Consider the following 56,680-nt stretch of genomic DNA (forward strand, 5'->3'; position numbering starts at 1 on the left):
GCGAGTAGGCGCACACGTCTCTATCTCCGGCTCGAAGGTTTCCAGCGACGGGTCGACACCCCCGTACGACGACCTCCGCAACGCGGTCCATCGACAGGTCGCGTTCGGCGGCAACTGTGGGCAGATCTTCACCCACTCCCCGCAGGTCTGGCAGGATCCGGACATCGGTGACGAGGCGGCCGAGGGGTTCCGCGCGGAGACCGCGGCGAAGCTCGACGGACCGTGGGTCATCCACTCGTCGTATCTCGTGAACCTCTGTACGCCCAAGGAGGGCCTCCGGCAGAAGTCACTCGACTCGATGCAGAAGGAGGTCGACGCTGCCTCCCGGCTGGGGATCGACTACGTCAACGTCCACCTCGGGGCGCACACGGGTGCGGGCGTCGAACAGGGGCTCGACAACGCCGTGAGCGTCCTCGACGACCTCTCCGTCCCCGACGGGGTGACGGTGCTCGTCGAGAGCGACGCCGGCTCCGGCACCAAGCTCGGCGGCGACTTCGAACACCTCGCGTACGTCCTCCGCGAGTCGAGCAAGGACCTCGACGTCTGTGTCGACACGGCCCACGCGTTCGCCGCCGGCTACGACCTCTCCACTGCCGAGGCGGTCGACTCGGTCGTCGCGGAGTTCGACGACGTGGTCGGTCTCGACCACCTGCAATGCATCCACCTCAACGACTCCAAACACGCCTGCGGCACCAACAAGGACGAACACGCCCACATCGGCGAGGGGCACATCGGCGTCGAGGGGATGCGCCGCATCGTCACCCATCCCGCGCTGGAAGAGGTGCCGTTCGTCTTGGAGACGCCCACCGAGGACGGCCGGGGGTTCGCGTGGAACATCGAACGCGTGCGCGAACTGGCGGCCGAGTGACCGACTGAGGCCGTCCGCGGGACACGGTCGGACGTCGGACCGAGACTGACGCACGCCACGCGCCCGCGATCGCGCTCCCCTGCTGTCTCCTTCTCGACGTTCCTGTCTGCGGCCGTCGGCTCCGTCGCCGCGCTGCTCGCGCACGGGGTCGTCCGCGGCCGTCGTCGAGGGCGCGGTGACACCGGTCCGACACACGTGGCCGTCCGGCCCGTCCGGGACTCTTCCACTCGTCTCGTACTCGCCTCGTGTCCGCCGCGTACTCGCCTCATCCCCCGTGTGGCCCGGATTCCGCGTCGCTTTTCACCCGCTCCGGACTACGTCGCGTGTGCGCAGGTTCACCGCTGACTACCTCAGTCGAACGCGTGCGGGGATGTGGGACGACTCGCGCGACGCGCTCGCCGATCTCGACCTCGCCGGTCGCGCGCGGATCCTCGACGTCGGCGCGGGGACGGGCGAACTCTCCCGCGTGCTGGCGGCGGAGTCGTCGGCGGAGGTGGTCTGTCTCGACGCCGACCGCTCGCTCCTCACGGTCGCCCGCGAGGAGACCACCCTGCCGGTCGTCGTCGGCGACGCGACCCGGCTCCCGTTCGACGACGACGCGTTCGACCTCGTCGTCTGCCAGGCGCTCCTGGTGAACCTCCCCTCTCCCGAAGAGACCCTCCGCGAGTTCGCCCGCGTCTCCTCTGAGCTGGTGGCCGCGGTCGAGCCCGACAACGCGTCGGTGGGAGTGGACTCCACCGTCGACGCCGAGGTCAGACTCGACCGTCGCGTCCGGGAGGCCTATCTGAAAGGGGTCGCGACCGACGTCGCGCTCGGTGACCGCCTGCCGGGGCTCTTCCGTGAGGCCGGCTTGGGCGACGTCCGGACACGCCGGTACTTCCACGAGAAGCGCGTCGACCCGCCGTACGAGGGGCACGCGGTCGAGGACGCGCGGCGGAAGGCTACGGGCGAAGGGTTCGACGCTCACGAGCGAGAACTCCGGAGCGTGGTCTCCGACGACGAGTACGACGACCTGCGGCGCGAGTGGCGGTCGATGGGACGGGCGGTCGTCGAGCAGATGAGCGCCCGGGAGTACCGCCGCGCCGAGGTGGTGCCGTTCGACGTGGTCGTCGGCCGGGCCGAGAAGTGAGACCGCACCTCCCCGGTGTTCACGCTCATCTTCCCCTCCGTTCGCTCCGTGTCCGTGCTCGAGTCGTGTCCTCGCCCGCCGCCGCGATCGACGCCTCGGTTTCACGCCTACCCTGTCGGCACGGGGCCGGTTCCGACGGGAACGGTTATGCTAGCAAACGGCGTCCCTGTTCGGATGCGTTCCACACCGAGCTCGGAGACGTACGACCTCGTGGCCGACTGCACGGGCCCGAAGAGCGCAACCGTGACCGTCCGCGACCTCGCGGTGGAGGTCGACGCTCCCGAGACCTCGGGCGGACGGAACCGGGGACCGACCCCCGTGGAGTACCTGCTGGCCGCGCTCGCTGGCTGCGTCAACGTCACGGGGATCCACGTCGCCCGCGAGATGGGGATCGACCTCGACATCACGGCCGTCCGGGTCTCCGGCGACCTTGACGTCTCGACGTTCCGGACGGGCGAGGGCGACCGCGCGGGCTACGAGCGGATCGGCATCTCGGTCGAGGTCGACACGACCGCCGACGCCGCCGAGATCGATGCGTGGCGACGCGAGACCGAACGGCGCAACCCCGTCCTCGATACGATCGCCCGGCCGACACCGGTCGAAGTCAGCATCTCGACCGCCTGACCACTCAGCCGAGGAACAGGTCGACGAGATTACCGCCCGACTTCCCCCGATAGAGCTCGGAGTAGCCACAGTTGGTACACGTCACCACGGTGAACGTCCGGTTCTGGACGTCGAACATCTTCGACAGTCCGGTGCCGGACGTGGCGATGTCGTCGACTTCGGTGCCGGTGTGACCACACTTCGGACAGCCCGACTCGCCGCCGGGACGCTCTGCTGGAGGGCTCATCGACTCACCGTCGGAGGCGGACACGCAAAAACGCGGCGTTGACTTCGAAGGCAACTGATGCCAAAGACATATGCCGCCGGCGCGGCCAGCGCCGGACATGGCCGAAGCCGCCCTCTTCGTCCTGGTCCTCCTCGTCGGTCTCGGCGCGCCCGTCGTGCTCTACCTGCTCATCGAAGACGAGACCCGCGAGTCGGACGAGATGAGTCGGGCGGACGCCGAGGAACACGCCCGCCGGCGGTCGCGCGAGCGGTACGGAGACGGAAACGACCGGGACGACCGGCAGTAGCCCGTTTCCCCGTTCGCCCTCAGACCACGTCGCCACGGACGGTCGTTCCGGTCTGCGACCGCCGGTACCGGTTCAACACGTCGCTCGCTTCCTCGGCTTCGTCGGCGTCGAGACCGAGCATCTCGAGCGCCGCCGGGAGCGTCGGGAACGGGAGGGTCCCGTCCCGAAGTCGCTCGAGCGCCTCCTCGTCGCGACGGCCGTCGACCCACAGCTGGACGCCGCGGGGGTCGAGGATCTCCTCGTAGGCGTCGCGAGCGACCGCGCCTCTCAGCCGCTGGGTGACGTTGTCGTCGAAGCTGGCGTTGCACACCTCGAGATGTATCTCCCCGTCGATCCCGGCGAGGAGGTGGGCGGCGAGACACTTCTCCGGGGCGGCGTAGCCGCTGTCGTTCGCTCGCAGGAACTCGGGGTGGGCGTCGGCCCACGACGCCTGCACGGAAGAACCGACGCCCTTGACCCCGTAGTCGACCTCGAACGCCTCCGCCCGGGAGCGGTCGCCGCGCATCAACATGTCCTTCGTGAGGTAGACGTCGAGGCGGTCGATGGGGTCGAGGCCGAGGGCCACGTCACCGTACACCCACACCTCGCGGACCGGGACGGGCATCTCCTCTGTCTCGACGGTCTCGACGATCCTCTCGACGTGATCGAGGGCGGCGGCTCGGTCCATCACCCACACTCGGCGGGCAGTCCTGAAAACGGTTTTCGCACGCACGACGCCGTTTCGACGTGACCACGCGCTCGTCACCGACTTCGGATTCCGGCCCCGACCGGGATCGAGGCTAGGTCCGGCCGAGCAGACGAAACCGTCATCACTACCGCCGGGCAAGGCCGGAGTGATGGCGTGCGACAAGTGCGGCCGCGAGGCGGTCATGCACGCGGCCTACTCCGGGCTGCACCTCTGCGAGAGCCACTTCCGTCGATCGGTCGAGAAACGGATCCGGCGACGGATCCGCGAGGACGGTTTGCTCTCGACCGACGCGACCCCCGACGACCCCGAGACGTGGGTCGTCGGGCTCTCGGGTGGCAAGGACTCGGTCGTGCTCACCCACGTCCTCGCGGAGACGTTCGGAGCCGATCCGCGGGTCGAACTCGTCGCGCTCTCGATCCACGAGGGGATCGACGGCTACCGGGACGCCTCGCTCGACGCCTCCGAACGGCTCACCGCCGACCTCGACCTCCGTCACGAGGTCGTCACCTACGCCGAGGAGTTCGACCTCCGGATGGACGACGTGGTCGAGAACGACCCCGAGGAGATGGCCCCCTGCGCGTACTGCGGGGTGTTCCGGCGGGACGTCCTCGAACGCTACGCGCAGGAGCTCGGAGCGGACAAGCTCCTCACGGGGCACAACCTCGACGACGAGGCCCAGACCGCGCTGATGAACTTCTTCTCGGGCGACGTCAGGCAGATGGCCAAACACTTCGACGCCTCGCTCGGTCCCTTCCCGGAACGCGCCGAGAGCGAACGGTTCGTCCCGCGCGCGAAGCCCCTCCGGGACGTCCCCGAGAAGGAGGTCGCGCTGTACGCCCACCTCGTGGATCTCCCCGCCCACATCACGGAGTGTCCGCACGCGAGCGAGGCGTATCGCGGTGAGATCCAGCAACTCCTCCTACGGATGGAAGAGTCACACCCGGGAACGCGCCACTCGATCCTCTCGGGGTACGAGGAACTCGCCGCGCTCGCGGCGGAGCGGTACCGCGACACCGGTGACGGCGAACACGACGACGCCGACTTCGGCGAGTGCGACCGCTGCGGCGCGCCGACGGCGCGCGACATCTGTCGAAAATGCTACCTCGTCGCGGCGATCCACGACGCCTGAGGGGTCGCACACCGATCCGCGTCCCGTTCGGACGTCCACCCGTCGTGTGCACGAACGACGATTACAGACACCTGTCGACTCCGCCCGACTGTCCGGAGCGTCGTTCTGTTCCGTCCGGACGTTCCGGCAGTCGTTCTCTCTCCCACGAACTTTGACATCAACGTGCCGCGCTCGTGCGTTCGGGTACACGTGCAGTCCGACCACCAGCCCGAGGTGGGGTTATGTTCTCCACTGGACCACGGTGCACATACCCATGTCGACAGATCGTCGACGGTTTCTGACGCTCGGTGGTATCGCGCTCGGAGCACTCGCGGGCTGTTCGTCGCAGGCTCCGACGAGTGAGGGGGAGAACGCGGCGTCCACCGACACCACGACGGCGACGGAGACGGCGACACCAACGCCGACACCGTCGAGCGGTCAGCCGCCAGGCGCGGACGTCCTCGGCGGGGCCGACGATCTGCGGGGAGACCTCACGGTCGACGCTGCGACGCTCTCCGCGGATCAGGGGGCGGGCCAGTTCGTCTTCACGCCCGCGGTGGTGTGGGTCGAGTCGGGGACGACGGTGGAGTGGACGATCTCCGGCGGCGCTCACTCGGTCACGTCGTACCACCCGAACAACGACCGGACGATGCGGATCCCCGAGAACGCCGAAGCGTTCGACTCGGGTGTCCTCCAGGCCGGAGAGACGTTCGAGCACACGTTCGAGGCGTCGGGCGTGCACAACTACTACTGCACGCCGCACGAGGGGCTGGGAATGGTCGGCATCGTGATCGTCGACGGCGTTCACGGCGGTCCTGGAACGACCGACCCCTCGAACGTCGACATCGCCGCGGCGGCACGGAACCTCTCGACTCTCCTCTCTGTCGCCGGCATCGGCGGCGGGAGCGACCAGGCGGAGTACGGCTGGCAGGCGGCGACGTGGGACTCGTACTGGTACTCGCTGTACAACATGTCGACCAACATCGCCATGTCGGGCAACGGCGTGCAGTTCCCACACAACGAAGAACAGCAGCAGGCGTTCGACCAGCGGGTGCCCGCGATGCTGTCGAACGCCGACGTTGACCGGCCCCCCATCGCGAACCCGAACCTCAACATGGCCGCGTTCACGCGTGGTGATCCACGGTTCACCCAGCAGCCCGTCTTCGACGCTGGTGACGGTCGGCCGGACGCGTCGACGCTCCAGTGGGACACGATGAAGTCGTCGGGAGTCGTGAGCCCCGCGTCGCTGGCGTGGACCCATCTCAAGGGGGTGACCTGGGCGAAGAACTTCGAACAGCACTTCGACGTCCTCCCACGGAGCCTCGCGGCGAAGTTCCGCGCGCAGATGCTCACGACGCTCGCGCAGCTGGGCATCATGGCGGGACTGATCGGCGGCGGGCCCGACGGGAACGGCGCGCTCACCAGGGGCGAGTCGCTCGAACTCGTCTCCGGGTTCCGGCCGAGCGACGGGAGCTACCCGGACGAGACGACCCGACCGACCCACCACGCCGCGATGCTGTGGTTCCTGTCCGACCTGACGAGTCTGGCTCAGGGAGGGTGGTTCGGCTACGTCAACCCCGAGCCGCTCGTCCCTGCCGAGAAGATCCAGCAGCTCACGGACGGGATGGGCAGGACGACGATGGCGCTGTTCGAGCCGTCGGACGTCGTCGCCGCCGGCACCGTCCGGGACCTGGGCGTGATGCTCGGTGCCGTCGGCTGGTACGGTACCCACGCTGGCTCCGACGAACTGGCGTCGAACGCGGCGGACTACGCGAACGCGCTCGCCGGTGCGGTCGAGTCGAACCTCGCCGGCAACGGGCTGGTCGAGAACGGCACCGACAACCAGGCCGCCACGCAGGGTGCCGTCGGACAGGGCCTGCTGTGGGCCTCACAGATCGACGGCGTCGACCACTCGTCGACGGCCGAGTCGGTGCTGGGCTACCTGTTCGACGAGCTGTACGACGACGGTTCCGGGACGTTCGCGTCGGGGGCGGGGGCGAGCACGTACCGCATCACCGCCCGAGACGCGGGCGACATCACGGGTGGTGTCAACGCGGGCGTCAACCTCCTGGGGATGGACGTGAAAGACCGGTACGCGCGCTTCTTCGACCAGACGTTCAACCGGGGACGGCTCCAGCGTGCGGAACGACCGCCTTCCCGGGACGAGAACGCCGAGTTCACGCTCTCACTCCCGCCGGCCGCAGGCGGGGAGTTCGGCCAGGCGGCGGTGTACAACCAGGCGGTGGAGTACGACACTGGCGCCGACGAGTGGTCGGTCGTCGACGACTCGTTCGTGACCGCGGACGCGCTGTATCTCGCCAACCAGGACATCTGGATCAGCCAGTGGGGCGGATCGTTCTTCGGGGGGAGTGGTGTCCCCGGCCGGAACGACACGCCGCCGTGAGACGTCGTCCGGGAGAACAGCCCTGTCCACGCGGTCGGACGCCGTAAAACGCGGCAAGAACTGTCTTTTCCAGGAATGGTACCGCGCAAACAGACGACAGAGGCTCTCTTTCGGCAGAATTCTGTGGCTTCCCTCGTTTACGTCCCTGCACACACTATATATATAGTCTATAGAGTAAGGATAGCTGTCATACGGCATTTACTCTATAGTCTATTGCTAGACGCAAAAATATATTTATATTAGTATATAAGACGGCCGAAAACCGGCCGGCGGCGACGAACGGCGCGAACGCGGTCGACAGTCAGCGGATGACGTCGAGCCCGTTGTTCTTCTCGACCTCGTCGCGGCCGCCGTCGGACTGCCAGCCGGCCTCGGCGTTCTGCCGGGCGTCGAACTGCTGTCCGTTCGACTGGGATCCCGCCGACTGAGCCTGGATGCTCTGTCGGGAGCGGTCGGCCTGTTTCTGTGTCGTCGGACCGAGCACCTGTGCGGACTGGACGCCGGTCATGATCGCCATGACCCGGACTTTCCCCTTGTACTCGTCCTGGATTCGCGCGCCCCAGATGACGTTGGCGCTCGCCTCCAGTCGTTCGGTGATGTTGTTCGCGATGCCCTCGGCCTCTTTGAGGGTGAGGTCGGGGCCGCCCGTGATGTGGACGAGTCCGCCGCTGGCACCGCGGTAGTCCACGTCGAGGAGGGGGTGGTTCATCGCGTCGTTCACCACTTCCTGGGTCTTGTTCTTGTCCTGCGTCTCGCCGACGAGCATCACCGCGACGCCGCCCTGGTTCATGATGGTGGACATGTCCGCGTAGTCCAGGTTGATGAGCGAGGGCTGGGTGATCGTCTCCGAGATGCCTTTGACCGTCTCGGCGATGATCTGGTCCATCACGGAGAAGGCCTTGCCGATGGGCAGGTTCGGGACGTAGTCGAGCAGGCGGTTGTTGTCGAGCACGATGATGGAGTCGGCCTCGTTTCGGAGCTTCTCGAGGCCCTCCTCGGCTTTCACCGTGCGGGCACGCTCGACGTTGAAGGGCGTCGACACCATGCCCACGACGATCGCACCCTGCTCTTTGGCGATCTTCGAGACGACGGGCGCGGCCCCCGTCCCGGTGCCGCCGCCCATCCCGGCGGTCACGAACACGAGGTCCGCGTTGCCGAGTACCTCCTTGATGGTGCCCTGCGCCATCTCTGTGGCGCGCTCGCCCATCGAGGGATCGCCACCGGCACCGAGCCCCTGCGTGAGCGACTTGCCCACGAGGATCTTGGTGTCGGCCTCGATCATCTTCAGGTGCTGCTTGTCGGTGTTGATGGCGACCGTCTCGGCGCCGTCGACGCCGATGTTGTACAGCCGGTTGATGGTGTTGTTGCCGGCACCACCGCAGCCGACGATGACGATCCGTGGGTCGCCGAACGTGTCGTCGCCCGTGGATTCGGCCTTGGCCTTGCGCTCGGCCTCGTCGCGCTGCATGGCCTCTTGAACGATGTCCTGCATCGTTACACCCTGGCCCAGCTGCGCTTACCCGACGTCGTCTCGCGGGAGTCGCCCTGTTCGTTGATCATCTCGCGGACGGCCGAGCGAATCGCTTCGCTCCGGTTCGGGAACTCTCCCGTCTCGACCATTCGCTCGACCTCTTCTATCTGCTGCTTCGGGATCCGTAGTGTCACACGCTCCATGGTTGTTGCATTTCCCCCGGTAAGACGAACCGGACCACGCGGCCCGTGTTACCGTCTTACACCGAGAAACCGACAGACAGCGACACACCGTGCCGCGGCCCATCCCGGCTGTAAGACGACCGTCTTACGCGAACGTATGGTATTGCCGGTGCATTATAAATCTACCGGCGGGCGTAAGACAAATAGTGGAAACGTGCTTCAGGAGCGTTCTAGGGGACAATATCGGCGTTTACGATCTGTCGAGAACGTCCGCTGCGGGGGTCCGTCTGCCACACGCGGGGCAGAACGCCCAGTCCGATCGGAGTTCGTCGCCGCACTCACAGAACGCGAGCTGTGCCGTCTTCTCGCCGCAATTCGGGCAGTATACGTGGTCGGGATCGACGGTTTCGCCACACTGTCCACACGGCGTGCCTCCCGTTTGCAGGCCACTGTCGCCGCGCGCGACGGCCGTCTTACGATCGTCGGCGCTCGTCTCCGTGTCGGACTCCGCGTTTACGCGGTTCTCGGGCACTGCGCCGTCGACGGAGATGTTGACGTTGATGTCCTGTGGCTCCGATCGGCCCGTTCGCCCGCGTAAACGCTCGTCTAGCCGCTCGTCGACCAGTTCTTCGACCCGCGCGGCGATCATGCCGTCGAGGCCGTCCCCGGCCGGTCGCGTCGTCTCACGCTCCGTGTCGTCGAGGTACGCCCGAAGCGCCTCCCGCATGACCTCGCTCTTCGAGGAGTCGAACTCCTCGAGGCGTCGGACGAGGTCGTCGTCGGCGCGGAACGTGATCTTGCTCATCGACTCTGTTATGTGCGGCGGTATACTTGAACGTTTACACAGTTGTCCTACATTGTCCGTCACCTGTCTCCCACCTGTCGTCAGCGGGCGGGGTTCGCTGCCCCGGCCCGACCGGGCTGTCCGACCTGTCTCCCACCAGCAGCTTCAAGTCCGCGTTCGCCTCACTTCGGGCGTGGCAGTCTCGTTCGACCTCTTCGGCACGCTCGTCGACGTCGAGCGTCCGACCGACCCCGCGGTGACCGTCGCCGCGGAGCTGCGCTCCCGTGGCGTGACCGTCCCCGACGACTTCGCAGCGGCCTATCGGGAGTCGCACGTCGACGCCCCCGACGGCGCGGAGGTGCCCCTCCCGGCCCACGTGGGAGCTGCGCTCCGCTCACGCGGTGTGACCGCCGCCGACAACGCCGTCCGCCGGGCGGTCGTCGCGGCGTTCGATCCCGCGGTCCAGACGCGCGATGGCGCGGTCGCGGCGGTCGCGGCCGCCCGCGACCACGGCCCAGTCGGCGTCCTCTCGAACTGTAGCGTCCCCGAACTCGTCGGACGGACGTTCGTGCGGTCGGAGCTCTCCCACCGCGAGTTCGACAGCGTCGTCACGAGCGTCGGCTGCGGCTGGCGCAAACCCGCCGCCGCCGCGTTCGAGACCGTCGCCGACGGACTCAGTGTCGCCCCTGAGGCGCTCGTCCACGTCGGCGACTCGCCGGCGACCGACGGCGGCATCGAACGGCTCGGCGGGACGTTCGTCGACGTACGCGAGGTCCCGCTGGCCGAACTCCCCGCGTGGCTCGCCCACCGGGCCGACGGAGTCGACGCGTAGATGCCCGTGGTGGCGACCGCCGCGGTCGGCGTCGCAGCGCTCCTCGACCGGCTGTTCGCCGAACCGCCCGCGCGCATCCACCCGGTCACGCTCGTCGGGCGAGTCGTCGCGCCTCTCGACCGGTCCTGGCCCGCTCCGGCGCTCGTCGGCGCGTTCGTCGCCGTCGGTGTGCCTCTCGTGGCCGGCGGGGTCGTCTTCGGTCTCGTCCGTCTCGTTCGTCTCCCCGCGTTCGCCGCGCTCCTCGCCGGGCTCGTTCTCTTTTCGACCACCAGCCTCCGCATGCTCACCGACGAGGCTCGCCGCGTGGTGTCGCTCTCCGCGACCGACCTCCCGGCGGCTCGGACGGCGCTCCGGTCGCTGGCCGGCCGCGACGCCCGGTCGCTGTCGGCGGCCGAAATCAGGAGCGCCGCGGTCGAGAGCCTCGCGGAGAACCTCGCCGACGGGCTCGTCGCCCCGCTCGCGGCGTTCGCAGTCGTCGCGCCCGTCTCGGTCGCCGGCGGCGCGGCCGCCGCGGCGTGGGTCAAGGCGGTCAACACGCTGGATTCGATGCTCGGCTACCCGGACAAACCGCACGGCGCGGCCAGCGCCCGTCTCGACGACCTCGTCATGTGGTTCCCGGCCCGCCTCACGGCGCTGCTGATCGCCCTCGTCGCCGGTGACCCCGGTGTTCTCGCGCGTGCGCGAGGGCAGGCGTCGCGGCCACCGTCGCCGAACTCCGGCTGGCCGATGGCGACACTCGCGGCTGCGCTCGACGTCCGGTTGACGAAACCCGGCGTCTACGCGCTCGACTTCGGGCCGCTTCCCACCACCGACGACGCTCACCGTGCAGAACGGGTCGTCACCCGCGCGGGCCTGCTCGCGTTCGCGCTCGCGGGGGTGATGGCGTGGTTCTGAGGGCCCTCCAGGGGGCGCTCGCGTTCCTCACCCGACTCCCCGCCGGCGGCGACGAGCGGGCGTGGGACGCCTTCCGCCGGACGCCGATGGCGTTCGTCCTCGCCGGCTACGTCGTCGGCGGCTTCGCCGCACTTCCGCTCGCGATCCCCCTCCCTCTCTCGACCACCGCCGCGCTCTACCTCGCAACGCTCTACCTGCTCACGGGCGTCACCCACGTCGACGGGCTGGCCGACGTCGCCGACGCCGCCGCGGTCCACGACGACTCCGTGGATCGGGACCGCCGCCGGGCGGTGTTGAAGGACTCCCAGACCGGTGTCGGCGGCACGCTCGCCGTCGCGCTGACGCTCGTCGTGCTCGCACTCGGCGCGCTCGGGATGGCCGGGTCGGGTCCGCGCGTCGCTGCGACCATCGCGCTCGCGGCCGAGGTCGGCGCGAAGACCGGCATGGCGGCGCTGGTCTGTCTCGGCGACGCCGCACACGAGGGACTCGGCTCCGCGCTCACCGAGGAGGCCGACCCGACCGCACTCGTCCCCGTCCTCGTCGCCGCGGTGCCGGTCGTCGCCCTCGCCCCGCCGCTCGGCACACCCGCGATCGTCGCGGCGCTCCTCGGCGGGCCGGTGGTCGCGCTCCTCGTCCTCCGGTGGTCGCGCTCCGCGCTGGGCGGCGTCAGCGGCGACGTCTTCGGCGCGACGAACGAACTCGGACGCGCGGTCGGCGTCCACGCGGGGGTGGTGGCGTGGGCGCTCCTGTGACCCCGTCTTCGCCCCCCGTCGACCTCCCTGCACTCGTCCTCTGTGGCGGTCGGGGGACGCGGCTCGGGACCGCGACGGAGAAACCGCTCGTCACCGTCTGCGGCGAGCCGATGCTCGACCGCGTCGTCCGCGCGCTCCGCGGGAGCGCCGTCTCGTCGATCCACGCCGTCCCCTCACCGCAGACCCCGCGCACGCGAGCGCACGCAGTCGACCGTGGTCTGTCCGTCGTGGACGCCCCCGGCGAGGGGTACGTCGTGGATCTCCAGCACGCGCTCGGCGTCGTCGACCCTCCGGTCGTCACCGTCGCCGCGGACCTCCCGCTCCTCGCGGCGACGCACGTCGACCGGGCGCTCTCGACTGCCGCCGTCGACGCGGAGACGGATGTGAACGCGGCCCCGCTCTCGTCGCTCACGGTCTGCGTCCCGGTCGCGCTGAAGCGAACGCTCGGCGTGAGCGTCGACACCCAGTTCGACCACGACGGCCGTGCAGTGGCCCCGACGGGGCTGAACGTCGTTGGCACTCCTCCCGACGCAGACGCCGAATCCGACGACGGCCGGACCGAAACCGTGTCGATCGTCGCGGACGAACGGCTCGCCGTGAACGTCAACCGTCCCCGGGACCGAGAGGTGGCCGAATCGCGATGCGACTGATGCTCGTCGCGGGGACGACCCGCACGGCCGCGATCGACGGTATCAGCGCCGCCGGCGCGACCGCCGAACTCCGCTGGCACACGCCGAGCGCCGACGCGGAGCTGGTCCGGCTCGGTCGCCTCGTTCGTGCACCCGTCTTCCCCCGGAGTCCGACCGGCTGTCCGACGCCGGCGCTCGTCACGCGGGCCGTCGTCGACCTCCTCGACCTGGACGTCGTCGTCGCCGACGGCGGACTGGCGAAACCCACGGGAGCACCGACGGTCGGCTTCGGCGCGAAGCCCGGGCGCGACATCCGGGATCCGGACCCCGTCCCCACCGCTCCGGGGGCGTTCGCCGCCGCGAAAGCGTTCGCCAGTCGACTCGGCGACGACCACGTCGTGGTCGGCGAGACGATCCCCGGCGGGACGACGACGGCGCTGGCCACGATGCGCGCGCTCGGCGAACCGTACCCGGTGTCGTCGTCGCTCCCGGACAACCCGCTCGCGCGGAAGGAGGCGGTCGTCGAGGCGGCGCTCGACGCGTCGGACCTCGTCCCCGGCGAGGCCGCCCACCACCCCGAACTCGCCGTGCGGTTCGTCGGCGATCCGACGCTCGCGGTCGTCGCTGGACTCTGCGTCGGCGCGCTCGAGTCGGGGACGCGGGTGACGCTCGCGGGCGGAACACAGCTGGTGGCGGCGGCAGCGCTCGTCCGCCACGCCGGCTGCGTTCGCCCCCTGACGCTCGCGACGACCTCGTATCTGGCCGACCACGTCGACCTCGCGTCCGCCGGCCGCGACCTCGATCTCGACCTCGTCGTGACCGACCCCGATTTCACGGACGAGCGACTCGCACAGTACGCGACCGTCGGCCGCGAGGGTGCGGCGATGGGCGGCGCGCTCGAGCTCGCCGACCGTGCGGGCGTTCTCGACCGAGTCGAGGGACGGACGCTGGCGCTCCTCGACGCTCTGACCGAGACCACGGAGGGAGACACGGACGACGCCGAGTTGGTCGGTGACGCGACCGACGCGGACGGAGTCGACGGAGCCGGCGACGAACAGACCGACGCCGACCGGGAGGGCGACCGTGGACCCTGAGTCGGTCGCCGACGTCGGCCGCGCCGTCCACGGCGGGTCGACGGCCCCACTCGACTTCAGCGCCAACACCAACCCGAAGCGACCGCCCGGTGTCGAGGCCGTCTACGCGGACGCGCTCGACGCCTCTGCCCGCTATCCCGACGAGTCCTACCGCGACTACCGGCGCGCGGCTGCCGACTACGTCGGCTGCGACGTCGACGACGTGGTCCCCACCGCCGGCGGGACGGAGGCGTTGCGACTCGCGTTCGCGACGCACGTCTCGCCCGGTGACAGCGTGCTGGTTTCGACGCCGAGCTTCGGCGAGTACGCCCGCGAGGTTCGACTCCAGGGTGCGGTCCCCGCGTTCGTCCCGCACGACGAGGTACTGGACGCGCCGGTCGAAGATCACGCCGCCGCGGTCGTCTGCACGCCGAACAACCCCACCGGCGACCTCTTCGCACCGGCGAACCTGACCGCGTTCGCCGCCCGCTGTCGCCGGGCGGGGACGCTCCTCGTCGTCGACGAGGCGTTCCTCGACTTCACCTCGACCGAGTCGCTCGCCGGCACCGACGGCACCGTCGTCTGTCGCTCCCTGACCAAGCTGTTCGGGCTCCCCGGACTCCGGATGGGGTTCGCGTGTGCCACCGGCGGGGCGTACGACCGGGTCGAGACCGCCCGTCCCGCGTGGAACCTCTCGACCCCCGCCGCCGCGGTCGGGGCGCACTGTCTCCGGCAGGAGGCGTTCGTCGCGGAGACCCGCGAACGCGTCGTCCGCGAGCGCGAGCGGCTGCACGACGGGCTCGTGGCCGAGGGGTACGATCCCCACCTGTCGGCCGCCCCGTTCCTCCTCGTCGACGTCGGCTCCCGGTCGGTGGACGATCTCGTCGAGGGCCTCTTGGACCGTGGGATCGCGGTCCGCGACTGCCGGAGCTTCGGGCTCGAGAACCACGTCCGCGTCGCGGTCCGGACGCGGGAAGACAACGACCGGCTGCTGGAGGCGCTCGCCCGTGTCTGACGGGTCGGACGAGTCGGACGCCGGAACACCCCACGTCGACGACTCCCGCGAAACCGACGGTCCCGGCACAGGCGACCAGCGTGCCCGTCGCGTCTTCGAGGCGACCGTCCGCGACGGGGTCTGTCGGCTCTCCCGACCGGGGACGCGGTGGCTCTCGACGGGCTGGAACGGTGGCGAATCCCGTGGGCCGGCCGCGTACAACGTGACCGTCCCGGACGGGTGGCCCGAGACGGACCTCGCGACCTACGTCGAGTCGCGGCGGACCGACGCCGGCTTCGACGCTGCCGGACCCACACTGCTGACGGGCGTCTCGCAGGACCACGCTCGGCGGGCGCACCTCGACGGCGTCGAGGCGGTGGTCACCGCGGGCGTCTCCAACCCGGCGGCGCTTCCAGTCGACGGAGCCGAGGAGGTCGGCGGACGGAACGGTAGTGGCGACCACGACGCGACCGGTCACGCTCCGGACGACCACGACAGTCACGTCGGGACAGTCAACGTCTTCGCCGGCACCACCCGCGCGCTCGATCCCGGGGCGCTCCCGAATCCCGTGGCCGTCGCGGCGGAGGCGAAAGCCGCGACCTTCCTCGCGGTCGCTGGCGTCCCGGGCACGACGACCGACGCCGTCGTCGCGGCGTGTGACCCCGCCGGCCCACGCGAACGGTTCTCGGGCAGTGCGACGACCGTCGGCCGGCTCGCGCGGGCCTGTGTCCGCGACGCGCTGCTCGCCAGCCTCGACTCGCGGTACGATCGGGAGGACCTGCCGACGGTCGAGACGGCCGAGCACGGTGTCGTCACCGACTGTCGCGCCACGGTGGAGCGGCTGTGACCGTCGCCGGGATCGGACGCCGGTTCCGGCCCGTCCGTCGAAGCGAAAACTCCATTCGCGTCCTCCGCGTCGGCTGACCCTATGACCGAGCACGGCCGCGGCCCGACCGCCGGCGATTCCGCCGACGTGCGGGTCGAGCGACGCGCCGAGGCCATCGCCGTCCTCGAGACGAACCGCCGCGACGGCTACACGATTCCGTCCGAGACGCTCTACCCGTTCCAGTGGAACTGGGATTCGGCGTTCATCGCCGTCGGTCTCGCTGGCGTCGACCCGGAGGCGGCGATGGAAGAGGTCGAGACGCTCCTCTCGGCGACGTGGCCCGACGGGATGCTGCCCCAGATCGTCTTCTGGGCCGACGCCGAGGGCTACTTCCCCGGTCCCGACGAGTGGGACGCCGGGTTCGACGGGGTCGAGACGAGCGGCATCTCTCAACCGCCGGTCGTCGCCACGGCCGCGCGGCGGGTGTACGAGGCGACGGGCGACGACGACTTCCGCGATCGTGTGCTCGCCCCCCTCGACAGCCACCTCGCCTGGTGGCGGCGCGAGCGCTCCACCGACGGCGTCGTCTACACGAGACACCCGTGGGAGACGGGGATGGACGACTCGCCGGCGTGGCGTCGTCCCCTCGAGCGGTTCGACCCCGGCGACGTCGCGTACGAGCGCGCCGACCGCAAGTCGGCCGACCTCGCCGACCAGCGTCCGACCGACTGGGACTACGACCGGTACGTCGCGCTCGTCCGACAGGGGCGCGAGGCGGGATGGGACGAGACCGTCCTGCGCGAGCGGTGTCCGTTCCGCGTGGAGGACGTCCTCACGAACAGCGTCTACGTGCGCGCCTGCGAGGATCTCGCCGCGCTCTTCGCGAGCGCGGGCGATGACGACTCGGCAGCGAGGTGGCGCGACCAGGCCGCGGAGACGCGGGCCGTGATGCGCGACCGACTCTGGAGCGCGACGCTGGGCCAGTTCGTCTCGTACGATCGGGTCGCCGACGAACCGTTGCTCGAACGGACGGTCGCCGGGCTCGTCCCGACGCTCGGCGGCGTCCCGACCGACGCGCAGTTCGAGCGACTCCGCTCGACCCTGGACCAGTACTTCGCGTTCGACTACGCCGCACCGACGTACGTCGGCGACGACTTCGACCCCGACCGCTACTGGCGCGGGCCCGTCTGGATCAACACCAACTGGCTCCTCGAGCGGGGACTCCGCCGCTACGGGGCCGACGCGGCCGCCGACCGTGTGCGCGACGACAGCCTCGCACTCCTCGACCGCGAGGGGTTCCGTGAGTACTTCAACCCGATCACGGGTGCTGGACGCGGGAGCGACGACTTCGCCTGGAGCGCGGCGCTGTATCTCGACTGGACCGACGGCCGTCGGTGATCGTCCCGGCTCGATTCGGTCCCGTCCCGCGCTCACCGCATCGAATCGCCGTCGACGCCCGTGAGCGCCGCCGTCGCGCCCGTACAGGCCGAATATTCTCCACGAGCATATAAACACGACATACTTAATGTCTTCCAGAAGTGAATTTACGTCGTGGGGGATGAGAGAGACGCGGAGCGCCGACCGGAGACGCCACTGCCGAGCGTCCCGCTCGACGACGCCTCGAACGTGCTGCTACTGGGGTCGCCGATGGATGTGCAGACGCTCCGGACGGGGCTCTCGCTCGCTGCCGGCGACCGACCCGCCGAGACGCGGCTGCTGTGGGTGACGATGCTCAACACCTCGCGCGAGGTCGTCGACATCTGGGACCGCCACGTCCCGGTGCGACCGGAGCGGTTCCGGATCCTCCTCGTGGGCGACGGACTCGCCGACACCGACGCGGTCGACGACCCGGCCGTCGAGACGAACAGTATCCCGGAGCCGACCGACCTCACGACGCTCGGCGTCCGACTGCTGGAGGCCACCTCGGAGTGGGGCGGCGACGACGTGGCGGTGCGTCTCCGGTTCGACTCGCTCACGCCGCTGTTGCAGTACGTCGACTCCCGTACGGTCGCACAGTTCCTGCACGTCCTGACGAACCGACTCGACACCGCCGACGTGACCGCACACTTCCACCTCGATCCGATGGCCCACGACAGCCGGACGGTCCACGTGCTCGCGTCGATCTGTGACGCGCGGGTCGAGATCGACGCCGACGGCGTCTCGGTGACGCACCGCTGAGTCCGACCCGCCGGGTTTTGTCCGTGGAACCCCTCGGTCGAGTCGAATGACCGATTCCGACACCGACACGAACGTCGGAGCCGAGGCCGACGAAGACGCCGGTTCTCCCGCGCGGACCACTCCGTCCCCCGAGACCGATCCGACCCACGACGACGGTCGCCGGAACACCCCCGGACGGGGCATCCGTCCCGCGGCGCAGCGAATCGAAGCCGACGCACCGGACGAGTTCGGACTGGTGCAGGTCTGGTGGGGCGACGGGAAGGGGAAGACCACCGCGGCGCTTGGGATGGCGTGTCGGGCCGCGGGACACGGCTTCCGCGTTCACGTCCTCCAGTTCCTGAAAGGTGGTGCCGACTCCGTCGAAGCGGTCAGAGGCGAGTACAACGCCACCGCGTCGATCCCCGGGCTCTCCTACGAGAACCTCGGCCACTACGGGTGGGTCGGACTGGCCGACGGGAGCGACGAGACGGCCCACGCTGCCGAGGCGGAGGCCGGTCTCGACCGCGCGCGCGAACTGATCGACGCCGCGGCCGCCGCCGACCTCTCGGCGCCGCTCGCCCTCGACGCGCCGCCAGAGGAGGGCGTCCACCTGCTCGTCCTCGACGAGATACTGTACGCGGTCTCGATGGGACTCCTCTCGCCCGATGACGTGTTAGCGCTCGTCGCCGACAAACCCGCCGACCTCGAACTCGTGCTGACGGGCAGCCACGAGGAGCCGACGTACCTGCTCGACCACGCCGATCTCGTCACCGAGGTTCGAAAGTCGAAACATCCGATGGACGCCGGCCAGCGCGCGCGGCGCGGAACGGAGTACTGATCCGATTTAAACGGCCGGACGTGACAAGCACCACTCCGGTGTGTCCGGAGACACACGTCGTACACGTGACCAGCCACTGCCACACCTCTCGTGGGTCCCTCACGCCCGTCACGGTTCGACGGCCAGTGAACGATCATGGGACGATGACCGTCGAGGTACGGGGGTCGAACGAACACCGACACGTCGTCGCGTTCGCACCGGGGCTCCGCGAACTGTTCGCGAACCTCCCCGAGGACACGACGCTCCCGAGATGGAGCGACTTCACACGCGGGGGAACTGTTGGCGGCTCACCGCCGTCGGCTCTACGGGACGTGGCGACGCGCGTGACGACCCGCTCGAGCGGGACCGCCGGGTCGTCGACCTCGCCGACCACGCGCGCCCCTCGGCCGCGACGCGGTGACGTCTCCAGGTACGGCGGCGCTCTCCTACGCTGAATCGCGGCCGATTCGTCCTCCCGCGACCGGTTCACGCGCGAGACGCTCGTGACTGGTGCTCGTCACCGGACACTGTCCGACCGCACCGACGACGTGCCAATCGTTCCACACAAACATATATTATGGATTAGTTGAATTTCTACTGTATGGTCATATCTGAACGAACGTCGGCGGTGTCCGTCACGGTCGATCGACCGATGAACCGCCACGGGACGATGACGGTCGAAGTCGCCGAGACGAACGAGACCCGACACCTCGTGGAGTTCGCACCCGGCGTCGAGGCGGTCCTGAGCGATCTCCCGTCCGACACGACCCTCCCGGTCGAGATGCGGCAGCTGCCCGCCCGGGGGAGCTGCTGGCGCGCGACCGCCGTCGGCAGGTCCGCCCGGTCGAGGTAGGACGTCGCACGACGCTACGACTCCAGCTCGCGACCGTCCGCCGTCGGATCGCCGTCGACGCCACGACTATGAGGGGCGGTCCCCTGCCGAGGAGTATGTCGACGCTTCTGGTCGCGGGGACCGCCAGCCACGTCGGGAAGTCGACGGTCGCAGCCGGGCTCTGTCGACTGCTCGCCGACCGCGGCGTCGACGTGACGCCGTTCAAGGCGCAGAACATGAGCACTAACGCCCGGGCCGTCCCCCGGACGGCGGGCGACGGCTTCGGCGAGATCGGCATCTCCCAGTACGTGCAGGCGCGCGCGGCCCGCGTCGCACCGACGACAGACCACAACCCCGTCCTGCTGAAACCACAGGGTGACGGCGAGTCGCAACTGGTCGTCGACGGCCGGGTCCGCGCGACCGTCGCGGCCGGTGGCTACTACGACGACCACTGGCAGCACGCCCGCGAGGCGGCCGCGGCGGCCCACGGCCGCCTCGCCGCGGCACACGACCTCGTCGTCGCCGAGGGTGCCGGCTCCGTCGCCGAGATCAACCTCCACCACCGCGACCTCGCCAACGTGGAGACGGCGCGGGTCGCCCGCGACGCGGTCGGCTCGGGGTCGGTGGCGATCCTGCTCGTCGCCGACATCGAGCGCGGCGGCGTCTTCGCCGCCATCGTCGGCACGCTCGAACTCGTCCCCGACGACCTCCGCGACCTCGTCTGCGGCGTCGTCGTCACGAAGTTCCGTGGCGACCGCTCGCTGCTCGATTCGGGTCTCCGTGCGGTCGAGACGCGGACGGGTGTGCCCGTGCTCGGCGTCCTCCCCTTCGACGACCCTGGCCTCCCCGAGGAGGACAGTGTCGCCGTCCCGCAGTCGGGGACCGTGCGTGGCGCGACACGCGACACCGGTACCGACACTGGCGTCGACTCGTCCGACGGGAGACTCGACGACGCGGACGCGGGCGTCCTGGTGGTCGTCCCCCGACTCCCGCACATCGCCAACTACACCGACCTCGGACCCCTCGAAGCGGAGCCGGGTGTCCGGGTCGCGTACCGGGCGCTCGACGCTGGCATCGAAGACGCCGATGCGGTCGTCCTCCCGGGGACGAAGAACACCGTCGACGACCTGCTTGCGCTCCACGCGGCCGGCTACGGCGAGCGGCTCCGCGCGTTCCGAGGGCCGATCGTCGGCCTGTGCGGGGGGTACCAGCTCCTGGGCGACCGGCTCACGAACGCGGCGGTCGAGGGGACGGGCGACGACGACGTGGTCGAGGGAGTCGGCCTCCTGCCGGTCGAGACGCGGTTCTCGTCGGAGAAACACGTCGTCGCCACCGAACTCCGACTCGACGCCGACACCGGCCCACTCGCGGGCGTCCACGACCGCGTCTCCGGGTACCAGATCCACCAGGGCCGGACGCGAGCGACCGCCGACGTCGAGACGCCGTTCGCCCCGGTCGACGGCGACCCGACGGCGGCGCTCGGTGCCGCCCGTGGTCGGGTCGTCGGGACGTACCTCCACGGCCTCTTCGAGAACCGCCCGGTCCGCGATCGGCTCGTCGGTTCGCTCTTCGAAGCGAGCGGCGAGACGCGTCCAGATGCGGAGGAATCGGCTTCGACACCGTACGACCGCGTCGCGGCACTGGTCTCGGGGATGGACGTGGACGCGGTCCTCGACGCGGTCGGAGTCGACGGGTGAGCCGTCTTCTCGGACAGACCTCCGCGCCACGTGCGTCCCTGTCCGCGCCTCGCGTGCACGTCTGTCCGCGCGTCTCCGACCGACCTGTCCCGTGTCCCCTGCCCGTACTTTCTTCACCGCGAGCACCGTTGCCCGAACGAACACGATGCGTCTCCCCTCGGCTCTCGCGGCGGACGACGGACAGTGTGTCGCCGTGGTCGGTGCCGGCGGCAAGAAGACGACGCTCTACCGGCTCGGCCGGATGCTCGACCGCGCCGTCGTGACGGCGACGGTCCGCATCCCCATCTTCGACGACCAGGTCGCCCGCGTCGTCGTCACCGACGACCCCGTCTCGGCGGTCGACGCACACGAGACCGGAGGCGACGCCGACGGCTGGCCCCTGGGACTCGTCCCCGAACGCGAGCGCGACGACCGCTACCGTGGCTACGACCGTGCGGTCGTCGACGACCTCGCGGCGACCCACGACGGTCCCGTCCTCGTGAAGGCAGACGGGGCACGGACCCGCCTGCTGAAAGCGCCCGACGAACGGGAGCCCCGCATCCCACAGAGCGCCGACACGGTGCTCCCGATCGCGAGCGCCCGCGTCGTCGGCAAACCGCTCTCCGACGAGTGGGTTCACCGCCCGGAGCGGGTGGCCGCAGTCGCGGACGTCGACCTCGGTGACGAGATCGACGCCGAGACCGTCGCCCGAGTGCTCGCGAGTCCCGACGGCGGCCTCAAATCCGTCCCCGACGACGCGCAGGTCGTCGCCGTGGTGAACATGGTCGACGACGACGAGCGCCGCGCGGTCGGCGAACGAATCGCCGCCGACGTGCTCGCCCGGACCGACCGAGTCGACCGGGTCGTTCTGACACAACTGATCGATCCGGACCCCGTCGTCGCCGTGTTCGAGTAGCCCCGCGTTACGGTCGTCGCGCGTGCACCGCGGGCGAGCAGTGCGGCCGTCGCCCCCTCACTCCTCGGCGAACCGCGCGGCCGCCGCACGGAGCTCGTCCGCCGTGTTGACGTTCTCGAACGTGTCGCTCGCGGCGTGTTCGGCGATCGCTTCCTCGTCGACGACGACGTGGTCGAGCTCGAAGACGGGCGCGAGCACCCGCGGCTCTCCTTCGTCGGCCGCCGCGAGCGTGGCGTCGCAGGCGTCGGCCATCGCGCTCGCGCGGTAGGCCGCCTGCATCGGCTGGTACCACTCCCCCGGGCGCGGGACGGCGGCGTCGTGTCCGACGACGCGGTCGAGGAGGTACGCGACGAAGTCGGGGTCGACGAACGGCATGTCGCCGGCGACCACCGCGGCGTACTCGTCGTCGACCGCGCGGAGCCCCGTCCGGATGCCCGCGACCGGCCCGCGGTCGGGGTCGACGTCGACGGCGAACGAGACCGCGGCGGCGACGCCGTCGAGCGCCTCGTCGACGGCCTCGCGCTGGTCCGCACGGCAGTTGACGACGACGCGCTCGGTGACGCGTGCGAGTCGGTCCGCGACCCGGCGGACCATCGGCACCCCGGCGAGGTCGGCGACGATCTTGTCACGGTCGCCGAAGCGGGTCGACCGACCGCCGGCGACGATGACGGCGCTGGACATACCCGTCGTTGTCCCCCCGTCGACAAGAGGATGCGGTACCCGACCGGCCGGGCGGGGAGTCGACGTGCGCCCATCGACCTGGCGAGAGTCGACATGCGTGCGTTCGTCGGCCCCGGGCATCTCCGAGAGCGAGACCAGGGGACCCGACGGTCACGGGACTGAGACCCCGACGGTCACGGGCGGACGGTTATAAATGTCCCCGGACAGTGACCACGCCTTTATTTTCGCTCCAGGGCGTAGCCAGCGACGATGAACCGTCCCCCGACCCGGGTGCTCCGTGTCGACCTCGACGCCGGCACCGCCACGAGCGAGCCGATCCCGGAGGCGGACCGCCGTCGGTTCCTCGGTGGCAAGGGGATCGGCGCTCGCTACCTCTACCGCGATCTCGAACCGGGAACGGACCCCCTCTCCCCGTCGAACCTGCTCTGCTTCGCGGTCGGACCGTTGTCGGGGCTGCTCCCCGGCGAACCGCGGTGTGCGGCGATCACGAAGTCACCCCTCTCCGGGACGTTCGTCGACTCGTACGTCGGCGGGGCGTTCGCGGCGCGCCTCCCCGACGCGCTCGGCCCACACCTCGCGGTCCTCGTCGAGGGGCGAGCGGACGAACCGTGCGTGCTCCGACTCTCCGACGGCGAGGCGACGCTGTCGACGACGGACCAGTGGGGTGCGACCATCCCCGAGGCCGACGACGCGCTCGCGAACGCGGGCGCGACGGCCTGCATCGGACCGGCGGGCGAACGCCTGGTCCGGTACGCGACGATCGGCACCGACGGCGGTGACCACCAGGCCGGTCGCGGCGGGCTCGGGGCCGTCATGGGTTCCAAGCGGCTCAAAGCCGTGATCGCCGACGGCGACCCGGTCGATCCCGATACGCTCCCCGAGGAGGCCGCCGCCGTCCGTGAGCGGTACGCCGCCAACTACGCCGACAGCGACACCGGTCGGTGGGTGACCGCCGGCGGGACGGTCGAGACGCTCGACTTCGCCAACGAGGTCGGCATCCTCCCCACCCGCGGCTGGCAGGACGACCGCTTCGAGGGGGCCGACGCCGTGGGGATCGAGGCGGTCCGCGCGGCTGCTCGCGCCCGCGAGGCCGACGGCGACTTCCGCGTCACGGAGGGCCGAATCGCCGACTCCGCCGACGCGGGTGGCGGAGACGCGGGGGAGACGGATAGGGACGGGGCTGGGGACGACCACTCGACCGACGCGCCCGACGAGACCGTCCCCCGCGGGGCGACGACGATGGTGTTCGGCGCGGGGCTCGGCATCGACGACTTCGAGGCCGTCGCCGCGCTCGGCGGGCGGTGTGACCGGCTCGGCCTCGACGTCATCAGCGCCGGCAACGCGGTCGCCTGGGCGATCCGCGCCGCCGAGGACGGCGTGCTCACGTCTCCGACCGAAGCGTCCGGGACCGACCCGGCCGAGACCGACGACACCGGCTACGCGATCGAATTCGGCGACGCCGCGGCGGTCGACAGCCTCCTGTCGGCCATCGCCCGCCGGGAGGGGGCCCTCGGCGACGCCCTCGCCGACGGCGTCGACGCCGCGGCCGCCCGGTTCGGTGCCGACGACCTCGTCCCGACGGTCAAATCCATGGCGCTCCCGTCGTACGACCCCCGCGGGTCGCTGGCGATGGCGCTCGCGTACGCCACGAGCGACCGCGGGGCCTGTCACCGTCGCGCCCGGCCGGTCGTCACGGAGGTGTTCGCGACCGACGAGTGGTCGAACGAACGCCGGGCGCGAACCGTCGCGGCCGAACAGGACCTGCGCTCCGCGCTCTGGTGTCTCGTCGCCGACGACTTCGTCGGGGAGACGCTCCCCGACCACGGGGCGGCGTTGCTTGCTACCCTGGGACTCGACTACACCCCCGCGGAGCTCCGCACGGTCGGCGAACGCGTCTGGACGCTCACCCGCCTGTTCAACGCCCGCGAGGGGTTCGCCCGCGACGACGACGCCCTGCCGCCGGCGGTCCAGCAGGCGTCGGCCGACGCCGTCCGGGAGGGGATCGATCCCGCGACGTTCGACGATCTGCTGTCGACGTACTACCGGGTCCGAGAGTGGGACGGCGAAGGCCGTCCGACACGGGCGCTCCTCGACCGACTGGACCTGCTGGACGCCGCCGACGCGGGGACCGTCACGGGGAGTGGCGTCGAAGACGCACACGACGCGGTCGGCCGCTAACGACCCCGGCCCCCGGGACGCGTGCGGGTGGGAGCAACCGGCTGTCGGCACGCGGACCGAGCGCCCCGACAGAAGACACTTGTCAGACTACCAGCAACCACGGTTCGTGTCCGAGCCACTCTCCCGTCGTGCCCTCCTCGCGACCCTCGGAGCGGCCGCGCTCGCCGGCTGTCTCGACGACACGGACGTCGACCCCGAAACGGACACCGACGCCGACAGTCCATCTGGCACGTCGACACGTCCGCCGACGGAGACGGCGTCGGACGCGGACCAGTCGTCGACACCGACGGGCGATCCGACGCCGCCGGAGCGGTTCGAATCGGCGTGGCCGCTGCCCGCGTTCGACCCCGGTCGCAGTAACTACTCGCCGGACGCCCCGGGACCGACGACGCGGATCGCCGAACTCTGGCGGACGACGGCCGACGCCGGCCTGTCCGCACCGGTGGTCGCCGACGAGACGCTGTTCGTCGGGGGCGACGACGGCGGCGTCCAGGCCCTCGACGCTCGCACCGGCGACGAGCGCTGGCGCCTGCCGGTCGGTGCTTCGGCGGGGACTCCCTGGCTCCTCGACGGTCGCCTCTACGTGCCCACGGCGGACGCGATCGTCGCCCTCGACGCGGACGAGCGGACGGAAGCGTGGCGAATCGACACGCCTGACCGGGCGGACGTGCTGGTGGCTCCGAGCGGGGTGTACTGGCTCTCGGCGGGCGAGCCACCGACCGTCGTCGCACACGCCCGCGCGGACGGCTCGGAGCGGTGGCGAGCCGAGATCGGCGAGCCGTGGAGTCCGCGACTCCTCGCGGGCGACGGGACCGTCTTCCTCTCCAGCGGGACGCACGACTTCGAGTTCTGGCGGTTCGACGCCGACTCTGGCGCCGTGATCGGCGACGAACCCCGGCTCGGGAACGATTTCCCCGCCGAACAGTTCTACCAGGACGGGACCGTCTACGCCGCCGACTCCTTCTTCGGGCGCGTCCGCGCGACCGTGGTCGACGGTGACGGCGACGGATGGGTTCAGGACGACCTGGAGCCCGGTGGCCGGGCGGCCTGGCTACTGAGCGGCGGGACGGACCAGCTCTACTACACCTCGAACTGGGACGACGGACCGGGACTGTACGCCCTCTCGACCGCGGACGGCTCCGTCGCGTGGACTGTCGACGTCGAGCCGGCGATCACCACCCGTCCCGTCGTCGCGCGGGAGGCGATCCTCCTCGGCACGGACGCGGGGCTCATGTGTTTCGACCCCGCGGACGGGAACAAACTGTGGACGACCCCGGCAGTCGGCGGCTCGGTCGTCGTCGTCGACGACCTCGTGTACGCGACCGGGGGGAAGACGGTCCGGGCGCTCCGGCCGCTGTGACCGCAGCGGCCTCCGACACCCCCTCTGCTTGTCTCCCGTGACACGGCCGACACACGAACGACGGACGACCGGCCTGACGGCACCTCGGATACTGCGTCTGACGGGGGGAAACGAGGAAAATACGAGAGGAGACGCGAAGGGAGGTTCGCGTGGGTTCAGTCGTCCGCGGGTGCCTCGGAGTCGCCGCTCGGCTCGATGCCGACCTCGATCTCTGCGGCGGCGGCCTTGTACTCGGGGATCTTCGCCCGCTCGTCGAGCACGTCGTTCGTGAGACGGTTGCCCGCGGAGTCGGCGAAGTGCGGAGTCGTCCACACCGTCCCCTCCTTGATGTCCTCGGTGACGTGGGCCTTCACCCGGATCTCGCCGCGCCGGGATTTGAGTTTCACGTAGTCGCCGTCCTCGATGCCGTAGTTCGCGGCGTCGTTCGGGTGGACGTCGACGAAGTTCTCCGGCTCGACGCGGGTGAGCGTCTTCGACCGGCGGCTCATCGTCCCCGTGTTGTAATGTTCGATGATACGGCCCGTGGTGAGGATCAGGGGGTACTCCTCGTCGGGGACCTCCTTCGGTGGCTGGTGGACCACGCCCTCGATCTGCCCGCGGCCGCTCTCGGTCGTGAAGCCGTCCTCGTAGAGGAACTGGTCGCCCTCGTCGCCGGGCTCGTAACAGGGCCAGTGAATGCCCTCTTCTCCCAAGGCTTCGTAGGTCATGCCGTGGAAGATGGGCGCGACCTGCCGGAGTTCCTCGAACACCTCCTCGGGTTCGTCGAAGTCGAAGCTCCCGTCGCCGAACAGCCGGCCGCCGACGTCGCAGAGGATCTCGAGGTCGTCCTTCGTGTTCGGGTAGACCTTGTCGACGCCGCGCATCAACTGCGTACGGCGGTCGGTGTTGACGACCGTCCCGCCGCGTTCGGCCCACGAGGTGGCCGGCAGCACCACGTCGGCGAACTCCGTCGTCTCGGTCGGGAAGATGTCTTGGACCACCATGAACTCCAGCTCCTCCATGCGCTTTTCGACCATGTTGGTGTCGGGTTCGCTCATCACGGGGTTCTCGCCCATGATGTACAGGCCCTGGATCGTGTTGCCGATCTCGTGGGAGACCTCGACGTTGGTCAGGCCGGGTTCGGAGGGGATCTCGAAGCCCCACACGTCCTCGACGTCCGCACGGACCTCGGGATCGGAGACGTCGCGGTAGCCGGGGAGGACGTTCGGCATCGCACCGACGTCGGAGGCACCCTGGACGTTGTTCTGCCCGCGCAGGGGGTTGACGCCGGTCCCCGGGCGACCGAGGTTGCCCGTGATGAGCGCGAGGTTGATCTCGTTCTGGACGTTGTCGACCCCGCAGGTGTGCTGGCTCATCCCCATCCCGGTGAAGATGGCGGCGTTGTTCGCCATGGCGTACTTCTCGGCGGCCAGCTCGATGTCCTCCAGCGGGACGCCACACTGCTCGGCGGCCTCCTCCTTGTCGAAGTCCGCCAGCGTCTCCTTGAGGTGTTCGAACCCCTCCGTGCGCTCGGCGATGAACTCCTCGTCGATCCAGTCGTTCTCGAGGATCGTCTTGATGACGACGTTCAGCAGGGGAATGTCCGTTCCCGGTTCGAGCTGGAGGTGCATGTGCCGGTCGGTCTCCTCGATCTTGAACGACCGGGTCGTCTTGTTGGCGTGCGGGTCGACCTGGATGACCGTCGCGCCCTCTAACACCGCTTGCCGGAAGTACTGGCTGTTGGCGATGGGGTGTTGCTCGCCGGGGTTCGCGCCCTGGATCCAGAACACGTCCGCGGCCTCCTCGAGGTCTTCCATGCTGTTGGTCATGGCGCCCTCGCCGAGGCTGTTCTTGAGCGCGTACACCGTCGAGGCGTGACACATCCGGGTGCACGTGTCGACGCTGTTGGTGCCGTAGTGACGGGCGAGCTTCTGGATGAGGTAGTTCTCCTCGTTCATCGCCTTCGAACAGCCGTAAAAGCCCATCGCCTGGGGGCTGTACTCGTCGCGGATGCGCTCCATCTCCGAGACGATCAGGTCGTAGGCCTCGTCCCACGTGGCCTCGTGGAGTTCGCCGTCGTCGCCGCGGATCAGCGGCTCGGTCAGCCGCTCCTCGTGGTTGACGGTCTGGGTGGCGGCCCCACCCTTGATGCAGATGCTCCCCTTGTTGACGGGGGCGTCGCCCCACGGCCGGAACGAGACCTGGCCCTCGTCGTCCTGTGTGATCTGGATGCCGCACCCGACACCGCAGTACGGACAGATCGTCTTGACCGGCTCCTGTTCCTCACTGGACATGGTCGCTCCCCTCAGATTCCTGACTCATGACAATCTCGTTGAATGGTCCGGGCGAACCGGCATGAATCTTTCTCACAGTCTCCGAAGTGTTATTAATACGGCGATCTGTCAAAACAGACATATCGACGACGGTGTCCGCGGTGGAGACCGGGCGAGGGAAACGTTCAGGCCGGTGGCGACGGAACCGGGAGTGATGGAGCTCTCCCGGTCGGTCGTGACGGACGAGGCCGAATCGTACCGCGAATCCGAACCGCTGTTCACCGTCGAGGACCAGCACCTCGACATCCTCCCCGGCATGTTCGCGGACGGCGAGTTCGGCCGCCGCGACGCCGAGTGGGTCGTCCGGTGGCACTTTCGACGGTTCCTCGGCGCGTATCCCGACGCCGAACGGCAGCGACGAGAAGAGCGGTTCCGCGAGAACGACTTCGACCGGGTCCGCGGCGTGCTCGTCGACCTCGCCTCGCTTTCGCTGTCGGAGGCGCTCGACAGGCTGACCGCGCTCGACGGCGTCGACGTCCCGGTCGCCTCCGCGTTTCTGCAGTTCGCGGACCCAGAGTCGTACCTCGTCGTCGGCGAGCGCGAGTGGTCGGTCCTCCACCACGCCGGCGAGCTCCCCGACCCCTACCCCGACCCGCCGTCGCCCGCCGACTACGAGACGTACCTCGACACCTGCCGTGCGCTCGCCGACGCGTTCGACGTCGACCTCGTCACGCTCTACCGGGCACTCTGGCGACTCGGGAAGACCCTGTCCGACGACCACACCGGGACGTGAGCCGCGGGGAGCCGTGGGACGTTCGCACACGTCAGTCGCGCCGACCCCCGTGCCGAGCGACCACCGCCGCTCGCCTCGCTCACCGGTCGTCGTGCCGGCCGTGCCGTGGACGAGGTGAGTTCTCGCAGATTCTCTCTTTTGAGATCGGCACCCGTACTGCTGAGGAGGGTGAGTAATCATGGTGCGTGCTGTTCGTTCGTGTACACGTCTCGCACGGAGTCACAGATCACATGTCGTTCATTCCACTGCTCTCGGTGTTCTCGGCCACCCTGCGGGGAGACGGGGCCGACGACACCGAGCCCGACGGACCGACCGAACCGGACACACCCACCGACGTCGACACCGAGGCCGACGCCCGCGCGGCGGCGCTCGAAGCGTACCAGCGCGAGGTCCTCGACGACCTGCAGGACAAGGTCGCGCGACTCGCCGACGGCGACCTCACGGTCACGGCGGAGGTGCCCCGACCGACGGCGGATTACCCCGAACTCCACACGGCGTACGAGGAGTTCTCGACGCTGTCGACGAACCTCGAGCGCGCGACGACGAACATCCGCGCGGTCGTCGACGAAGTGACGGACCTCTCCGACGACCTCGCCGACACGAGTCAGGACGTCAGCGCCTCCACCGAGGAGGTGACGGCGGCGGTCGAGTCGATCGAGGCCTCGACGGACGAGGTCGCCGACGGCTCGGAACGGCTGGCCCGCCAGACGCAGACGGCGAGTCAGAACGTCGACGACCTCTCGGCCTCCATCGAGCAGATCACGGCCTCGACGCAGGAGATCCGCGCCCGGTCCGAGGAGGCCACCTCGCTGGTGGAGGGCGGTGCCGAGGACACGCGCGTGGCGCTCGACCGCATCCGCGACGCGACAGAAGCCTCCCGCGAGGTCGCCGCGGAGATGGACGAACTCGAAGACCGGATGACCGAGGTTACCGAGATCGTCGACCTCATCGTCTCGATCGCCGACCAGACGAACCTGCTCGCGCTCAACGCCAACATCGAGGCCGCCCGCGCGGGCGCCGCCGGCGAGGGCTTCGCCGTGGTCGCCAACGAGGTGAAGTCGCTCGCGACCGAGTCGCAGGACTCGGCCGACGACATCGCCGACATCATCACCGACCTCCAGACCCAGAGCGAGGAGGTCGTCGAGAGCATCCGGAGCGCGAACACCGAGGTCGAGGAGGGTGCCGACGCGGTCGAGGACGTCGTCGACACCCTGACGGAGATCCGCGAGCGGGTCGAACAGACCGACCACGGCGTCGAGGAGATCTCCGACGCCGTCGAGACGCAGGCACACAACACCGAACAGGTGTCGAGCGTCGTCGAGGAGTCCTCGGCGCTGGCCGAGGAGATGAGCGCCTCCGTCCAGCAGGTGTCGGCCAGCGTCGACGAACAGTCGACCGCGATGGAACAGGTGACGGGGACGGCGATGCGGCTGAGCGATCGCGGCGAGTCGCTCCACGAACTGGTCGACGCGTTCCGAGTGGACGAAGACGAGTCGGCGTCGCTCGACGATCTCACCGACGACCTCGACGACCTCTCGGCGTAGCGAGCACACTGCTCTCCGCGTACGTCCACGTGCTCACCTCTCCCCACGGTCTCGGCCCGGACGCGGCCTCGGGATCGCACCACGGCTCCGGCGTCACCCTCCCGTTCGAGCCGGAGGTGTCGATCGCGGTCTCGTCCGTCGGCGACGGTCGAACTGACCCGTCCCGGGTCGACCGGGGTGTTTCGAGCCGTGTCGAGACGGACCGGATCGCATCGAATCGGATCCGATCGGATCGAATCGGTCGCGGTCGAGCGGAACCGACCACCGCACCAGCGGCCCGCTGGGGAAGCACAATCGTTATATTCGCGACTGTTCTGTAGGCATGAGAATGAGCGACACGGTTCGTGTCCTCCACGTCGAGGACGACCCGGCGTTCGCCGACCTCGCCTCGACGTTCCTCGAACGGGAAGACGAGCGGCTGACCGTCGAGACGGTCCTCGGCCCGGACGCGGCGCTGGACCGACTCGCCACCGGCGAGTACGACTGCGTCGTCTCGGACTACGATATGCCCGGCCGGAACGGCCTCGCGTTGCTCTCCGCGGTCAGAGGCGACCACCCGGACCTCCCGTTCATCCTCTTCACCGGGAAGGGGAGCGAGGAGGTCGCCAGCGAGGCCATCTCGGCCGGCGTGACGGACTACCTCCAGAAAGGGGGCGGGACCGACCAGTACGCGATCCTGGTCAACCGGATCGTCAACGTGGTCGAGGCCGCGCGAGCGAAGCGACGGGCGGCCCGCCACGAGCGCGTCAACACGCTCATCCGGGCGGTCGCGCGACGGCTGGTCGAGGCGGACACGGTCGCGGACATCGAACGGAGCGTCTGCGAGGTGCTGTCGTCGTCGGAACCGTACCGCTTCGCGTGGATCGGGAAGCCGGACCCCGAGACCGGCGAACTCCTCCCGTCGGCGTCCGCCGGCGACGCCGGCGCGTACCTCGACGAGGTGACCATCACCGTCGACGATGTGTCCGGGGACTCGACACCGTGTGGCCGGGCCGCCCGGACGCGCACGACGCAGTTCCTCCAGGACATCCCGTCGAGCGAGACGCCCGACGCGTACCGCACGGCGGCGGAGACCCACGCGTTCGCGTCCGTCATCGCCCTCCCGCTCGTGTGGGACGAGGACCTGTTTGGCGTCCTCGCGATCTACGCGGACCAGCGGGACGCGTTCGACGAACGCGAGCGGGCGGTCTTGACCGAACTCGCCGACACGACGGCCGCCGCCATCGCGGCCGTCGAGACGAGACAGCGACTCGCGGAACGCGAACGCGAACGCGAACTCGCGTGGAAGACGCGGGCGATGGACCGCGCCCCCGTCGGCATCAGCATCAGCGACCCCTCGCAGCCGGACAACCCGCTCATCTACGTCAACGAGCGGTTCGAGGCACTGACGGGGTACGACGCCGCGGACGTGCGCGGGCGGAACTGTCGCTTCCTCCAGGGGGAGGCGACCGATCCGGAGTCGGTGGCAACGCTCCGTGACGCGATCGACCGCCGGGAACCGGTCACCGTCGACATCCGGAACTACCGGAAGGACGGCACGGAGTTCTGGAACCGCGTCACGGTCGCGCCCGTCGAGGACACGACCGGGACGGTGACACACTTCATCGGCTTCCAGCGCGACGTCACAGAGGAGCGGGCGGCCGACCGTGAGCGACGGAACGTCCTCGAACGGATGTCGGACGGCTTCGTAGCGCTCGACGCGGAGTGGCGGATCACCCACGTCAACGAGATGGGGCGACGGATCCTCTCGGAGGCGGCTGGACGGGACTGGGACGCCGACGACCTCCGGGGGCGGGACGTCTGGGAGGAGGTGCCGGACGCCGTCGACACCCCCTTTTACGACTGGTGTCACCGGGCGATGGAGACGCAGGAGCCGGTGTCGTTCGAGGAGTACTACGAACCGCTGGACGTGTGGTTCGACATGCGGGTGTACCCCTCCGAGACCGGCCTGTCGATCTACTTCTACGACGTGACGGAACAGCGTCGCCAGCGCGAGGCGCTCGAGACCCGCGAACGGGTCCTCCGAGAGACGTACGAGATCGTCGCGGACCGGGACCGCTCCTTCCGCGAACAGGTCCAGGCCCTGCTCGATCTCGGACGGACCGAACTCGGGACGGCCTACGGCACGCTCTCGCGCATCGACGGCGACGACTACGTGTTCGAGGTCGTCTCCGCGGCCGACGACAGCATCGAGGCGGGGGACGTGGTCCCGCTGTCGGCGACGAACTGTGAGATCGCGGCCAGCACGGAACGGACGCTCGTCCTCGGCGACGTCGCCCGCGACGCGCCCGAGGAGACCGACCGCGCCGGCTACACGGAGTGGGGGATCGCGTGTTACATCGGCGCGCCGGTGTACGTCGGCGACGACGTGTACGGCACGTTCTGTTTCTACGACACCGAGCCCCGCGAGGGCCAGTTCGCCGACTGGGAGGTGACGCTCACCGACCTCATGAGCCGGTGGGTGAGCTACGAACTCCAGCGCCGGCAGGCGACCGAGCAACTGCAGCGGCAGAACGAGAAACTGGACCGGGTCGCGTCGGTCGTCTCCCACGACCTGCGGAACCCGCTGGAGGTGCTCCGGGGGTCGCTCGAACTGGCCGAAGAGACGGGCGAGGCGGAGCATTTCGAGCGCTGTCACACCGCGCTCGAACGGATGGGGACGCTCGTCGAGGACCTGCCGGCGCTGGCACGCGCGGGGCGCGTCGTCGACGAGCCCGTCCCGGTCGACCTCCCCGCGCTGGTCACGGCGAGCTGGCAGACGGTCGCGACGGGCGACGCCACGCTCGTGGTCGACACCGAACTGACGATCAGCGCCGACGAATCCCGCCTCCGACAGCTGCTGGAGAACCTCTTCCGGAACTGTGTGGAACACGCCGAGGACGACGTGACGATCACGGTCGGCGACCTCCCGGACCGCACCGGGTTCTCCGTCGAGGACGACGGTCCCGGCATCCCTCCCGACGACCGCGACGCGGTGTTCGAGTACGGCTACTCGACCGGGTCGGAGGGGTCGGGGTTCGGACTCGCCATCGTGCGGGAGATCGCCGAGGCCCACGGCTGGGAGGTGACCGTCGTCGACGGGTCGGCTGGCGGCGCACGGTTCGAGATCACCGGCGTCGCAGTCGACGAGGAGGAGCCCGGAGACGCGGACGAGGCGATCCCTGGCTGATCACCGACGGGGTCGCGTCGACACGGCACGCCGACTCGGCAGTCGAGAGCGACGCCGGTCCCGGCGTGGAGCGCCGGGCCGTTTATCGGGGAATCTCCGCTCGCCCGACGTCACGTCGACGCGTCGGGGTCACGCTCCCGGCCGAGCCCCGTCGCCATCATCCGCCGGGCGATCACGACGAGCCCGTTCTCGAACCCCCGTCCGAACACGGCCTTCTCGCCCCTGCCGTCGGTGCTCCCGTCGAGTGCGGTACTGACGAGGATCGTGTTCTGGTCCACCAGCAACAGCCGACTGACCGTCGTCCCGTCCTTGGGGTCCAGCGGTGAACTCGCGAGCCACTCCAGCCCGGAGGTGAACACATCGATGTCCGGCAGCCCTTGCTGTATCTCGTCCCGCAGGTCTTCGGTCGCGGTCCCGATCACCACGTCGACCCCGGCCTCCCGTGCCGCCTGCACGCTGTCGGCCAGTTCCTCGGTGAACACCGCCGGCTGCCCGACGATCAGCACGATCTCGCTGTCGGCGCCACCGACGAGTTCCACGGTGCGGGTCGAGATGGCGTTGAACCCGGTGAGCGACCACACCTCGTGTGTGATCTCGCGGTCCACCGGCTCTACGGGTTCGAGGTTCTGGAGCACGTCGGTGAGCCGTTTCGCCCGTGCCTCGTACTCCCGGCGGAGCGTCTCCGCGGCCTCCTCGATCGAGACGGCCCGGAACTGCTGTGGCTTCGAGTGCTGTACCTCGACAAGTCCCTTCGTCTCCAGCACGCGGATCGCGTCGTAGACCCGCGTCCGGGGCACGTCGGACGTCTCGCTGACGTCCTTCGCGGTTCCCTTCGGGAGCTGAGACAGGGCCACGAAACACTTCGCCTCGTACTCCTTGAGCCCCAGCTGCTGGAGCAACTCTATCGCCTGCTGTGTGTTCGATAGCTCGTCCATGGGTCCCAACCATTCCACCGGCGACGCCGGTGTCGCCTGCGGTGTTCTGCGTCCGGCCTCAAGTCAGTTCCTGTCCCGACCGCTCGGGAGGCTGCTCGGACCGATCGCACGGTACGACCATACTCGTCGTAGACTTATGAACTACATTTATTAGCGAACCATTAGATGATGAATATAGCAACTCAGGAGCGTATATCTGCGAATTCACGAAACAGTAGTTACGCTATCCCGTCTCTATCCCGTTTTTTTTGCGCATTCCACAGCCGAACTCCGCGACGCCCCTCGCTCTACGATCGGTCCGCCGCCGCCGAGTCGTCCTCGTCGGTCCTGTAGTGGAAGTGGTTGAACGGCTGCATCCGCCGCTGTCTGATGAGCTCCGAACTCTCGATCTGGAGGCCGAGGTCGTGGATGGCGTCCGTGATCCGGGTGATGTCGGTCGTGCTCGTCCCGACGACCTCGACGTGGATGTTCCGGCGACCGGTCATCATCTCCCGCAGGTCGATCACCCCCTTGACGGCCAGCACCGCCTCAGCCAGCTCGGACCGCTCGGTCGCGGGGGCGGTACAGACGAAGAGGATCCTGAGCGGGAGGCTCGCCGCCTCGTAGTCGATCTCCGGGTGGTAGCCCCTGATGATCCCGTCCGACTCGAGCCGGTCGATGCGGTTCCGGATCGTGCTGGGGGACACCCCCACGGTGTCGGCGATCTCCTGCGCCGTGGTGTTCCGCGCCTCGCGCTGCAACAGGTACAGGACGCCCCTGTCGACGTCGTCGAGCTCTCTCGGCATGGCGGCGGGTACGGCGTCGGCGGGTATCAATACCGGGTCCCGAACTCCCGTTCGACCGACGTCCGGGCACGCCGGGCACCGGCCGTTAACCCGGATTATCACAACAAGATTATGTAGGATGCGAGGGTACTCCGAATCGGCGCGGAGGTCGCATGGGTCCCAACCTACCGTTCCTCCGTGCCATTTCACTCTCCGCGGTCGCACCCGCGACCGAACGGTGTCACTCGATTCCTCGAACGACGAGCGTTCGGTACAACCGCCGTGATGTCACTCGATTCCTCAAACGACGAGCGTTCTGTAAAACCGTCGGGTGTTAAGCCCGTTTCCGGAGTAGCCCCCCCCCGGGGGGAAGAGAGGGGGTTTCACGATGCTTGACAACCAGTTTGAGGCGCTGTCGAGCCCCCATAGGCGGCGGCTACTGCTCGCGCTGGAACGGATGGAGGGTGGGACGATCCACCCCCTGTTCCGTCCGCCCGATCACCGCGGAGACGCCGGGACCGACCCCGATCACGAACAGCTGGTCCTGTGGCACGTTCACCTGCCGAAACTGGAGCGGCTGGGGTACGTCACCTGGGACCCCGAGACGGACGAGGTCGCCCGTGGGCCGCGGTTCGCGGAGATCAGGCCGCTGCTGCGGTTCCTGATCCGGGACGGGACTGAGTTGGGCGAGTTGGGCACCCCGGCCGAAGACGGCGAGCCACGCCGACGCGGCTGACGGACCCGTCCTCGATCGACCCGCCCCCGCGCCCGGCTCTCGGATTCGAGAACCGGAGCCGAACGCTTATTCTCGATCTCGGATCACATCGGCCATGGTAGAGGCGTTCGCCGTCGCCAGCGGGAAGGGCGGGACCGGGAAGACGACGACGACCCTCGCGCTGGGGATGGCGCTCGCGGAGTCGTACGACGTCACCGTGGTCGACGCGGACACGGGGATGGCGAACCTGCTGTTCCACGCGGGTCTCGACGACGTCGAGGTGACGCTTCACGACCTCCTGGTGGAGGAAACCGGAACCGACGTCGCCGAGGCGACGTACGACCGCTTCGGGATGCGAGTCGTCCCCTGCGGGACGAGCCTCGCGGCGTTCGAGCGGGCCGACCCCGCCCGATTGAGAGACGTCGTCGCCGACCTCGCCGCCGACACCGACGTGCTCCTCCTGGACTCACCCGCGGCGCTCGACTCGAAGTCGGCTATCCTCCCCGTGGTGCTCGCCGACCGGATCGTCGTCGTCCTCCAGCCGACGATCCCGGCACTCTCGGACGGGCTCAAAGCACAGGAGTACGCCCGGTCGTACGGCACGGAGACGGCGGGCGTGATCTTCAATCGCGTCCGCGACGACGAGGAGACCGAGGCCATCGCCGCGCAGGCCGACCGCTACTTCGGCGGCGAGACGCTGGCGATGGTGCCCGAGAGCGACCTCGTCCGGGCGGCCCGCCGGGCGGGCGAACCGCTCCTGGCGCACGCGCCCGAGTCGGCCGCGGCCGCGGCGTATCGTGAGGCCGCCGCGCGGCTCAACGTCCGGTCGGGCGACAGCGAAGCCGTCGCCGACCGCTTCCGGAGCGCGGTCGTCCCCGAGCGCCCATGAACGTTCCCCGGGGACGACTCGTCCACTCCCGCATCGTCGACGACCCCGGCACCGTTCTCCGGTCGGCGCTCGACCGGTCGCTGACCGGCTACGCCGTCGTCGAGCCACAGGACGCTCTGCTGTTCGACGACGGTGCTCGCGGCGTGGTGACGTTCGAAGACGGCGTCCCCGTGCTGGTGTACGACGCGACGACCGACCGCGGCGGCCCCGACGCGCTCGCCGATCTCGCGGGGCCTGGCCCGTACAGCGTCGAACTGTACGAACTCCCCGCGGAGGACCTCGCCGCCGCCCACGACACGCCCGCGCTCCGGGTGCCGCCCGACATGCCCGCCGAGCGGCTCGCTGGCGACGCGACGCTCGCCGATCGGACGCGCGAGGCCGCCCCCGACTCGCGGCTCGCGGACGACGAACCGACCGGCAGCGCGGTCGAGGCGTTCCTCGCCGACGAGGCGAAGATCGAGGCGATCCGGGCACAGGCGCGCGACGAGGCGCAACGGCGCGCGGAGGAGTGGGGACTGACGGGGGCCCTCGTCGACGACTCCGCTGGCGCGTCCGCGCAGGCCGACGCGGACGACGGTGACAGCCCGACCGACGCGGACGGTGGCGACTGCACCGCTCACCCACCCGACGGCACCGCGGCCACGTCCGACGTCGACTGAGACTTCGAACGTCGAACTCAGACGGGCTCGATCTCGTACCGGTCGCTCGGCACGCGTGCCTGGAACAGTACCTGTTTCTCTCCGGGGGTGTCAACGGTCTTGTCCACCGCGTACGTCGTGAACGTACACGCTTCGGGGGTGAATTCGACGACCGAGTAGCCCCAGTGGTGGCTGTCGAACGCCCGCATGTGGGGGTTCATCGCCCGGACCCCACGCGAGAGCAGGGGACGGCTCACCCTCCCCAGCGTCCGCCCGTTCACCCCCACCGCCTCGGCGACGTTCACGCTCGTCACCGCGGGCGTCATGAACTCGACGCCGACGCGGGTCGGCTCCCCGCGGTCGCCGAGACCGGGGTAGGCGGTCTGCTGGTAGCCGGCGACCGTCGAGTGCATGTCGCCCGTCAGCGTGACGACCCCCGCCTCGCGTGCGGCGAGCGTCTCGAATATCTCGGCGCGTTCGGCCGCGTACCCGTCCCACGAGTCCTGTTTCGGGTAGATGGATAGCGGGCCCGCCCCCACCCGGATCGGGAGCGAGAGGACGGCGTTCGCCCACGCGAACCAGGTCGTCTCCGACGCCGCGATCTCCGCTTCGAACCACGCGAGCTGGTCGTCGCCGAGCATCGTCCGGCTCGGGTCGGTGTCCCGACGGAGGCCGAGGTTGACGCCAGCGACGTACCGGCCGCCGGGTTCGCTCCGGAACAGGCGCTGGTCGGTCAGCGCGAGGTCGACGAGCGTCCCGAACCGGAGCGAACGGTAGAGCCGAAACGAGTCGTGGATCCGCTCGGCGTCGGGGTCGTACCGGATCCGCGCCGGGAGGTACTCGTACCACGCGCGGATGCCCGCACGGGTGAGGTCGCGCATGAACGCGGGGTCGTCGCCGCGCGGGTGGCCCGGCGTGGCGGGGGCGTCGGCGTCGTAGTCCCAGTAGCGGTTGTTGGCGACGCCGTGGTCGTCCCAGCCGGCGACGAGGGTGTGTCGTTCGAGCGCCCGCTGGAAGAACCGGTCGTCGCGGTAGAGCCGGTGGAGGTGGCGGAAGTCCGCGAGCGAGGACGCGCGGTCCTCACCGCTGGGGAGCGTCACGCCGCGGTCGGCGTAGTGGCGGCTCCCGAGCCCCGTGTACAGCCGGTCGGCCGACTCGTAGACGAGGTCGCCGAGGTGGACGAGGAAGTCGACGTCCGCGCGGGCGACGTGGTCGAACGCGCCGTAGTAGCCGTTCTCGTAGTCCTGACACGCCACCACCGCCAGCCGGACCGACTCCGGCGTCGCGTCGGGCGCGGGGAGGGTCCGACACCGCCCCACCGGTGAGGCGGTCCCGTCGTAGACGAACCGATACGCGTAGCTGCGGTCCGGCGAGAGCGCCCCGTCGAGGTCGACGCGCACGGTGTGGTCGTACGCCGGCCCGATCCGCTCGGGGGAGACGACGCCCCGGACGACGCTCTCCTCGAAGCCGTCGTCGTCGGCGACCTCGACCGCGAGCGGTTCGCCCGCCTCGACGGCGTCGGGTGCGAGACGCGTCCAGAGGATCACGCCCGCCGGGGTCGGCCCACCGCTGGCGACCGACTGGGGGAACGTCTCTCGCGAGTCGTGGCCGGGGTCGACCGCGCAGTCTCCCGCGCTCGCCCCGCCGAGCGCCGTCGCCGTCACGTCCGGTCGCGCCTCGCCCGTCATCGTGGCGTCGACCTCGTCGCGTCCAGGTGTCGGTACTCGCACACGTACTGGTGTCCCGCGCCGGCGAGCAAAGCCGTTCCGGCGAGTCGACCACCTCCGTTCACGTGTCGCCGCACCGTCACCGACTGTGTCACCCCGCGTGAGGACCGACCCCGGGACCGCTGTCGCTTTACCGGTCGCGTCCGGAGCGACACGCGTGTCACTGTTGCGTCTGTTCGGCCTCTTCCGGCCGGAACACTTCGCCGACTGGTACCGTATCGGTGCCGAGTACGTGCTCACCGTCTCCGAGGGGATGGGGTTCGAAGTGGGCGACTTCCCGATCCGCGCCGAGGAGGCGACGGCGGCGCTCCGGGCCGGACGAACCGACGTCCCGCCCGAAGTGGCCCGGTCGATCGCCGCCGACCTCCTCGCCGACGCCACCTTCTCCGCGCCCTACCTCGAGTGGATGCCGCTGTGGTACGAACTCGCGCTCGTCGGGCCGGTGAGCTACGCCGAATACCGCCTCCGCCGCGTGGCGGGCCGGTACACGGAGAACCTCGAACACGTCACCGTGCCGCGTTTTTCCCGCCCACGAGACGTCCTCGTCGCCGGCCGTCCCGCCGTCGACTACGTCTCGGGGTTCGCCCGACGCTTCGTCGTCGCCGACGCCGTCCTCCACCTGGAGTGGTACGCCCACGTCGCCCGCGAGTCGGGGATCCACGTCCCGTCCGCCCTCGTCGACCGCGCCCGCGAGGAGACGGTCGCGTACTACACGGGCCACGGCGATCTCTCCGACGAGATCCGCCACTTCCAGCGCCTCCTGTTCGCCGACGACGCGTGGGTCCGCGACATCGACGCCGCCTACGACCTCGACAGCACGCTGTTCGGCGTCTGGGAGCGGATCCTCTCACACGAACGCGAGCGGCTCTGACGCTCGGAACCGTCTCCCGTCGTGGCTCTCCGGCGGGCGACGCGTGCGCCGGCACACCGTGCCGAGAAACCGTCATATCCTCTCGGCGCGTACTGGTCGGGGTCTATGACTGACCGCGTCGACGACCTCAGAGAACTCTTCTCGCGCCTCGACGGGCCCGCACAGTTCACCGAGTCACAGCAGCAGCCCCGGGGGACGATCCGCTCGGCCGCCGCGGTCGATCGCGACCTCCGCCGGCTGATCGACGACCTGCGTGCGGACGGCGACGTCCGGACCACGCTCTCCGACGACGACCTCGTCGCCGTCGTCCGTGGCTTCCACGCGGGCCGGTCGGATCGCGCCGTCGCCGCCGACCTCGGGATCACACCGGAGACGGTGTTCCGCGCGCGGATGGCTCTCCACCTGTTCGCCGACACCGACGCGCCCCGTGAGCTGGACTCGGTGCTCGCTCGGCTCCGTGCGGGCGACGACGCGGCCGAGATCGTGACCACGCTCGACGTCTCCAGAGCCGCCGTCGACCGCGTGGCCCGACTGCTGGCGGCGCGGGCGGCCGCCCGGCGGGTGAACTACCGATACACGACGGAGTTCGCCGACCTCCTCGACGGCGACACGACGCGCGTCGACCTCGATCGGCAGGTCTGGGACGACCGCCGCGCGCTCGTCGACGCCCACGACGACTGACCGAATCCACGAGAGCGATCGGGGTCACCGTGACCGATCTGGTTCACGGCGGCCGATCGGGGTGACGCTCGTCGTCCCCGACGCCCCGTTCTCCCACCGACACACACTACTTCGGCGCTAGTTCTCACCTTCGGGAATCTCACGTCAACCGACTTGTTCTCACGATCGGAAGACCGCACACGGCGGCGGGGGAGACGGCGGCTGGCCGCGCCTCGTCGCCGGACTGAGTATGACACGAGACTCGACATGCCAGTCAGCGGAGACTGAGCGAACGAACTCGTTGTATCGATCACTGATCACGTGGCTGACGCTCCACGTCGTCCGCGCGGGACGCGCGCTGCTGTACAGTTCGGTGTACATCTCGCTCGTCGCGATGACGGAGGTCGCCGTCGCGACCGTGCTCCTGTCGCTCCCACTGACCTTCGCGCCGGTCGTGGTGGGGCTCGTCACGTTCGCGGTGTACACCGGCGACCGCCTGGCGGACGTCGACACTGACGAGGTGTCCAACCCCCGACAGGCCGCGTTCGTCCGCCGGCACGGCGACGTCCTCTACCTGCTGACCGCGGCGGCGTACGCGCTCGCCGTCACCCTCTCGATCCTCGGCGGCCCGGTCGCGCTCGCGATCACGCTCCTTCCGGGCGTGTTCTGGGTACTCTACGCCTCCGAGTGGATCCCCGACGTCGGCCTCCACGTCGACCGACTGAAGCAGGTGCTGGTCGTCAACTCCGGCGTCGTCGCGCTCGCGTGGGCCGTGACGCTGACGTTCCTCCCGCTCGCGTTCGCGGACGCGCCGGTCACGCCGACGGTCGGCGTGGTCTTCGCGTACTTCTTCCTCCGGTCGTTCGTCGACACGGAGCTCCCGAACGTCCGCGACGTCGCGGCCGACCGGGCGACCGACGTGGCGACGCTACCGGTCGCCGTTGGCGTCCGCCGGACGCGACACGTCCTGTACGGGGTCGACGTCGGCACGCTCGCCCTCGTCGGCTACGCGACGGCCGCGGGGATCGTTCACCCCGCGCTGTCGGTCGCACTCGCCGTCGGCCTCCTCTACTCGGTCGGCATCACCTCGTTCCTCGGTCGGTTCGAGGACGAGGCGCTGCTCGCGAAGCTGCCCGAGTGCGAGTACGTCTTCGTCGGCGTGGCGCTGGTGCCGTACGTCGTCGGGGGCTGACACCCCCACGGCTCAGGCATCGGATATCTATTTTGATAGTAGCGTGTTCGGTTTAATATGCCGACGGTCACTCCTCCCGAACAGTCGTGTCCACCGCGAGTCTCCTGACAGTGGTGATGATGGTCACCATCTTCGTCGGCGTGACCGCCGCGTTCCTCGCGTGGCGGGAGCGGCCCGAACCGGGAGCGACGTCGCTCGCGGCGCTCCTCGTCGGGCAGTGCTGGTGGTCCGTCTTCTTCATCTTCGAGATACAGGCGACGACGCTCGCGGGGAAGGTGCTCTGGTCGAACGTCCAGTGGGTGGGCGTCGTCGTCATCCCCGTCGCGTGGCTGTCGTTCGCGCTGTCGTACACGGGCCAGGACCGCTACCTCACGCGTCGGTCGATCGCCGCGCTCTCCGTGATCCCCGTGTCGACGGTCCTCTTCGCCGCGACGACGGACGCCCACTCCGTCCTCTACCTGGAGTCGACGCTCGTCGCCGAGCGTGGCTTTCCGGTCCTCGAACGCACGCCCGGCGTCTGGTTCTGGGTCATCACGGGGTACACGTACCTCCTTGGTTTTCTCGGTTCGATCCCGCTGCTCCGACTCGTCCGGAGCGACGCGCTCGCGTTCCGCGGGCAGAGCGTCGCCCTGCTGATCGGGACGCTCGCGCCGTGGACGAGCAACGTCCTCTTCCTGGCTGGAGCGACGCCGCTCCCCGGCCTCGACCCGACCCCCATCGCGTTCGCCGTCTCCGGTGTCGCGTACCTCGGAGCACTCTCCCGGTTTCGGCTCCTCGGGACGAGTCCGTCGCCGAACCACCGCGCACGCAGACTCGTCTTCGAACGGATGCACGAGCGGGCCGTCGTGGTCGACCGCCACGACTACGTCGTCGACCTCAACGAGAGCGCCGCGGAGACGCTCGGCTACGCCCCACGCGAGGCGCTCGGTCTCCCCGTCAGCACCGTCGTCCCCGAATACGAGACGCTCCCGACGGACGGCTCCATGAGCGGCTATCTCACCCTTCCCGACGACGACGGCGACCCCTACGACGTCACGGTGACGGAGGTCACGGACTCGCGGGGGCGCACGATCGGCCGCGTCGTCACGTTCCACGACGTCAGCGACTACCTGCGACGACAGCAGCGCCTCGAGGTGTTGAACCGGGCGCTCCGTCACAACATCCGCAACGAGACCAACCTGATCTACGGCTACGCCGACCTCCTCGGGGAGCGGGCGACCGACGAGGCCGCCATCATCAAAGAGCGTGCCCTGGCGATCGACGACATGGGACAGAAGGCCAGGACGATCATCGACGTCTTCGAGCACGCCCGAAACCCCGTCGACCACGTGCCGCTCCGGGTGCTCCTCCGCGAGAGCGTCTCGTCGGTCCGGAGCACGTTCCCCGCCGTCACCGTCGACTGTGGACCGATCCCCGCCGACGTCTACGTCTCGGCGGGGCTCGATCCCGTCTTCGACAACGTCGTCGAAAACGCCGCCGAGCACAACACCGATCCCGATCCCCGCGTGTGGATCGACGTCCACGTCGACGACGGCGATGGCGACGGTGATCGTGACGGCGACGACGTGGGCGGCGACGGCGGCTCCGTCCGGGTCGTCGTCAGCGACAACGGACCGACGATCGACGCGTACGAGCGATCGGTCCTCGAACGGGGAACCGAAACCCCGCTCGAACACGGTAGCGGCCTCGGACTCTGGCTGATCACCTGGGGGACCCAGATCGCCGGCGGGCAGGTGACGTTCGCGGAGAACGAACCGACCGGGTCGGTCGTCACGATCGAGGTGCCGATGCTCGATCCGCCCGCACGGTCGTGGGAGCACGACGGGCGGGCGCAAGACGACGAGGCCGGTCACGGTGACGACGGCGACGAGGAGACAGCGGACGGTCGCGGGACCGAATCCGCCAAGAACGCGTGACCCGCGGACGGTCGCGTCCTTCTCTCCGAGCAGGGCGGCACACCTCCCTCTCCGTGATCGGGATTAGCGTAAGTCCTCAAACTTCTCGACGTAGCAGGTTGCAGAAGTATCTGAATCGGCGTGCGAGATGTAGAGGTTCTATCCAGCATGATGTCTGTAGCCAATACTTTTGACTATTAGCTACTACTTACAATATCAAATGAATTCGGACAAAGCAGAGGTTCTCTCTGGTCTGCGTCAAATGGATGAATACGAGTTTGAATCTTTTGTCGCTAGGCTCTGGGAACGACAAGGATGGAATACAACTGTTACATCGGGTGCTCGTGACTATGGCATTGATATTATCGCCGAGAAAGAAAGCCCATTCAACCAAAAACATCTCATACAAGTAAAAAGATATGCGAGGGGTAATAAAATCGGAAGTCCAGAGGTACAGCAGTATAGTAGCCTCCGTCAGCAGAAGAGGAATGTTGACGCTGTCTTGATTGTCACTACGAGTTCTTTCACAGAACAAGCTGAGACTGTAGCAAATGGCTTGAACGTCAAGCTCATCGATTCAACACACCTTTTTAATATTATCAGGGATTCCGAGTCAGAAGATATACTTAGAGATTTTGAAATCACGAACGAACAAAATGATGGCTCAAATTAATCCTCCAAGCGTGAAAATTCTGAATCCGATCAGGATCTCAAAGAACCAACTAGTACTACTTCTGACTCAAGCAGTGACAAATTTACCAAATCGGAGGTGAACAAAAGACAGAGGCTTAAGATCGCTTATGATGAATTGAGACGAAAACGTGGGAGAGCAGCTTCTCAAGATAAAAAGGACCAGATAACAAAAGAGATGAATCAAATAGAACACCAGCTCCGAAAGTCAAAGGGATCCCCATCTTCGAATATTGCTACTGACCGGGATGTCGCAGGTATCGGCTCGGAAGATGATGATAAGTCCGGCTTTCTATCAAGGCTGTTACCCTGGTGGTAGTTGATAGTCGGATTACCATGGCCGACGCGCGCTGTGTATCTCGCACACTGTATCTGCCAACTACTGGAGATGATTCGCGAAAAACTATGGACTACTCCGATAATCCCGATGAGTGTGGTCGTACGCCGAGTGTGCTCGTTACCCCGAGTGTGGTCGTCACACGACCACACCCGTCCCTACATTTAGGTAGGTTCACGCTCGACGTGTCGGTATGAGTGAAGACGCGGTGCTCTGTCCGGACTGTGGGTGGACCGGACGGCCGGCGTCACTCGACGACGAGGGCGACGGCCGCTCCTGTCCGCTGTGTTCGACCGACATCGAATTCGTGGACTGAGCCGGAGGGAGCCACTCCCGCTCGGCAGATTCGCTCTCGAATCGCTACCGACCGGAGACGTACGCCGTGAGGTCCGTCGTGGTGATGATGCCGATGACGCCCTCGTCGTCGTCGACGACCGGCACGTGGTGGAAGCGGTTGTCGATCATCGTGTCCGCGACCTCCGTGATCGGGTCGTTCGCCGTGCGCGTGATCACGTCGGTCGACATGTACTCCGCGACCGTCGCCTCGCTCGCCAGCCCGTCGTCGGCGGCCAGCTGGACGAAGTCCGTCGCGGTCAGGATCCCCTCGAGGTGGCCGTCGTCGTCGACGACGACCACGGAGCCGATGTTGTGTTCGAGCAGCTGCGTGGCCGCCTCGTTCAGTGTCGCCTGCGGGCTCACTGTCTCGACCGGCGTAGACATGAGTCGCCCGACGAAGATGTCCTCCATAGTCGGTCGTCTTCCCGGTGGGTGATAAGAATTGTCACGCCGGACGGAGCTGGACGCGACGGGTGTGCGACCGCCACCGCGACTCACGCCCCGACGACGACCGGAACCGGCGTGAACGAGAGCACGCCGAGGGCGAGCGTCATCAGCCCGACGAGCCACCGGCCGCGGCCCACCGGCGACTGGTCCAGCGGAGTCACGCCGCTCACCCGTCCGAACACGAGTGCGAGCACCCCCCAGAGCAGCCAGATGCCGACGGCGCGGCCGTCCTCGAAGAGGTAGAGGTAGCTGGCGAGCCCGAACAGCGCGAGGGGGACGAGCTTCTGGACGGCCGCGAGCGCGTCGCCGACGAGCGCGCGGGTGACGTGCGCCCCGTCGAGCTGGCCCACCGGCAGGAGGTTGAGGAACGTCACGAACGCGCCGACCCAGCCGCCGACGACGACGGGGTTGACCGTCAGGCCCGGCTCGACGTACGACAGTGGCTGTCCGACCGCCCACGCGACGAGCTGGATGAGCGGCGGGTAGCCCAGTTCGACCTGCGTGGCGGTAGTCGCGGTCGCGGTGCCGCCGACCACTCCGACGGTCTCGATCGGCGGGAGCGACACCCCGATCGCGGTGACGACGATGGTGGCCACGAGCCCCGCCAGCGGGCCGGCGACGCCGATGTCGAACAGCGCTCGCCGGCTCGGGATGTGGTCGTTCATCCGGATCACGGCGCCGAGCGTCCCCAGTAGCGTCGGAACCGGGATGAAGTACGGGAGCGACGCCTCGACGTCGTGGTAGCGGCTCATCGCGTAGTGACCGAGCTCGTGCACCGCGAGGACGCCCAGCACCGACACGGTGAACGGCCACGCCTCGACCGCACGGAGCGGCTCCTCCGTGACCGGGATGCCGTACCAGCCAGCCCCCGCCAGGAGCGTCGTGACGACGGTCGCCACGAACAGCCCGACGTTCGTCCACGGCACCCCGTCGACGCCGGGCGATCGCTCCTCAACCACGAGCACGTGTTCGCCGAGCCGGCGCTCGAGCTGGAGCCGGTAGCCGCGCTCGCGAAACACGGGTGCGAGCCGCTGGACGACGGCGTCCCGCGGTGCGAGTGGTTCGCCGTAGTATCGGATCTCCTCGCCATCGGCCTCGACCTCGTAGACCTGGAAGTAGTCCGCGAGCGCGCTCGGGGTCGGGACGTCACCCTGAAGCGACGACGACTGCATCAGTTCGGCTAGGGAGTGAACGAATAAAGGGCTGTCCGTGCTGTGTGCGGCTGTTCGGAGCCGGTTCTCGGCCCCAGGCTGCCACCACCGACCGCCGCGCTCGTTCCGGTCTTCGAAGTCGTCCAGGCGCTCGGAGTCACGACCGCTCCGACCGTGCTGTCCGTCGGTGGAACCCTTTTACTGCCGACACTCCCTGTGTGTGGTATGAAACGGTTGCTCTCGAGCATCGGGATCGGCGCGGCGACCGTCGACACCGTGCTCCCGCAGGCGGCTGTCCGTCCCGGCGAGACGGTCGAACTCACGGTCGAGATGCGCGGCGGCGACTCGGCACAGACCATCGGCGGGCTCTACTTCACGCTGAAGACCGAGGCCGACGGCGAGACGTGGCCCGTCGCCCGGTTCGACTTCGACGGCTCGTTCACCATCGACCCCGGCGAGGAGCGCACCGAACGGGTGTCGATCCCCATCCCCCTGTGGACGCCGGTGACGCGCGGCGGCCCGCGGGTGTGGCTGGAGACGGGTCTCGACATCGACTGGGCGGTCGATCCGAGCGACAGCGACGACGTCGCGGTCGAACCCGACGACTTCGTCGCGGCACTGTTCGAGGCCGCGGACACCCTCGACTTCGAGTTCGTCTCCGCGTCGCTCGTCGAGACGCCGTGGCTCGACGACCGTCCGTTCGCGCAGGCGCTCGTCTTCGAGCCCGGCTCGCGGTTCGAGCGGGACGTCTCGCGGCTCGTTCTCACGACCATCCCCCGCGGCGACGACCTCCGGCTGTACATCGAGGTACAGCAGCGCGACGCGGTCGCGGAGGCGGTCGGACAGGACTTCAACGAACAGGAACTCTCCGTCACCGTCGCCTACGCGAACCCCGAGATGATCGGCCGGCGTATCACCTCGACGATCGAACAGTTCACGTAGCCGCCTCTCGTCTACGGACCGGCTTCTCTCTGGCTCGGGTCGTCTCCTCTCGCCCTCTCCGGTTTTCCTCGTCGTTTTCTCAACACGGGTCGAGAACGTCTCTCGCTTTCGAAACCACTGGATTCGCCGACGACAGATGTGGAATCGAAACGGCAACCGTGGTAAGCGGGGCGCACGTACGTTCGGACGAGTGTTGGTCGACACTCGCAACACTGGAGGCACACACTATGTCATCGACTTCGACGGACGGACGGCTCGTACCGATCCTCGTCGCCGTACTCGCGGCGCTCGTACTCCTCCCTCTCCTCTTCGTGGGGACGGGGATGATGGGCTTCGGTTCGATGGGTCCCGGAATGATGGGGAGCGCTCAGGGGGGAATGTGGGCCGACGGCAACGCGCTCCCTGGCTGGGCCTTCGTCGTCGGTGTCGTGATGCAGCTGCTGTTTCTCGTCGTCGTCGCCGGCGGTGTCTACCTCGCCTACCGGGCCGTGACTGACCGGGACGACGAGGACCCGGCCCTGGCGGAACTCCGGGTCGCTTACGCGCGCGGCGACCTGACCGACGACGAGTACGAGCGGCGGCGTGACGTGTTAGAACGCGACTGAGCGGGGGCGGATCCCACGGTCCCACGGCCGCGTGCTCGAATCGCCGGCCTCACTCCGTTGGCCGCTCGCGGCGGTAGTCGACGTCTCCCTGCCTGTCGGAAGGGACCGTCAGAGCCAGTCGTCGGGGAGTTCGTCCTCGTGGTCGGAGATGAGCCTGAGGATCGGACGAATCTCGTCGAACTGCTCCCCCCTGACGATGACATCCTGCTCGCGGTCCCAGTCGATGACCCCGTTCTCCTCGAGCAGCGGGAGGTGCTCCGTCTCGAGCATCTCGAGGAGCGTCCGGCGTTCGTCGTCGTCGATGTGTTCGGCGACACGGATGTGTTCGGGGATGTCGTCGAACTTCTCGGGGTTACCGTCGACGAGATAGACGAGCAGCCGTCGCCGGTCGGGGTGTGCAAACAGGGCGAGGACGTTCGGGAGTCGTCCCCTCACCGCCGCTGTGATCTCGCTCTCTCTCGATCCGTCCGTCGTCGTTGGTTTCATTGGTTCCTCCGTTAGTGTGTGGTCGTCCGCCGCGGACTCAGTCGACTTCTTCGTGTCTGTCCGCTCCGGTGAGTTCGTTTCCGGCCGTCAGCCCCTCGTCGATCACCGGATCGATCCCGGTGAACTCGAAACGAGCACCGCCCGCCGTCCCCTCGACTGCGCTGATCGACCAGCCGTGTGCGTCGCTGATCTGTTCGACGATCGCGAGGCCGAATCCGGTGCCCGTGTCGCTCGTCGAGTACGCCGTCTCGAACACCGTCTCACGTCTGTCCGGCGGGATCCCCGGACCGTCGTCCTCGACGTAGAACCCGACCGTCGTGTCGACCGCGGGGATCGATCCGACGACGACGGACACGGTCGGTGTCCCGTGGCTCGCGTCGGCGTCGTCCTCCGTCGAGTGGGTCGTCGACCCGTGTTCGATCGCGTTCCGGAAGAGGTTCTCGAGCACGCGCACGAGGGCGTCCGGGTCCGCCCGGAGGCGAACGCTCGATTCGACCTCGAGCGTCGCGTCCGCGGTCGCGACGCCCTCCCACGCCGTCTCGGCCATTGATTCGAAGTCGACGGGGACGAGTTCGTCCACCTCGCCCTCCTCTGCGAACCGGAGCGTCTGGGCGATAATCGTCTCGGCCCGCTCGAGCGACTGTCTCACTATCTCGACCGTCTCGGCGTCGTGATCGCCGTCCGCTACGAGGGTGTCGACGTACCCAATCGCGACCGACAGCGGGTTCCGCAGGTCGTGCGAGACGATGCTGACGAACTCGCGGAGTCGTTTGGCCCGCCGCGCGAGTTCCCGCTCACGTTCGACCCGGACCGTGACGTCCTGAAGGTAGATGGCGACGCCCTTGCTCGTCTGATACGCTCGCACGTGGAAGTGCGTCCCGCTCGGCGCGTAGTACGTCTCGACGTCGAGGGGGACGCCGTGTTCGACGACCGACCGCAACTGGTCGTGGAACGTGGCGTCTTCGAACGCCGGGAACACCTCCCAGAGGTCGTGTCCGACGAGCGCTCGCTCGCGTCGACCGAGCAGCCGCTGCGCCGCGTCGTTGACGAGTACGATCCGCCACTCGTGGTCGACCGTGACGTACGGTCCGGTGGTCCACTCGAGGAGGTCGCCGAGAGTGGCCTCGAACTGCTTGCCCTCACGAGGCTTGATGATCGCGAGGATTCCGTCAGGGTTCTCCTCTCTCCCGGGGACGGCTGCCATCTGTATCCGGTACGGCTCCGCCCCCCCGTCGGTCACGATGCCCAGTTCGGCCGAGACGACGTTCGGGCCCGTTCCACCACGAAGCGTCTCGACGTAGTCCGCGACGAGTCCTCGTTCGTCGTCGGCCACGAGGTCCTGGATCCGTTCAATCCGGCCTCCACCAGCCGACGTCGGGATCAGTTCGTCGACGCGCTGGTTCGCGGCACGGATGCGTCCGTCGGCGTCGAACACGGCCACGGGAACGTCGAGCATCTCGAGCAGCGTCCCGAACCGCTGGGACTCGACGGTCGCTCGCCGTTCGAGGACGAGCGATCGAACCCGTTCGATCAGGAGCGCGAACCCCTCGCCGGCTTCGTGCTTTCTGAAGTAGTCGGTCACGCCGGCGTGGATCGCCTCCATCGCGATCGACTCGCTTCCCTCCCCCGTCAGCATCACGAAGGGGAGGTTCGGTCGGCGCTCACGGATCCGACCGAGGAGTTCGACGCCCGTCATCTCGGGCATCCGGTAGTCGCTGATCACCGCGTCGATCGGGGTCCCGTGTTCGAGCCGACTGAGCGCCCGGGTGGGGTCTACCTCCACGGTGACGACCATGTCGTCGTGCGTGCGCTCGAACCACCGCTGCACGAGGTGGCTGTACGCCTCGTCGTCGTCCACGTGCAACACGTGTATCTGCGTCTCGTCCCGCGTCTCGATCTCGTCCTGCGTGTCCGTCTGTCGGTGGTCTGATCGGTTCATGATGGCTCTCCGGGGTCGGTCTCGGCGTAGTCGTGACTCTCCTTCTCGTGGTCTCTCAGGACCAGCAACGTCAGAAACGACTCCAGAGGTAATAAACTCGGACGTAGAGTATCGACGGTCGGCGACGACCGATCCCCCCACATCCCGTCGTTCGAGCCGTCTCGAAGCCGAGAGTCGGCGCACGACGACGAGACACATGGCGGTTGCGCTCGTCGTGTGCACGACCGTGCCGAGTGTCACCATTTATCACGAGGGAGCGAGTATGCGAGGACACGATGAGTGGTGAACCCGCGGAAGCCGAGACGGTCGACATCTACGACGACGTCAGCGAACTGGGGCTGCCCATCTCGATCCGGGTCGTCTCGATGTCGATGGTCGGCGGACTGCTCGGGACGATCCTGATGCTCCCAGTGCTCGTCGGGATCCCACAGGCGCTGGGCCTCTTCCTGACGGAGCCGATCACCCGGTTCGCGGGCTTCGCGGCCTTCTTCGGCATCGAACCGACGGCGACGCTCGGGATGATCGTCTTCGGCGTGGGTGGTACGTTCGTCCTCCCGTTGATCTTCCTCGTCGTCGGCTCGTTCCTCCCGCCGCGCGAACCCCGCTACCTCCGGGGTGTGACGTTCGCGACGTTCTTCTGGACGGGGTTCGCCCCCGCGTTCTGGCCCGGTACCGGCGTGCTCGCCGTCGGCATCTTCCTGATCGTCTCGCTCGTCGGACACTGGGTGTACGGGGCGACGCTCGGCTACGTCCTCGACCGGACCACGGGCATCCCCCAGCACGAGGTCTGACCGCCCGGCCCAGTCGCCGAACCGCCTGCCGATCGGTCCTCCCGACGGTTTCTCGCTCACGGCGCACTCGTCGCCCCCGTCGAGCGATTCGGTGTGGCGTGCTCCCCGAAACCGCTAAGTAGGGGTCCTAATGATTAATACCGAAGGTCGTTTGTTACCTATGTCCATGACCCTGCTGCACCACCTCTCGGGGCTCCTCGCCCAGTCGGGACTGATCCCGCGGGGGACACGCGTGTTCGTGTTCGACCGCATCTTCACCGTGTTCCTGCTGTTGGGGACGCTCGTCGGTGTCGTGGTCATCGCGTACATGCTGTACAACGCGTACAAGTACCGTGACACGGGCGAGGCCGACGACGTCGACCGGCCAGCTCTGGGCGAACTCCCGGCCGACGGCGGGAAGGGGAAGAAGCTGTTCACCTCGTTCGCGCTGAGCGCCGTGATCGTCATCTCGCTCGTCGCGTGGACGTACGGGACACTGCTGTACGTCGAGGAGGGGCCGTCGCAGGCCGAATCGCTGGAGATCGAGGTCGAGGGCTACCAGTTCGGCTGGCGCTTCACCTACCCGAACGGCCACGTCGAGGACTCGACCGCGGGCGGCGTGCTCCGCGTTCCGGTCGACCGAGGGATCCGGTTGCGCGTGACCTCTGCGGACGTCTTCCACAACTTCGGGATACCGGAACAGAAGGTGAAATCCGACGCCATCCCGGGCCAGACCTCCGAGACGTGGTTCGAGGCCGACGAGACGGGGACGTACACCGCGAACTGTTACGAACTCTGTGGAGCCGGCCACTCGTACATGACGGCGCAGGTCGTCGTGATGGAGCCTGACGAGTACCGCGAGTGGTACACCAATCTCAACGAGAGCGCATCATGAGTGAACAAGACGATACACACGACACGGACGACGGACACACGGTCGAGACCGACGGTGGACAGACCGACGGCGGGACGGTGAGCGGGGGCGAGCTCGCAGTGCCCGGGGTCGAGGCGGACCACGACCACGGCCACGAGGACGACCACGAGTTCCCGGGGACGAACACGATCAAGCGGTGGCTCATCACGACCAACCACAAGGACATCGGCATCCTCTACGTGGTGACGTCGCTGTTCTTCTTGATCCTCGGCGGGGTGCTCGCGTGGCTGATGCGCATCCAGCTGTGGGCGCCGCGGGCGGCGACGGAAACCGTCATCAGCGCGGGCGCGTACAACCAGGCGGTCTCCGCGCACGGCCTGCTGATGGTGTTCTGGTTCCTCTCGCCGTTCGCGTTCGGCTTCGCGAACTACGTCGTCCCGCTCCAGATCGGGGCGAAGGACCTCGCGTTCCCCCGACTCAACGCGCTCAGCTTCTGGCTCTACCTCGCCTCCGGACTCCTCTTCATGGTCTCGTTCTTCCAGGGCGGCACCTTCGCCGGCGGCTGGACGATGTACGCCCCGTTGAACGTGCCGACGTTCACCCCGGACGTGGGTGCCTCGACCGCCGTGCTGGCGCTCACGCTGTTCGTCGCCTCGGTGACGGTCTCGTCGGTGAACTTCCTGACGACGATGCATCGGATGCGCGCCAAGGGGCTCACCCTGCGGAACCTCCCGCTGTTCACCTGGTCGATCCTCCTGACGGTGTGGATGATGCTGTTCGCGTTCGCGGCGCTGCTCGCGGCGCTCATTATCCTCTCCTCGGACCGTCTCCTGGGAACGACCTACTTCGCGATGGAGTCGCCCGCGGGATCGCTCCTGTGGACCCACCTGTTCTGGTTCTTCGGCCACCCCGAGGTGTACATCGTCTTCTTCCCGGCGCTCGGCGTGATGGCCGAGTGCTTCCAGACCTTCACTGGGCGGCGGATCGTCGGCCGCAAGTGGTTCATCGCCGCGATGGTGCTCGTGGCGCTGCAGTCGTTCGTCGTCTGGATGCACCACATGTTCCTCACGACGATCAACCTCCAGATCAAGACGCTGTTCATGATAACCACCATCGGCATCTCGCTCCCCTTCGACCTGATGGTGTTCGCGCTGATCTACACGATGTTGAAGGGCCGCATTCGGTTCACCACCCCCTTCCTCTTCTCGTTCGGCGCACTGTTGCTGTTCATCATCGGCGGCATCACGGGTGTGTTCCTCGGCGCGGTCGTCCTCGACTACGAGTTCCGGGGGACGTACTGGGTCGTCGCGCACTTCCACTACGTGATGGTCGGCGGCATCACCGCGCTCGTGGGCGGGCTCTACTACTGGTTCCCGAAGATGACCGGCCGGATGTACGACGAGTTCCTGGGCAAACTCCACTTCGGCGTCTACTTCGTCGGCTTCAACCTGCTGTACTTCCCGCTGTTCGTCGCCTGGGAGACGCCCCGGAGAGTGTTCGACTACGCACCCGGGCTCGAACCGTGGCACAAGGTCGCGACGATCGGCGCGTTCGTGCTCGGGCTCTCGTTCCTCATCATGTTCTACAACCTGGGCAAGAGCGCCTTCTCGGGCGACCCGGCTCCCGACAACCCGTGGGAGTTCGGCTCGACGGCGGAGTGGGCGGTGTCGTCGCCGCCGATCCTGGAGAACTTCCCCGGGACGCCGACGTACGAGAACGGGAATCTGGAGTTCCTCACCTCGAAATCCCCGGCACAGGCCGACGGTGGCCTCGCGACGGCCGCCGACGCCGCGCGGTCGAAGGTGCAGATCCGCGAGGTCGAGACCGAGGACGACGACTTCCACGCCGACCACGCCAGCATCTGGCCGCTCGCGTTGAGCGCCGGGATGTTCTTCCTCTTCCTCGGGCTGTCCGGGGTGCAGGAGGCGTCGTTCGGCGAGGGGATGATGGCGAACGTCTACATGGCGTCGACGGCCGTCGGTGGCGCGATCACCGTCGGCTCGTTGCTCTCGTGGGGGCTCGAACCGTTCACGGCGTTCCCCGGCGGCGAGGGCGAAGCGTGGCCGTTCGGCGGCATCGAGAACGGCAAGGTCGGGATGTGGATCTTCCTCGCGAGCGACGTCGTCCTCTTCGGCGGCTTCATCGGGGCGTACGTCTTCACCCGCGTGGCGTTCGGCTGGACCGCGTGGGAGCCCGTTCCGAGCAACCCCATCCCGGGGCTGATGAACACGTACCTCCTGCTCACGAGCAGTTTCACCGTCGTGCTCGCACTCGTCGCGGCGGAGAAGAAACACAAGTGGGGCGTCGTGGCGACGCTCGTGACGACGTTCCTCCTCGGGCTGGGGTTCCTCGGCAACAAGGCCATCGAGTGGAACCACCTGTTCCACGAGGGGATCTGGCTGTCGACCAACGTCCGGTCGTCGACGTTCTTCCTCACGACCGGGCTGCACGCCGCGCACGTCATCGTCGGCCTGTTCATCACCCTCTTCCTGATCGTCCGCGCCTGGCGGGGCGCCTACCTCGAGGACAACCGGTCGCTGGAGTACTTCGGCCTCTACTGGCACTTCGTCGACATCGTCTGGCTGTTCCTCTTCCCGCTGTTCTACATCCTGTGAGGTGACCAAGAGATGACTTCAACCAAACTGTACACGGTGATCTTCGCGTTCCTGTTCGTCTCGGCGACGGTGCAGGTGCTCGTCGAGTTCGCCGGCCTGTCGTACTGGCTCGCGTTCGGGCTCATCATGGTGCTGTCGGCCGTGAAGGCCGTGATCGTCGCGGCGTACTTCCAGCACCTCCGGTGGGAGCCCCGCTCGCTGACGTACCTCATCGGGATCGGCCTCGCGGCGGCGCTGGCGCTCACGCTCGCGGCGTCGTACTCGATCCTCTGACCTGACGCGACTGGGACTCTTTTTCGGGACTCGTCGGGGTCACATCGCGGAATCACCAGCGTTCGGCCACGCTCGGGCCGCGGCCGGGTCGGTTCACACCGGAACGACGTCGAAGACGAACACGAGGTAGTACACCGAGACGGCGAGCATGAGGGCACCCGTCACACGGTTGACGACCGACTGGTGGCCGGTGAGCGTCGCCATCACCCGCGCCTGCCACCGATCGGAGACGGTCGCCAGCGCGACCAGTGGGGCGGCGATCCCGCCCCCGAACGCCAGGAAGTTCAGTAGGCTCCCCACGGGGTCGGTGAACAGGAACGCGCGGGCGAAGAACACCGCGATGAACCCGGGATTGCAGGGGACGACGATCGCGCCGAAGAAGAAGCCGTAGCCGAACGCCGACGCGACCGGGTGGCTCGACTGTGGTGGCTCGACCGTGGGGAGGAGGTGTGCGAACTCCACGTCGGCGAGCAGCAGCAGGCTCCCGACGGCGAGGAGACCGAACGCGACGGGCGAGACGACGCCGCTGACGGTCGTCAGCGACGTTTCGAGCACCGTCGTGAACAGCAGCCCGAGCCCTAGCATGAACGAGAGCACGCCCGCCGCGACGAGCGCGCCCAGCGCGGAGATCGGGAGCCGCCTCTCCGTCGACTGGTTCGAGAGGTACGCGAGGAAGCTCGGGTACAGCGGGAGCACGCAGACGGCCGTCAGCGGGGTCGCGAGTCCGAGCGCGAACGAACTGGCCAGCTGTGTCGCCGACGCCATCGCGCTAGCACCGCTCGAA

The 56,680-nt window shown here is 68.5% G+C and carries 56 protein-coding genes (2 of these 56 only partly in view); 40 read left to right on the forward strand and 16 right to left on the reverse strand.

The genetic code is table 11. The annotated features are described in order from the left end of the window. The 3 genes from FZP69_RS04005 to FZP69_RS04015 all read left to right on the forward strand — a co-directional run. Window positions 1-868 carry the 3' portion of a deoxyribonuclease IV gene (locus tag FZP69_RS04005; RefSeq protein WP_152040066.1) on the forward strand. The gene continues 2 nt to the left of window position 1, outside the view, so the window shows 868 of its 870 coding nt (coding positions 3-870); only part of the start codon is in view: it crosses the left edge, with 1 base visible at window position 1; its stop codon occupies window positions 866-868. A gap of 325 nt (window positions 869-1,193) precedes the next feature. Next, window positions 1,194-1,997 carry a class I SAM-dependent methyltransferase gene (locus tag FZP69_RS04010; protein ID WP_240137452.1) on the forward strand — a complete coding sequence of 268 codons (804 nt, stop codon included), beginning with the start codon at window positions 1,194-1,196 and terminating at the stop codon, window positions 1,995-1,997. A 174-nt stretch (window positions 1,998-2,171) separates the two neighbouring features. Then, on the forward strand, window positions 2,172-2,621 hold the full coding sequence (locus FZP69_RS04015; protein WP_192918452.1) for an OsmC family protein: 450 nt from the start codon (window positions 2,172-2,174) through the stop codon (window positions 2,619-2,621). Window positions 2,622-2,625: 4 nt separating this feature from the next. Here the strand turns inward: FZP69_RS04015 and FZP69_RS04020 are convergent, their stop codons facing one another. Further along, complete coding sequence (locus FZP69_RS04020; protein WP_152040068.1) at window positions 2,626-2,847, reverse strand: zinc ribbon domain-containing protein; 222 nt, start codon at window positions 2,845-2,847, stop codon at window positions 2,626-2,628. A gap of 97 nt (window positions 2,848-2,944) precedes the next feature. Between FZP69_RS04020 and FZP69_RS04025 the strand changes: the two genes are divergently transcribed. Further along, on the forward strand, window positions 2,945-3,133 hold the full coding sequence (locus FZP69_RS04025) for a hypothetical protein (RefSeq protein WP_152040069.1): 189 nt from the start codon (window positions 2,945-2,947) through the stop codon (window positions 3,131-3,133). A 19-nt stretch (window positions 3,134-3,152) separates the two neighbouring features. Here the strand turns inward: FZP69_RS04025 and FZP69_RS04030 are convergent, their stop codons facing one another. Continuing rightward, window positions 3,153-3,800, reverse strand: a complete 648-nt coding sequence (locus FZP69_RS04030) for a DUF7095 family protein (protein WP_152040070.1) — start codon at window positions 3,798-3,800, stop codon at window positions 3,153-3,155. 169 nt (window positions 3,801-3,969) lie between these two features. Between FZP69_RS04030 and ncsA the strand changes: the two genes are divergently transcribed. Beyond that, entirely contained in the window at window positions 3,970-4,950 is a 981-nt protein-coding gene (gene ncsA, locus FZP69_RS04035; protein WP_152040071.1) for a tRNA 2-thiolation protein NcsA, read from the forward strand. A 253-nt stretch (window positions 4,951-5,203) separates the two neighbouring features. Then, the gene (locus FZP69_RS04040; protein WP_152040072.1) at window positions 5,204-7,333 is read left to right on the forward strand and encodes a plastocyanin/azurin family copper-binding protein; all 2,130 of its coding nucleotides are present in this window, start codon (window positions 5,204-5,206) and stop codon (window positions 7,331-7,333) included. Between the two features lie 301 nt (window positions 7,334-7,634). Here the strand turns inward: FZP69_RS04040 and ftsZ are convergent, their stop codons facing one another. The 3 genes from ftsZ to FZP69_RS04055 form a co-directional block, all read right to left on the reverse strand. Next, window positions 7,635-8,825, reverse strand: a complete 1,191-nt coding sequence (gene ftsZ, locus FZP69_RS04045) for a cell division protein FtsZ (protein ID WP_152040073.1) — start codon at window positions 8,823-8,825, stop codon at window positions 7,635-7,637. A gap of 2 nt (window positions 8,826-8,827) precedes the next feature. Beyond that, complete coding sequence (locus FZP69_RS04050) at window positions 8,828-9,007, reverse strand: ribbon-helix-helix domain-containing protein (RefSeq protein ID WP_152040074.1); 180 nt, start codon at window positions 9,005-9,007, stop codon at window positions 8,828-8,830. A gap of 229 nt (window positions 9,008-9,236) precedes the next feature. Then, a complete protein-coding gene (locus FZP69_RS04055; RefSeq protein WP_152040075.1) occupies window positions 9,237-9,791 on the reverse strand; it encodes a double zinc ribbon domain-containing protein in 555 nt (184 codons plus the stop codon). 172 nt (window positions 9,792-9,963) lie between these two features. Between FZP69_RS04055 and FZP69_RS04060 the strand changes: the two genes are divergently transcribed. The 14 genes from FZP69_RS04060 (at window position 9,964) to yqeC (ending at window position 22,168) form a co-directional block, all read left to right on the forward strand. After that, entirely contained in the window at window positions 9,964-10,602 is a 639-nt protein-coding gene (locus tag FZP69_RS04060; RefSeq protein ID WP_152040076.1) for an HAD family hydrolase, read from the forward strand. Further along, window positions 10,603-11,496, forward strand: coding sequence for an adenosylcobinamide-phosphate synthase CbiB (gene cbiB, locus FZP69_RS04065; RefSeq protein ID WP_152040077.1), 894 nt, complete (start codon window positions 10,603-10,605; stop codon window positions 11,494-11,496). After that, window positions 11,487-12,248, forward strand: coding sequence for an adenosylcobinamide-GDP ribazoletransferase (cobS, locus tag FZP69_RS04070; RefSeq protein ID WP_152040078.1), 762 nt, complete (start codon window positions 11,487-11,489; stop codon window positions 12,246-12,248). Before cbiB ends, cobS begins: the two co-directional genes overlap by 10 nt. After that, on the forward strand, window positions 12,245-12,898 hold the full coding sequence (locus tag FZP69_RS04075) for an NTP transferase domain-containing protein (protein ID WP_152040079.1): 654 nt from the start codon (window positions 12,245-12,247) through the stop codon (window positions 12,896-12,898). Before cobS ends, FZP69_RS04075 begins: the two co-directional genes overlap by 4 nt. After that, window positions 12,889-13,971 (forward strand): nicotinate-nucleotide--dimethylbenzimidazole phosphoribosyltransferase, encoded by a 1,083-nt coding sequence (locus tag FZP69_RS04080; RefSeq protein ID WP_152040080.1) that lies wholly within the window; start codon window positions 12,889-12,891, stop codon window positions 13,969-13,971. Before FZP69_RS04075 ends, FZP69_RS04080 begins: the two co-directional genes overlap by 10 nt. Beyond that, window positions 13,961-14,965, forward strand: a complete 1,005-nt coding sequence (gene cobD, locus FZP69_RS04085; RefSeq protein ID WP_152040081.1) for a threonine-phosphate decarboxylase CobD — start codon at window positions 13,961-13,963, stop codon at window positions 14,963-14,965. Before FZP69_RS04080 ends, cobD begins: the two co-directional genes overlap by 11 nt. Next, window positions 14,958-15,791 carry an adenosylcobinamide amidohydrolase gene (locus tag FZP69_RS04090; RefSeq protein ID WP_152040082.1) on the forward strand — a complete coding sequence of 278 codons (834 nt, stop codon included), beginning with the start codon at window positions 14,958-14,960 and terminating at the stop codon, window positions 15,789-15,791. Before cobD ends, FZP69_RS04090 begins: the two co-directional genes overlap by 8 nt. An 81-nt stretch (window positions 15,792-15,872) precedes the next feature. Beyond that, on the forward strand, window positions 15,873-17,168 hold the full coding sequence (locus FZP69_RS04095; RefSeq protein ID WP_152040083.1) for an MGH1-like glycoside hydrolase domain-containing protein: 1,296 nt from the start codon (window positions 15,873-15,875) through the stop codon (window positions 17,166-17,168). A 153-nt stretch (window positions 17,169-17,321) separates the two neighbouring features. Then, window positions 17,322-17,948: a DUF7504 family protein gene (locus FZP69_RS04100; protein ID WP_152040084.1), complete on the forward strand. Its 627-nt coding sequence runs from the start codon at window positions 17,322-17,324 to the stop codon at window positions 17,946-17,948. 46 nt (window positions 17,949-17,994) lie between these two features. Further along, a complete protein-coding gene (locus tag FZP69_RS04105; RefSeq protein WP_152040085.1) occupies window positions 17,995-18,765 on the forward strand; it encodes a cob(I)yrinic acid a,c-diamide adenosyltransferase in 771 nt (256 codons plus the stop codon). A gap of 250 nt (window positions 18,766-19,015) precedes the next feature. Further along, window positions 19,016-19,165, forward strand: coding sequence for a hypothetical protein (locus FZP69_RS22355; protein WP_192918453.1), 150 nt, complete (start codon window positions 19,016-19,018; stop codon window positions 19,163-19,165). Window positions 19,166-19,345: 180 nt separating this feature from the next. Beyond that, window positions 19,346-19,597, forward strand: a complete 252-nt coding sequence (locus FZP69_RS04115) for a hypothetical protein (RefSeq protein WP_240137454.1) — start codon at window positions 19,346-19,348, stop codon at window positions 19,595-19,597. 95 nt (window positions 19,598-19,692) lie between these two features. Continuing rightward, a complete protein-coding gene (locus FZP69_RS04120) occupies window positions 19,693-21,273 on the forward strand; it encodes a cobyric acid synthase (RefSeq protein ID WP_152040086.1) in 1,581 nt (526 codons plus the stop codon). Between the two features lie 145 nt (window positions 21,274-21,418). Continuing rightward, window positions 21,419-22,168, forward strand: coding sequence for a selenium cofactor biosynthesis protein YqeC (yqeC, locus tag FZP69_RS04125; protein WP_152040087.1), 750 nt, complete (start codon window positions 21,419-21,421; stop codon window positions 22,166-22,168). A gap of 57 nt (window positions 22,169-22,225) precedes the next feature. Here yqeC and FZP69_RS04130 read toward each other — a convergent pair whose 3' ends face one another. After that, complete coding sequence (locus FZP69_RS04130) at window positions 22,226-22,849, reverse strand: molybdenum cofactor guanylyltransferase (protein WP_152040088.1); 624 nt, start codon at window positions 22,847-22,849, stop codon at window positions 22,226-22,228. 249 nt (window positions 22,850-23,098) lie between these two features. Here FZP69_RS04130 and FZP69_RS04135 point away from each other — a divergent pair, with 249 nt between their 5' ends. Then, on the forward strand, window positions 23,099-25,027 hold the full coding sequence (locus tag FZP69_RS04135; protein WP_152040089.1) for an aldehyde ferredoxin oxidoreductase family protein: 1,929 nt from the start codon (window positions 23,099-23,101) through the stop codon (window positions 25,025-25,027). Window positions 25,028-25,133: 106 nt separating this feature from the next. Further along, window positions 25,134-26,387 carry an outer membrane protein assembly factor BamB family protein gene (locus FZP69_RS04140; protein WP_192918454.1) on the forward strand — a complete coding sequence of 418 codons (1,254 nt, stop codon included), beginning with the start codon at window positions 25,134-25,136 and terminating at the stop codon, window positions 26,385-26,387. 155 nt (window positions 26,388-26,542) lie between these two features. Here FZP69_RS04140 and fdhF read toward each other — a convergent pair whose 3' ends face one another. Continuing rightward, on the reverse strand, window positions 26,543-28,660 hold the full coding sequence (fdhF, locus tag FZP69_RS04145) for a formate dehydrogenase subunit alpha (protein ID WP_152040091.1): 2,118 nt from the start codon (window positions 28,658-28,660) through the stop codon (window positions 26,543-26,545). A 193-nt stretch (window positions 28,661-28,853) separates the two neighbouring features. On the opposite strand from fdhF, the gene FZP69_RS04150 reads away from it, so the two are divergent. From FZP69_RS04150 to FZP69_RS04165, 3 genes are all read left to right on the forward strand, one after another. Then, window positions 28,854-29,432 carry a hypothetical protein gene (locus FZP69_RS04150; protein ID WP_152040092.1) on the forward strand — a complete coding sequence of 193 codons (579 nt, stop codon included), beginning with the start codon at window positions 28,854-28,856 and terminating at the stop codon, window positions 29,430-29,432. A 230-nt stretch (window positions 29,433-29,662) separates the two neighbouring features. Next, window positions 29,663-30,976, forward strand: coding sequence for a methyl-accepting chemotaxis protein (locus FZP69_RS04155; protein WP_152040093.1), 1,314 nt, complete (start codon window positions 29,663-29,665; stop codon window positions 30,974-30,976). Between the two features lie 328 nt (window positions 30,977-31,304). Next, the gene (locus FZP69_RS04165) at window positions 31,305-34,145 is read left to right on the forward strand and encodes a GAF domain-containing protein (RefSeq protein ID WP_192918455.1); all 2,841 of its coding nucleotides are present in this window, start codon (window positions 31,305-31,307) and stop codon (window positions 34,143-34,145) included. A gap of 110 nt (window positions 34,146-34,255) precedes the next feature. On the opposite strand, the gene FZP69_RS04170 is transcribed toward FZP69_RS04165, so the two are convergent. Further along, the gene (locus tag FZP69_RS04170; protein ID WP_192918456.1) at window positions 34,256-35,080 is read right to left on the reverse strand and encodes a TrmB family transcriptional regulator; all 825 of its coding nucleotides are present in this window, start codon (window positions 35,078-35,080) and stop codon (window positions 34,256-34,258) included. A 287-nt stretch (window positions 35,081-35,367) separates the two neighbouring features. After that, window positions 35,368-35,865, reverse strand: coding sequence for an Lrp/AsnC family transcriptional regulator (locus tag FZP69_RS04175; protein ID WP_152040094.1), 498 nt, complete (start codon window positions 35,863-35,865; stop codon window positions 35,368-35,370). Window positions 35,866-36,232: 367 nt separating this feature from the next. Here FZP69_RS04175 and FZP69_RS04180 point away from each other — a divergent pair, with 367 nt between their 5' ends. From FZP69_RS04180 to FZP69_RS04190, 3 genes are all read left to right on the forward strand, one after another. Further along, entirely contained in the window at window positions 36,233-36,580 is a 348-nt protein-coding gene (locus tag FZP69_RS04180; RefSeq protein WP_152040095.1) for a DUF7344 domain-containing protein, read from the forward strand. Between the two features lie 94 nt (window positions 36,581-36,674). Next, complete coding sequence (locus tag FZP69_RS04185; protein ID WP_152040096.1) at window positions 36,675-37,448, forward strand: nucleotide-binding protein; 774 nt, start codon at window positions 36,675-36,677, stop codon at window positions 37,446-37,448. Then, window positions 37,445-38,107, forward strand: a complete 663-nt coding sequence (locus FZP69_RS04190) for a hypothetical protein (protein ID WP_240137456.1) — start codon at window positions 37,445-37,447, stop codon at window positions 38,105-38,107. The genes FZP69_RS04185 and FZP69_RS04190 overlap by 4 nt, the downstream gene beginning before the upstream one ends. Before the next feature lie 17 nt (window positions 38,108-38,124). On the opposite strand, the gene FZP69_RS04195 is transcribed toward FZP69_RS04190, so the two are convergent. Then, window positions 38,125-39,816, reverse strand: coding sequence for an alkaline phosphatase D family protein (locus FZP69_RS04195; protein WP_152040097.1), 1,692 nt, complete (start codon window positions 39,814-39,816; stop codon window positions 38,125-38,127). Window positions 39,817-39,970: 154 nt separating this feature from the next. On the opposite strand from FZP69_RS04195, the gene FZP69_RS04200 reads away from it, so the two are divergent. From FZP69_RS04200 to FZP69_RS23200, 6 genes are all read left to right on the forward strand, one after another. Beyond that, entirely contained in the window at window positions 39,971-40,684 is a 714-nt protein-coding gene (locus tag FZP69_RS04200) for a hypothetical protein (protein WP_152040098.1), read from the forward strand. 105 nt (window positions 40,685-40,789) lie between these two features. Then, entirely contained in the window at window positions 40,790-41,365 is a 576-nt protein-coding gene (locus FZP69_RS04205) for a hypothetical protein (protein WP_152040099.1), read from the forward strand. 280 nt (window positions 41,366-41,645) lie between these two features. Beyond that, window positions 41,646-42,536: a 4-hydroxybenzoate polyprenyltransferase gene (locus FZP69_RS04210; RefSeq protein ID WP_204959902.1), complete on the forward strand. Its 891-nt coding sequence runs from the start codon at window positions 41,646-41,648 to the stop codon at window positions 42,534-42,536. A 116-nt stretch (window positions 42,537-42,652) separates the two neighbouring features. After that, the gene (locus FZP69_RS04215) at window positions 42,653-44,452 is read left to right on the forward strand and encodes a histidine kinase N-terminal 7TM domain-containing protein (RefSeq protein ID WP_192918457.1); all 1,800 of its coding nucleotides are present in this window, start codon (window positions 42,653-42,655) and stop codon (window positions 44,450-44,452) included. Window positions 44,453-44,651: 199 nt separating this feature from the next. After that, window positions 44,652-45,104 carry a restriction endonuclease gene (locus FZP69_RS04220; protein WP_152040101.1) on the forward strand — a complete coding sequence of 151 codons (453 nt, stop codon included), beginning with the start codon at window positions 44,652-44,654 and terminating at the stop codon, window positions 45,102-45,104. Window positions 45,105-45,651: 547 nt separating this feature from the next. Continuing rightward, the gene (locus FZP69_RS23200) at window positions 45,652-45,774 is read left to right on the forward strand and encodes a hypothetical protein (RefSeq protein WP_275689335.1); all 123 of its coding nucleotides are present in this window, start codon (window positions 45,652-45,654) and stop codon (window positions 45,772-45,774) included. 44 nt (window positions 45,775-45,818) lie between these two features. Here the strand turns inward: FZP69_RS23200 and FZP69_RS04225 are convergent, their stop codons facing one another. Both FZP69_RS04225 and FZP69_RS04230 read right to left on the reverse strand, forming a co-directional pair. Next, the gene (locus FZP69_RS04225; protein WP_152040102.1) at window positions 45,819-46,205 is read right to left on the reverse strand and encodes a CBS domain-containing protein; all 387 of its coding nucleotides are present in this window, start codon (window positions 46,203-46,205) and stop codon (window positions 45,819-45,821) included. 83 nt (window positions 46,206-46,288) lie between these two features. Continuing rightward, window positions 46,289-47,413, reverse strand: coding sequence for a site-2 protease family protein (locus FZP69_RS04230; RefSeq protein WP_152040103.1), 1,125 nt, complete (start codon window positions 47,411-47,413; stop codon window positions 46,289-46,291). Between the two features lie 204 nt (window positions 47,414-47,617). On the opposite strand from FZP69_RS04230, the gene FZP69_RS04235 reads away from it, so the two are divergent. Continuing rightward, complete coding sequence (locus tag FZP69_RS04235; protein ID WP_152040104.1) at window positions 47,618-48,334, forward strand: sporulation protein; 717 nt, start codon at window positions 47,618-47,620, stop codon at window positions 48,332-48,334. Window positions 48,335-48,561: 227 nt separating this feature from the next. Beyond that, entirely contained in the window at window positions 48,562-48,939 is a 378-nt protein-coding gene (locus tag FZP69_RS04240; RefSeq protein ID WP_152040105.1) for an SHOCT domain-containing protein, read from the forward strand. Between the two features lie 108 nt (window positions 48,940-49,047). Here FZP69_RS04240 and FZP69_RS22860 read toward each other — a convergent pair whose 3' ends face one another. Continuing rightward, window positions 49,048-49,425 (reverse strand): DUF7344 domain-containing protein, encoded by a 378-nt coding sequence (locus FZP69_RS22860; protein ID WP_204959904.1) that lies wholly within the window; start codon window positions 49,423-49,425, stop codon window positions 49,048-49,050. A gap of 37 nt (window positions 49,426-49,462) precedes the next feature. After that, window positions 49,463-51,364, reverse strand: a complete 1,902-nt coding sequence (locus FZP69_RS04250; RefSeq protein ID WP_192918458.1) for an ATP-binding protein — start codon at window positions 51,362-51,364, stop codon at window positions 49,463-49,465. Between the two features lie 275 nt (window positions 51,365-51,639). Between FZP69_RS04250 and FZP69_RS04255 the strand changes: the two genes are divergently transcribed. From FZP69_RS04255 to FZP69_RS04270, 4 genes are all read left to right on the forward strand, one after another. Then, on the forward strand, window positions 51,640-52,155 hold the full coding sequence (locus FZP69_RS04255) for a DUF6789 family protein (protein WP_152040107.1): 516 nt from the start codon (window positions 51,640-51,642) through the stop codon (window positions 52,153-52,155). 166 nt (window positions 52,156-52,321) lie between these two features. Continuing rightward, window positions 52,322-53,029 carry a cytochrome c oxidase subunit II gene (coxB, locus tag FZP69_RS04260; RefSeq protein WP_240137458.1) on the forward strand — a complete coding sequence of 236 codons (708 nt, stop codon included), beginning with the start codon at window positions 52,322-52,324 and terminating at the stop codon, window positions 53,027-53,029. Continuing rightward, complete coding sequence (locus FZP69_RS04265) at window positions 53,026-55,623, forward strand: cbb3-type cytochrome c oxidase subunit I (RefSeq protein ID WP_152040109.1); 2,598 nt, start codon at window positions 53,026-53,028, stop codon at window positions 55,621-55,623. The genes coxB and FZP69_RS04265 overlap by 4 nt, the downstream gene beginning before the upstream one ends. A gap of 12 nt (window positions 55,624-55,635) precedes the next feature. After that, window positions 55,636-55,896, forward strand: coding sequence for a cytochrome C oxidase subunit IV family protein (locus tag FZP69_RS04270; protein ID WP_152040110.1), 261 nt, complete (start codon window positions 55,636-55,638; stop codon window positions 55,894-55,896). Between the two features lie 93 nt (window positions 55,897-55,989). Here the strand turns inward: FZP69_RS04270 and FZP69_RS04275 are convergent, their stop codons facing one another. Both FZP69_RS04275 and FZP69_RS04280 read right to left on the reverse strand, forming a co-directional pair. Then, window positions 55,990-56,661 (reverse strand): cytochrome c biogenesis protein CcdA, encoded by a 672-nt coding sequence (locus tag FZP69_RS04275; protein ID WP_152040111.1) that lies wholly within the window; start codon window positions 56,659-56,661, stop codon window positions 55,990-55,992. Window positions 56,662-56,665: 4 nt separating this feature from the next. Beyond that, window positions 56,666-56,680: the end of a TlpA family protein disulfide reductase gene (locus FZP69_RS04280; protein ID WP_152040112.1), read on the reverse strand. The gene runs 627 nt beyond the window's last position; 15 of the gene's 642 nt are visible here — the last part of the coding sequence; its start codon lies beyond the right edge, outside the window — the gene reads right to left on this strand; its stop codon occupies window positions 56,666-56,668.

The sequence above is a fragment of the Salinigranum salinum genome (assembly GCF_009176545.1).
GTDB classification, from domain to species: Archaea; Halobacteriota; Halobacteria; order Halobacteriales; family Haloferacaceae; genus Salinigranum; species Salinigranum salinum.

Coding starts and splice junctions, on each gene's coding strand:
- FZP69_RS04015 (WP_192918452.1), top strand. CDS start 2,172: ATGCGTTCCACACCGAGCTCGGAGACGTACGACCTCGTGGCCGACTGC.
- FZP69_RS04020 (WP_152040068.1), bottom strand. CDS start 2,847: ATGAGCCCTCCAGCAGAGCGTCCCGGCGGCGAGTCGGGCTGTCCGAAG.
- FZP69_RS04025 (WP_152040069.1), top strand. CDS start 2,945: ATGGCCGAAGCCGCCCTCTTCGTCCTGGTCCTCCTCGTCGGTCTCGGC.
- FZP69_RS04030 (WP_152040070.1), bottom strand. CDS start 3,800: ATGGACCGAGCCGCCGCCCTCGATCACGTCGAGAGGATCGTCGAGACC.
- ncsA (WP_152040071.1), top strand. CDS start 3,970: ATGGCGTGCGACAAGTGCGGCCGCGAGGCGGTCATGCACGCGGCCTAC.
- FZP69_RS04040 (WP_152040072.1), top strand. CDS start 5,204: ATGTCGACAGATCGTCGACGGTTTCTGACGCTCGGTGGTATCGCGCTC.
- ftsZ (WP_152040073.1), bottom strand. CDS start 8,825: ATGCAGGACATCGTTCAAGAGGCCATGCAGCGCGACGAGGCCGAGCGC.
- FZP69_RS04050 (WP_152040074.1), bottom strand. CDS start 9,007: ATGGAGCGTGTGACACTACGGATCCCGAAGCAGCAGATAGAAGAGGTC.
- FZP69_RS04055 (WP_152040075.1), bottom strand. CDS start 9,791: ATGAGCAAGATCACGTTCCGCGCCGACGACGACCTCGTCCGACGCCTC.
- cbiB (WP_152040077.1), top strand. CDS start 10,603: ATGCCCGTGGTGGCGACCGCCGCGGTCGGCGTCGCAGCGCTCCTCGAC.
- FZP69_RS04080 (WP_152040080.1), top strand. CDS start 12,889: ATGCGACTGATGCTCGTCGCGGGGACGACCCGCACGGCCGCGATCGAC.
- FZP69_RS04095 (WP_152040083.1), top strand. CDS start 15,873: ATGACCGAGCACGGCCGCGGCCCGACCGCCGGCGATTCCGCCGACGTG.
- FZP69_RS04105 (WP_152040085.1), top strand. CDS start 17,995: ATGACCGATTCCGACACCGACACGAACGTCGGAGCCGAGGCCGACGAA.
- FZP69_RS22355 (WP_192918453.1), top strand. CDS start 19,016: ATGGAGCGACTTCACACGCGGGGGAACTGTTGGCGGCTCACCGCCGTC.
- FZP69_RS04115 (WP_240137454.1), top strand. CDS start 19,346: ATGGTCATATCTGAACGAACGTCGGCGGTGTCCGTCACGGTCGATCGA.
- FZP69_RS04120 (WP_152040086.1), top strand. CDS start 19,693: ATGTCGACGCTTCTGGTCGCGGGGACCGCCAGCCACGTCGGGAAGTCG.
- yqeC (WP_152040087.1), top strand. CDS start 21,419: ATGCGTCTCCCCTCGGCTCTCGCGGCGGACGACGGACAGTGTGTCGCC.
- FZP69_RS04130 (WP_152040088.1), bottom strand. CDS start 22,849: ATGTCCAGCGCCGTCATCGTCGCCGGCGGTCGGTCGACCCGCTTCGGC.
- FZP69_RS04135 (WP_152040089.1), top strand. CDS start 23,099: ATGAACCGTCCCCCGACCCGGGTGCTCCGTGTCGACCTCGACGCCGGC.
- fdhF (WP_152040091.1), bottom strand. CDS start 28,660: ATGTCCAGTGAGGAACAGGAGCCGGTCAAGACGATCTGTCCGTACTGC.
- FZP69_RS04150 (WP_152040092.1), top strand. CDS start 28,854: ATGGAGCTCTCCCGGTCGGTCGTGACGGACGAGGCCGAATCGTACCGC.
- FZP69_RS04155 (WP_152040093.1), top strand. CDS start 29,663: ATGTCGTTCATTCCACTGCTCTCGGTGTTCTCGGCCACCCTGCGGGGA.
- FZP69_RS04165 (WP_192918455.1), top strand. CDS start 31,305: ATGAGCGACACGGTTCGTGTCCTCCACGTCGAGGACGACCCGGCGTTC.
- FZP69_RS04170 (WP_192918456.1), bottom strand. CDS start 35,080: ATGGACGAGCTATCGAACACACAGCAGGCGATAGAGTTGCTCCAGCAG.
- FZP69_RS04175 (WP_152040094.1), bottom strand. CDS start 35,865: ATGCCGAGAGAGCTCGACGACGTCGACAGGGGCGTCCTGTACCTGTTG.
- FZP69_RS04180 (WP_152040095.1), top strand. CDS start 36,233: ATGCTTGACAACCAGTTTGAGGCGCTGTCGAGCCCCCATAGGCGGCGG.
- FZP69_RS04185 (WP_152040096.1), top strand. CDS start 36,675: ATGGTAGAGGCGTTCGCCGTCGCCAGCGGGAAGGGCGGGACCGGGAAG.
- FZP69_RS04190 (WP_240137456.1), top strand. CDS start 37,445: ATGAACGTTCCCCGGGGACGACTCGTCCACTCCCGCATCGTCGACGAC.
- FZP69_RS04205 (WP_152040099.1), top strand. CDS start 40,790: ATGACTGACCGCGTCGACGACCTCAGAGAACTCTTCTCGCGCCTCGAC.
- FZP69_RS04215 (WP_192918457.1), top strand. CDS start 42,653: ATGATGGTCACCATCTTCGTCGGCGTGACCGCCGCGTTCCTCGCGTGG.
- FZP69_RS04220 (WP_152040101.1), top strand. CDS start 44,652: ATGAATTCGGACAAAGCAGAGGTTCTCTCTGGTCTGCGTCAAATGGAT.
- FZP69_RS23200 (WP_275689335.1), top strand. CDS start 45,652: ATGAGTGAAGACGCGGTGCTCTGTCCGGACTGTGGGTGGACCGGACGG.
- FZP69_RS04225 (WP_152040102.1), bottom strand. CDS start 46,205: ATGGAGGACATCTTCGTCGGGCGACTCATGTCTACGCCGGTCGAGACA.
- FZP69_RS04230 (WP_152040103.1), bottom strand. CDS start 47,413: ATGCAGTCGTCGTCGCTTCAGGGTGACGTCCCGACCCCGAGCGCGCTC.
- FZP69_RS04235 (WP_152040104.1), top strand. CDS start 47,618: ATGAAACGGTTGCTCTCGAGCATCGGGATCGGCGCGGCGACCGTCGAC.
- FZP69_RS04240 (WP_152040105.1), top strand. CDS start 48,562: ATGTCATCGACTTCGACGGACGGACGGCTCGTACCGATCCTCGTCGCC.
- FZP69_RS22860 (WP_204959904.1), bottom strand. CDS start 49,425: ATGAAACCAACGACGACGGACGGATCGAGAGAGAGCGAGATCACAGCG.
- FZP69_RS04250 (WP_192918458.1), bottom strand. CDS start 51,364: ATGAACCGATCAGACCACCGACAGACGGACACGCAGGACGAGATCGAG.
- FZP69_RS04255 (WP_152040107.1), top strand. CDS start 51,640: ATGAGTGGTGAACCCGCGGAAGCCGAGACGGTCGACATCTACGACGAC.
- coxB (WP_240137458.1), top strand. CDS start 52,322: ATGACCCTGCTGCACCACCTCTCGGGGCTCCTCGCCCAGTCGGGACTG.
- FZP69_RS04265 (WP_152040109.1), top strand. CDS start 53,026: ATGAGTGAACAAGACGATACACACGACACGGACGACGGACACACGGTC.
- FZP69_RS04270 (WP_152040110.1), top strand. CDS start 55,636: ATGACTTCAACCAAACTGTACACGGTGATCTTCGCGTTCCTGTTCGTC.
- FZP69_RS04275 (WP_152040111.1), bottom strand. CDS start 56,661: ATGGCGTCGGCGACACAGCTGGCCAGTTCGTTCGCGCTCGGACTCGCG.